General features: G+C 31.8%; 40 protein-coding genes and 1 pseudogene. 34 read left to right on the forward strand and 7 right to left on the reverse strand.

Annotated elements, in window-relative coordinates:
• Window positions 1–204: 204 nt before the first annotated feature.
• The 8 genes from P0N36_RS07360 (at window position 205) to P0N36_RS07390 (ending at window position 7,238) form a co-directional block, all read left to right on the forward strand.
• Window positions 205–948, forward strand: a complete 744-nt coding sequence (locus P0N36_RS07360) for an HNH endonuclease (RefSeq protein ID WP_275842204.1) — start codon at window positions 205–207, stop codon at window positions 946–948.
• Window positions 949–1,177: 229 nt separating this feature from the next.
• A complete protein-coding gene (locus tag P0N36_RS07365) occupies window positions 1,178–2,083 on the forward strand; it encodes a GIY-YIG nuclease family protein (protein WP_275842205.1) in 906 nt (301 codons plus the stop codon).
• Between the two features lie 317 nt (window positions 2,084–2,400).
• On the forward strand, window positions 2,401–2,754 hold the full coding sequence (locus P0N36_RS07370) for a hypothetical protein (protein ID WP_275842206.1): 354 nt from the start codon (window positions 2,401–2,403) through the stop codon (window positions 2,752–2,754).
• Window positions 2,755–3,269: 515 nt separating this feature from the next.
• Window positions 3,270–4,403: a protein kinase family protein gene (locus P0N36_RS07375; protein ID WP_275842207.1), complete on the forward strand. Its 1,134-nt coding sequence runs from the start codon at window positions 3,270–3,272 to the stop codon at window positions 4,401–4,403.
• Between the two features lie 134 nt (window positions 4,404–4,537).
• Entirely contained in the window at window positions 4,538–5,095 is a 558-nt protein-coding gene (locus tag P0N36_RS07380; RefSeq protein WP_275842208.1) for a hypothetical protein, read from the forward strand.
• Between the two features lie 152 nt (window positions 5,096–5,247).
• Complete coding sequence (locus P0N36_RS07385) at window positions 5,248–5,577, forward strand: hypothetical protein (RefSeq protein WP_275842209.1); 330 nt, start codon at window positions 5,248–5,250, stop codon at window positions 5,575–5,577.
• 251 nt (window positions 5,578–5,828) lie between these two features.
• The gene (locus P0N36_RS15730) at window positions 5,829–6,053 is read left to right on the forward strand and encodes a DUF6979 family protein (protein WP_442957183.1); all 225 of its coding nucleotides are present in this window, start codon (window positions 5,829–5,831) and stop codon (window positions 6,051–6,053) included.
• 555 nt (window positions 6,054–6,608) lie between these two features.
• Window positions 6,609–7,238 (forward strand): ADP-ribosyltransferase, encoded by a 630-nt coding sequence (locus tag P0N36_RS07390; protein WP_275842210.1) that lies wholly within the window; start codon window positions 6,609–6,611, stop codon window positions 7,236–7,238.
• Between the two features lie 126 nt (window positions 7,239–7,364).
• Here P0N36_RS07390 and P0N36_RS07395 read toward each other — a convergent pair whose 3' ends face one another.
• From P0N36_RS07395 to P0N36_RS07410, 4 genes are all read right to left on the reverse strand, one after another.
• Window positions 7,365–7,934: a hypothetical protein gene (locus P0N36_RS07395; RefSeq protein ID WP_275842211.1), complete on the reverse strand. Its 570-nt coding sequence runs from the start codon at window positions 7,932–7,934 to the stop codon at window positions 7,365–7,367.
• Window positions 7,935–8,401: 467 nt separating this feature from the next.
• On the reverse strand, window positions 8,402–8,899 hold the full coding sequence (locus P0N36_RS07400) for a tyrosine-type recombinase/integrase (protein ID WP_275842212.1): 498 nt from the start codon (window positions 8,897–8,899) through the stop codon (window positions 8,402–8,404).
• A 676-nt stretch (window positions 8,900–9,575) separates the two neighbouring features.
• A complete protein-coding gene (locus P0N36_RS07405) occupies window positions 9,576–10,490 on the reverse strand; it encodes an S-layer homology domain-containing protein (RefSeq protein ID WP_275842213.1) in 915 nt (304 codons plus the stop codon).
• A complete protein-coding gene (locus P0N36_RS07410; protein WP_275842214.1) occupies window positions 10,468–10,719 on the reverse strand; it encodes an S-layer homology domain-containing protein in 252 nt (83 codons plus the stop codon). Before P0N36_RS07410 ends, P0N36_RS07405 begins: the two co-directional genes overlap by 23 nt.
• Window positions 10,720–10,956: 237 nt before the next feature.
• Between P0N36_RS07410 and P0N36_RS07415 the strand changes: the two genes are divergently transcribed.
• From P0N36_RS07415 to P0N36_RS07475, 13 genes are all read left to right on the forward strand, one after another.
• The gene (locus P0N36_RS07415) at window positions 10,957–11,709 is read left to right on the forward strand and encodes a DUF1444 family protein (RefSeq protein ID WP_275842215.1); all 753 of its coding nucleotides are present in this window, start codon (window positions 10,957–10,959) and stop codon (window positions 11,707–11,709) included.
• A 999-nt stretch (window positions 11,710–12,708) separates the two neighbouring features.
• Complete coding sequence (locus tag P0N36_RS07420; RefSeq protein ID WP_275842216.1) at window positions 12,709–13,497, forward strand: abortive infection system antitoxin AbiGi family protein; 789 nt, start codon at window positions 12,709–12,711, stop codon at window positions 13,495–13,497.
• Window positions 13,498–13,762: 265 nt separating this feature from the next.
• Window positions 13,763–14,530 (forward strand): hypothetical protein, encoded by a 768-nt coding sequence (locus P0N36_RS07425; RefSeq protein WP_275842217.1) that lies wholly within the window; start codon window positions 13,763–13,765, stop codon window positions 14,528–14,530.
• A 148-nt stretch (window positions 14,531–14,678) separates the two neighbouring features.
• A complete protein-coding gene (locus tag P0N36_RS07430; protein ID WP_275842218.1) occupies window positions 14,679–15,239 on the forward strand; it encodes a hypothetical protein in 561 nt (186 codons plus the stop codon).
• Window positions 15,240–15,400: 161 nt separating this feature from the next.
• Window positions 15,401–15,922: a hypothetical protein gene (locus tag P0N36_RS07435; RefSeq protein ID WP_275842219.1), complete on the forward strand. Its 522-nt coding sequence runs from the start codon at window positions 15,401–15,403 to the stop codon at window positions 15,920–15,922.
• 149 nt (window positions 15,923–16,071) lie between these two features.
• On the forward strand, window positions 16,072–16,659 hold the full coding sequence (locus P0N36_RS07440) for a hypothetical protein (RefSeq protein WP_275842220.1): 588 nt from the start codon (window positions 16,072–16,074) through the stop codon (window positions 16,657–16,659).
• Between the two features lie 219 nt (window positions 16,660–16,878).
• The gene (locus P0N36_RS07445) at window positions 16,879–18,438 is read left to right on the forward strand and encodes an RNA-directed DNA polymerase (protein WP_275842221.1); all 1,560 of its coding nucleotides are present in this window, start codon (window positions 16,879–16,881) and stop codon (window positions 18,436–18,438) included.
• A gap of 274 nt (window positions 18,439–18,712) precedes the next feature.
• Window positions 18,713–19,465: a hypothetical protein gene (locus P0N36_RS07450; protein ID WP_275842222.1), complete on the forward strand. Its 753-nt coding sequence runs from the start codon at window positions 18,713–18,715 to the stop codon at window positions 19,463–19,465.
• Between the two features lie 548 nt (window positions 19,466–20,013).
• Window positions 20,014–20,235 carry a hypothetical protein gene (locus tag P0N36_RS07455; RefSeq protein WP_275842223.1) on the forward strand — a complete coding sequence of 74 codons (222 nt, stop codon included), beginning with the start codon at window positions 20,014–20,016 and terminating at the stop codon, window positions 20,233–20,235.
• 55 nt (window positions 20,236–20,290) lie between these two features.
• Window positions 20,291–21,127 (forward strand): TnsA endonuclease N-terminal domain-containing protein, encoded by an 837-nt coding sequence (locus P0N36_RS07460; protein ID WP_275842224.1) that lies wholly within the window; start codon window positions 20,291–20,293, stop codon window positions 21,125–21,127.
• Window positions 21,127–23,202, forward strand: coding sequence for a Mu transposase C-terminal domain-containing protein (locus P0N36_RS07465; protein ID WP_275842225.1), 2,076 nt, complete (start codon window positions 21,127–21,129; stop codon window positions 23,200–23,202). Before P0N36_RS07460 ends, P0N36_RS07465 begins: the two co-directional genes overlap by 1 nt.
• A 5-nt stretch (window positions 23,203–23,207) precedes the next feature.
• Window positions 23,208–24,659: an ATP-binding protein gene (locus P0N36_RS07470; RefSeq protein ID WP_275842226.1), complete on the forward strand. Its 1,452-nt coding sequence runs from the start codon at window positions 23,208–23,210 to the stop codon at window positions 24,657–24,659.
• Window positions 24,656–25,957, forward strand: coding sequence for a TnsD family Tn7-like transposition protein (locus P0N36_RS07475; RefSeq protein WP_275842227.1), 1,302 nt, complete (start codon window positions 24,656–24,658; stop codon window positions 25,955–25,957). Before P0N36_RS07470 ends, P0N36_RS07475 begins: the two co-directional genes overlap by 4 nt.
• A 124-nt stretch (window positions 25,958–26,081) precedes the next feature.
• Here the strand turns inward: P0N36_RS07475 and P0N36_RS07480 are convergent, their stop codons facing one another.
• The gene (locus P0N36_RS07480; protein WP_275842228.1) at window positions 26,082–26,393 is read right to left on the reverse strand and encodes a hypothetical protein; all 312 of its coding nucleotides are present in this window, start codon (window positions 26,391–26,393) and stop codon (window positions 26,082–26,084) included.
• A gap of 1,276 nt (window positions 26,394–27,669) precedes the next feature.
• Here P0N36_RS07480 and P0N36_RS07485 point away from each other — a divergent pair.
• From P0N36_RS07485 to P0N36_RS07540, 12 genes and pseudogenes are all read left to right on the forward strand, one after another.
• On the forward strand, window positions 27,670–29,427 hold the full coding sequence (locus P0N36_RS07485) for a TOTE conflict system archaeo-eukaryotic primase domain-containing protein (protein ID WP_275842229.1): 1,758 nt from the start codon (window positions 27,670–27,672) through the stop codon (window positions 29,425–29,427).
• A gap of 623 nt (window positions 29,428–30,050) precedes the next feature.
• Window positions 30,051–31,517 (forward strand): type I restriction-modification system subunit M, encoded by a 1,467-nt coding sequence (locus tag P0N36_RS07490; RefSeq protein ID WP_275842230.1) that lies wholly within the window; start codon window positions 30,051–30,053, stop codon window positions 31,515–31,517.
• An 8-nt stretch (window positions 31,518–31,525) separates the two neighbouring features.
• The gene (locus P0N36_RS07495) at window positions 31,526–32,683 is read left to right on the forward strand and encodes a restriction endonuclease subunit S (RefSeq protein WP_275842231.1); all 1,158 of its coding nucleotides are present in this window, start codon (window positions 31,526–31,528) and stop codon (window positions 32,681–32,683) included.
• Window positions 32,684–32,718: 35 nt separating this feature from the next.
• Window positions 32,719–33,687: pseudogene (xerA, locus tag P0N36_RS07500) on the forward strand (site-specific tyrosine recombinase/integron integrase).
• Window positions 33,688–33,723: 36 nt separating this feature from the next.
• Window positions 33,724–33,969: an ECs_2282 family putative zinc-binding protein gene (locus P0N36_RS07505; protein ID WP_275842232.1), complete on the forward strand. Its 246-nt coding sequence runs from the start codon at window positions 33,724–33,726 to the stop codon at window positions 33,967–33,969.
• 15 nt (window positions 33,970–33,984) lie between these two features.
• Entirely contained in the window at window positions 33,985–34,494 is a 510-nt protein-coding gene (locus P0N36_RS07510; protein WP_275842233.1) for a hypothetical protein, read from the forward strand.
• 119 nt (window positions 34,495–34,613) lie between these two features.
• Complete coding sequence (locus tag P0N36_RS07515) at window positions 34,614–34,883, forward strand: hypothetical protein (protein WP_275842234.1); 270 nt, start codon at window positions 34,614–34,616, stop codon at window positions 34,881–34,883.
• Window positions 34,884–35,012: 129 nt separating this feature from the next.
• Window positions 35,013–35,582, forward strand: a complete 570-nt coding sequence (locus tag P0N36_RS07520; RefSeq protein WP_275842235.1) for a DUF2971 domain-containing protein — start codon at window positions 35,013–35,015, stop codon at window positions 35,580–35,582.
• A 181-nt stretch (window positions 35,583–35,763) separates the two neighbouring features.
• Window positions 35,764–36,534, forward strand: a complete 771-nt coding sequence (locus tag P0N36_RS07525; RefSeq protein ID WP_275842236.1) for a hypothetical protein — start codon at window positions 35,764–35,766, stop codon at window positions 36,532–36,534.
• Between the two features lie 160 nt (window positions 36,535–36,694).
• Window positions 36,695–37,477 carry a DUF2971 domain-containing protein gene (locus tag P0N36_RS07530; protein WP_275842237.1) on the forward strand — a complete coding sequence of 261 codons (783 nt, stop codon included), beginning with the start codon at window positions 36,695–36,697 and terminating at the stop codon, window positions 37,475–37,477.
• Between the two features lie 140 nt (window positions 37,478–37,617).
• Window positions 37,618–38,385, forward strand: a complete 768-nt coding sequence (locus P0N36_RS07535) for a PASTA domain-containing protein (RefSeq protein ID WP_275842238.1) — start codon at window positions 37,618–37,620, stop codon at window positions 38,383–38,385.
• A gap of 197 nt (window positions 38,386–38,582) precedes the next feature.
• Window positions 38,583–41,906 (forward strand): DEAD/DEAH box helicase family protein, encoded by a 3,324-nt coding sequence (locus tag P0N36_RS07540; protein WP_275842239.1) that lies wholly within the window; start codon window positions 38,583–38,585, stop codon window positions 41,904–41,906.
• An 898-nt stretch (window positions 41,907–42,804) separates the two neighbouring features.
• Here P0N36_RS07540 and P0N36_RS07545 read toward each other — a convergent pair.
• Window positions 42,805–43,944 (reverse strand): hypothetical protein, encoded by a 1,140-nt coding sequence (locus P0N36_RS07545; protein ID WP_275842240.1) that lies wholly within the window; start codon window positions 43,942–43,944, stop codon window positions 42,805–42,807.
• Window positions 43,945–44,456: 512 nt separating this feature from the next.
• Here P0N36_RS07545 and P0N36_RS07550 point away from each other — a divergent pair.
• Complete coding sequence (locus P0N36_RS07550) at window positions 44,457–44,855, forward strand: hypothetical protein (protein ID WP_275842241.1); 399 nt, start codon at window positions 44,457–44,459, stop codon at window positions 44,853–44,855.
• A gap of 80 nt (window positions 44,856–44,935) precedes the next feature.
• Here P0N36_RS07550 and P0N36_RS07555 read toward each other — a convergent pair whose 3' ends face one another.
• Window positions 44,936–45,265, reverse strand: a complete 330-nt coding sequence (locus tag P0N36_RS07555) for a hypothetical protein (RefSeq protein WP_275842242.1) — start codon at window positions 45,263–45,265, stop codon at window positions 44,936–44,938.
• Window positions 45,266–45,315 lie beyond the last annotated feature (50 nt).

Genomic DNA, 45,315 nt, shown 5'->3' on the forward strand with positions numbered 1-45,315 from the left:
CTTAGTAAAAATATTGATATGCATATGGTTGGAAGTATAATATAAATTGATGAATATACATATGAGGTGTTTATGAAATTCGGTAATATTAATATATGGTAGTGTTGTCGAAGGATATGGTATAAAGATTCAGGAATACTAGAGTTAGGCAACATCTTGTACAATGGCTTCAAAAGGAACTGTGTGCTATTAATAGGAGGAGTAATGAATCATACTAATTTACAAAGCAATTTAGAGCGATTAAGAAACAAACAGATTGATGAAGACAAGCAGTATTTTTTAATCACAATCACCGCTAATAAAAAAGGAGAAATTTTAAGTGAGTGTTTTTCTCAATTTGCAGGATTTACTAAATCGTCTAAAAGATGTGAACTTAGAAAAGCTAGATATATTGATCCTGTGTACTGGAGAGACTACCAAAAAAGTATAGGAGAACCAGCTTTAATTCTTGATAATGAAGAAGATTTATGGGTTTTTGATATATATGGAGGTATAGCAATAATTGAAGAGTCTATCTGCGAAGAATATTTTCCACAGTTTACGACCCCATTTGAAGTAATACAAGTAGACTTTGAATATGGTTATGTTAGCCCTGAATTAGTACCTAAATATGTATTTGGCAAAGTAACACCCAAAAATAGAAGAAAAATTTTGAATAGAGATGTTAATAGATGTAAATTATGTGGAAGTTCTAAAGAAGATTGTAGGCATGTTTCATTAGAGTTACATCATATACTCCCGCAAGAAAAAGGGGGGTTAACTATTGATAGTAATTTAATTACTTTATGTCGTATCTGTCATATGAGCCTTAAACCTCATTATGATAGAGAATTATATGATTATATAACGGAAAAATCAGTTAATATGAATCTCAATGATTATGTAGAAGGACTTCAAAATTATCAAAAGATTATAAAAAGACAATTGAGAGATACTGCACCTTGGTAAGTCTTGGGAATTCCTCTTGGGTCATTGTACAAGACATTGCCTAACACGCCAGTCCCCATAATGCCCCTAAGTGTATCATATTAAGAATTTGACGGCATGGCACGACGGGAATTGCGGGAACGTTAGCTGAAATAATTCACTAGGTCAAAACATCTATAAGGTTTTAGCTGTTTTAAGTTAGTTTAAAATGCTTTAGTAATTAATTATAATAAAAATCATGGAGGTTGAGATGAGCAAAGGTTTTATATATGCGTTATTAAATCCTACAATGGAAGGTTATGTGAAAATTGGAAGAACTATTAAGGACCCGAATGAAAGAGCAAAGGAAATATCTAACGCTACAGGTGTAGCGCAGCCCTTTATCCTCGTATACCAAAAGCAATTCAACAATTGTATCGATGCTGAAAAGTACATACATAATTTTCTGCAAGAAAAGGGATACAGGGTTTCTAATAATAGAGAGTTCTTTCAATTACCTATACATGAAGCAATTGATATAATTAACTACATTTATAATGAAATTAACGAGAACCTTGGGGAAAGCGTATTTGATGAAGATAATACAGAAGAAAAAGAATTAGGGGAATCTCTTTACGAGGAAGGAAGTAAATATTTATATGGTATCGACGATTATTTGGAAGATGTAGAGAAAGCATTAGTTTTGTATGAACAGGCTAGCGAATTAGGGTTTGGATTAGCGGATATTGGATTAGGACTTATTTATTCTAGTGGGTATAGCAATAAAAAAGCAGATAAAAGAAGAGCCATTAATTATTATAAAGCTGCAATTAGTAAGGGCGAAATGCTAGGTTATTATAAGCTCGCAAAAGTTTATGGTGCAAGCAATAAGCAACTATACAATTCGGGAGCTGATGATCAATATTATCATCAGGACAATGCGTACAAATGTTGGAATTTATATTTTGATAAGCTTTTGGAAGCTAACACTATAGATGCCACGGCATTAAAAGAATATATTCAGTTCAATAAGGTATCAAGAAATGAAAAAAGATATTGCTGGCTTATTAAAAAATTTGCAGCTGATATAGAAGAGGCAATTAGAGCGGATAATTGGGTAAGGGATGTTAATGATTTGCTTAATTATCTTAGAGAATTATCTAGTTATCAAGAATAATTTTGCGGAAGTCTTTAAACGTGACGTTGTTAATGCTAACAGGATGCATATTTTGCTTAACTTTAATTATTAGGCAATTTCCGGGAATTACTTCAGCTAAGAAGATGTTCCCAACTTTTATCAGCATAAAGTGTACATAAATGGGAAATTAACGAGTTGATGTACATCGGTAACACGCAACTGTTATACAGCATTGTAGGCTTCAAAATGCTTAAGGACATTAACTTATAGGTAAGCATATTTTTAATGCTAAAGGGATTTTATATCAATTGTTTCAAGACGTTATGTTGACTGTGATCGATGAGTCTGAAGAGAATTTGATAGAATCAACTATAGAAATAGAATGTGTATTAGTAGATAAAGTGTGGTATGTTGCTGAAATTAATGATGAGTTAGCTGATGTAGCTATGTCTGGATTTATATCTGCTTATAGAGAATTAGCTAAGGTATTTGAGGAGACGAATGCTGTAGGCTATGAGTCAGATTTATCAACGCAATTGCAAAATAAGATAGCAGAGGATGAAGAGTCTGAACTTACAATCAATGATTACCTTTGGATAATAGATAATTTTGTTACAGTTGAACTTTGGAATAACACTTTTTGTCAGATTGATTATTATTTAGAACGTGGTAATGGGGCAACGGGTGGTAACATAGACATTGATTTATAATATCATCAGTTAGAATCCTCTATGTTTGAGAAAGATAAATGTGATAATTTCATTGAATCGCTTGATGATGAGTATGAGGAAGTAAAATACTTATGGAGTTTACTGTCAGATGAGATTGATTCTTTGTATGGTTTTATCAAGCAGGGTACAGGGTACAGAGGATATAGATACAAGTATATTTGTACAGTATCGAGAGGCTTTTTAAGATGAAGTGTAGAAGCTTGATACAACAAACGATTATATACATTTGATACCACTAATTAAATTCTAGCAGAAGACCCAGTGTATCGGTAGCTTCCAGGATATACTACGTTAACAACACCCTTACACGTTTGGTTGCATAGGGAGAATCCTTCGTGAGAACAAGTCAATTAGAAAGCCCGCTAAACTTTATCAGGGACGTAATTCAGTAATTGTCACTACAAGAGTGCCATTAACAGAATCATTCTATGCGGCCAGCCCATCGCAAGGCCGGAGAGTTAGGAGAAAGTAATTGCTAATGAAAGGGAAAAATTATGGGCCATAATATAGGAGATACACTTGAGTTTATACAAAGTAAACAGTACCAATTTCAGAAATCAATAGGTCAAGGAGGCACAGGACAAACCATCTTGATAAGAGATCCCATTACAGAATTTGATTTTGTATGTAAGAAATATGTACCACAGCAAATAAATTATAAAGATGAATTCTTTAAGCGCTTCATTGACGAAATTAGGATTATGTACCCGTTATTTCATGAGAATATTGTTCGGATATATAACTATTACTTGTATCCTGAATATAAAACAGGTTACATTCTAATGGAATATATTGATGGTATGAATATAGAAGAATATTTTCTTGTTTGTGATGCTTCTAAGTATAATTCTTTATTTGTAGATTTAATATCCGTATTCAGATACCTTGAAAATAAAAAGGTTTTACATAGAGATATTCGCATTAGTAATATAATGATCACAAAAGATGGCAAGATAAAACTTATTGATTTTGGATTTGGGAAGAAAGTTATTGAGAGCTACGAAGAAGCAAGTATTTTCTTAAATTGGCCAGTAACAGAAATGCCAAGCGAAATATATAAGAAAGTTTATGATCATGGAACGGAAGTGTACTTTGTAGGAAAGCTATATGAGAATTTACTTGCCACAAATAACGTAGATAGTTTTAAATATACTGCAATATTAGAAACGATGACGAGAATAGAAAGATCAAAACGAGCTATTTCATTTGCGGAAGTAGAAGAAGCAATATATGAGAGAAAGATGGTTAACGGACCTTTTTCAGATGAGCAGAAATTTGAGTATCAATGTTTTGCTGATTTATTAATGGATATAATATTTCAATTTAATAATAGTATGAAGCTTATTAATGACATAAATATTGTCGAACAAAAGCTATTTGAATTAAAGAAACATTTTATACTTGAGGATAAACTACAAGATAATTCTATGGTCGTGAGTTGTTTTGTTGAGTCAAATTACAGGTATTCTCAAAGCGTTGAGGTTTCATCAGATGCAATCAATGATTTTATAGATTTATTTACAGAATGTGATCATGATAAGAAGAGGATTATACTTTCAAGCATTCAAAGTCGCCTTCAAACAATAAGGGTTGCACTAGATATTGATGATGATGATTTGCCTTTCTAGTTTTCGTACCCCCTCCCCAATTGACATCACTTAATAGTGAATTGCCGATAAGGGGAAGAAATCTGAAGGAAGTCACATATCGGCAACTCGCAGAATGATTAGTGAAATAAAAACTTGGTCTAGTGAGGGTGAAAATGATAAAGAAAGTAAAGCTAGAGGTTGAGAGAGAAGTTAAAACATACTGGGACTTGAATCATGCTTCTGATGTGTTATTGGAAATATCAGAAGAGGTAAAAGAAGGGACATATTATTTATATATGTCAAGTTTACTGTTTTCGGCATTTACCATTGAAGCGTACTTAAATCACATAGGACCTAAAATAGTGCCTAATTGGCCTGATATAGAGCCATATAGAGCATTAGAGAAGGTCAATTTTATCTGCAATAAGATTGGGCTAAAATTTGATACAGGAAAAAGCCCGTTTCAGATTTTGAATGAGTTATTTAAATTTAGAAACAGTCTTGCTCATGGAAAATCGGAAATCATAGGGACTGATAAAGAAGTTAATGCTGATGTAGATATTTATAAGCATAAACCTCTTACGAAGAGGGAACGATTTTGCACAAAAAACAATGCGATAAGAGCTAGAAAAGATGTCAGAGAGGTAATAGATGCCATACATAAAGAATCAGGACTAAAAGGAAAACCTTTCGTTGGCGAGATAACAGTTTCAGGGTTGAGTTTGAAGTAGGCGGTATTACTCAACCCAACAGAGTGTTTTTATAATGCACAAGATAAAAGAGATGTCCACTTTGGGAATGGCCGAAACGTAAGAGGAATGTTTAAACTAATTGAATTAGATAAATTTTCTTCTGGCGGTTAAGAGCATAAAAGGAGGTTAATATGAAAGCAAAGCTCATAAAGATCCTAAGTATATTTCCATCACTATTTATTATTATGACACTCCTCACATTCGTATTGTTAAATGGGCTTTTTGAGTTGAATTCCGAGTTAGATGATGTAATGAAATATCTCGTAATTTTACTAGCAATTTTTAGTTTAGTATATATGTTAGTTATTTTCTTGATGGCCCAATATTATATTTCAAATGTCATACTATTTTCGAAGCACATTGGGTTTGGTACAAAGGCTCTTTGGACAGTACTTTTATGGTTTTTGGGATTTATATTTGTTCCATTGTATTGGAATAAATACATTAAGGAAGATGACTAGCTACAGCCTAATGTACAAACACATAGATAACTTCATCCTCCAACTGCACTTTATGGAGAAAAGAAATAATTGTGGAAGTTAATAGAAGCTTAGAAACAGGTATTATATATCGGTGAAATAAAATTGAAATATTGATGTTAAGAAGTTGTTAAATGGAATACAGGTGTTATTTGATTGACTAATGTTAATGTACTTTGAATAAGTATGTTTTCAGAGGGAGGCCAATAATAAATAAATACTGAAGGGCAACAATAAAATCAGCTAATCGAGTAAGCAAAGATATAAAACACTCTCCAATATATGCTATGGATGATTCTACACTGATTATATTTGGGGATACTACTACACAAAGGAAAAGTTGTCCCAAATCAACTTTCTTAGGTTTGTGTGAAACGGGCTTAGGAAAAGGAGCTCAACCGAGAAAATATACTAGATATAAAAAGAATAAAACTTATGTGGATATTCTTGTTAAATAGAGCCGGATGACCGGTTGAAACTAAGCCATTGTTCCGGTTAATTTGAGCCATGCCTATATTGGCAATACTATCTCATTTTTGCCTTGATCAATATCTGTATCTAATCAAAGGTTTAGTCAAGGGCTTGCTGCGATAGCAGTGGTACACCCTTGATGAAATTTTTGATTAGATATATCTTGCAATAAGGCAAAATGACCAACTGGCTCTCTTTCCGGAATGCCGGCTCAACTCTACCGGACCGATGGCTCAAAGTAACCCAGATTATTCATTATGACTAGAAGCAATAGAATTCTTGCGTAGTAGTAAAAATATGAATATTGAATGGGAAGATTTGTAGGATCATGTAACTGGAAAAACAAGAATCGCTCATGATTCTAAAATGGATGTTGTTTTAGAATTATATCTAGAAGTTTTTCTGGATATTTAAGTGTAGTTTTTGGTGGTATTGTATAACATGCTAACGGATATTGGATTGAAATTATATGAATAAATATGAAACACATATTTCCTTGCCAACACACATAGACTTGAAATAAATAAGTTGGGGAAAATATATTGAATGAATTAGAGGAAGAAATGCAAGCAAAGGACTGGATAAATGAAAACTATAATGAGTTAGTTAAATATCTTCAGATCAATGCTGAAGCGGTTGATAGTAAAAATGTGGCCTACCTTTTATATAGCTACGGTGGATCAATGGATAAATGGTACAACCAAATATTAAGGGATATGAAGGGTGATTTCAGAGAGTTGAAGAAAAAAATCGACAACAGTGATGATAGCGAATCTATAGAAGAGTTATTGTTGTTGAAAGACTTCATATCTGATTATCCTTTAGAAAAAGATTTAATAGTCTATAGATATATCAGATTAAATCTATTTGGTATTATAAAGCTTATATTGAAAAAGGTGGGATCACAGGAGATTGAGCATGGATTTTTGAGTACCACGCTACTACCATTTTGTAGTGGCATGTTAGAGCTGAAAAATAAAAAACGTTATAATACATTGCTAAAGATACATGCTAAAAAGGGTACAGCATGTATACCATTACAATTTAATGAAGAACAGTCAAAGTTGAAAGAGTATGAAATGCTTTTTCCACCAGGTATTATAATGTCTTTGACTAAAAAAACGTTCAATATTAAATCAAGGTGTATCCTTTTAGAATATCAGATTCTTTGAGTATTTAAATAGGTATATCATAAATATAAAAGGTGTCCACAATAAAACTAAAGCTTTTTACTGTAGACACCTTTTTTATTTATGGAAGTGTTTTATATATTTATTATGAAAGAGAGAGCTAAATTATTAATATCTAATTTTTTTGAGTGCTTCAGTAATAACATGTATTATTCGTTCAGCATGCTCATAGCTTAAAGTGTAGATAGATAAATTATGAGTTCTTAAAAAATTGAATATTTCAGAAATTTCTTCTATTTCGGGGTAATTAGCAAAAGCATTTTCGATGAAGTGTAATTGATCTTCAGTTCTACGCATAGTTTTCAGACAAACAGTTTTGAGGGTAGTCTTTGGTAGAAACGCTATATTTTCTTTTACAAGTTTGATATAAGGATACATATCGACGATAACATCAATCATTTTCACATAGGAATCTACTCTCTTGGTCTTGGCTATGTTATTTATCCAGTAATTCCCAATTGAATATTCATCGATTTTTTCATTAGTCTTTAGAATTTCTTTGTTAATATCATTCTTATTATTCTTGTAATAGATTAAAAAATCAATCAAGTCTGATACAAGCTCGATTTCTTGTCTTTCGTTCAAAGTATGAAAAATAGTTTTATATCGCCTATCAATGGTGTCAACTTCATTTATAGCGGTCTTTTTGGTTTTTCTATCTGTGTTTATAACTATCACTCCTTAATTTTTAAAAAATTGCTAATCTAGGTCTAGTTACACTTGTTTCTCATTAAAGGGTTATTCTTTATAACCAATTTTAAATGTAAAGTCAAATTCTCATGCTAATATATTAAATTTATTATTAGATAATAGTTCTGTTCGAAAGAATGTATTTGTCAACGAAAAAGTGAGCCAATTTGTTTAAAAAGCTAAAATCATAGATGTATTAAGGTTATTAAAAGGGTATATTAGTAAATTGATTCATATTGCTTGTTTCCTTAATAAACAATAAAAAATCAAGGGACAATTAGCGTCCCTCCATTTTTTGAGATGTGGATTATTAAGATTATGACAGAAGTATTATGTCTAGAAATTGTTTTCACTAGAACGGTGTATTTATGTGCTAGCAATACCTTTTTAAAAATGGACTGGTTGTACACTAAAATTAACGTATGACGGTTAAAAAAATCATAATAATATTATAATTATAATCTGTCTAGAGCATCTTTTATCCGATCATCAGTTATATTAATATAATAGTCAAGTAGCAGCTGAACAGAAGAATGACCTAGAATTTTAGCAACTAAAATGGGGTCGTTCTTCTCTAACAACTTTCGTGCAGTAACGTGGCGAATCATATGCGGGGATATGTTAATGGGCTGTCCATTATCATCAAAAGCATTAATTCGATTCGAATAGGATTTCAAGATTTTGTAAAGGCCTGTTCTTGAAAAAGATTGCTTTCGTTCTGAAATCAGTAAAGAATTTGAATTTGTTGGTATTTTACTACGAATTGGAAGATATTCCTTGAGGGCTGAAATAAGATCATTTGATAGAGGGAGTCTTCTATAGGCATCGCCTTTTCCAACAATGGTCATATAACCTCCACGTATCGGATTTATCTCAATGTCTTCGATTCGAAGATTCTTAATTTCACTAACCCTAAGGCCTAGTTTTAAAATCTCGAAGTAAATTATGTGCATTTTGTACCCCCTTCTATATATCTCTCTCTTTAGTTTATTAAACGTAGCATCTGAAATATCTTTTGCTTTAGGATTACCTTTTGCTTTCATAGTCTTGATGTGTTCAGCAATATTCTTATCAATATACCCGTTATGATAATAAAAATTAATAAGACTTTTTATAGAGTTGATAGCAATATTGACAGAGGACGGTTTCGATTGTTTGTTGTTTAGCATAAAAGACTTATAGTCTTTTATATCGATTATGGTCAATTGATCATATGATAAATCTCCATTTGATTCAACAAGCCATTCGAAAAAGAATAAACAATTTCTAATATAGGTGTCGATAGTCTGAATGCTTTTGTCTTGTTCGATGAGATAATTTTGATATGCTTCTAAATGATATTTGTTAGTTAAAATTTCCTTTTTATTTATATCCATAATTAATTCCTTTCTAATAGTGATAATAGATCATACAAAATCATCTATGTGCGTTTCAAGAAAAGATTAAAATAGAAAAAAAATTCTTATGATAACAATTTGTTGGTCTTATTTATATTTTGGCAAACAAAGCAATGCGGGTTTGGGGGTATTTATTATATTGGATTGTCAACATAAGACTAATTATGTTGAATGATTTTGAGCATAAAAAAAGACATATTAGATTGTTTAATCTAAGAATGCCTTTTAAAACTTATTTTTTATAAATATAATTAACGACACCTTCGAATTGATTGTCTCTAATAAAGTATTTTCGACCATCTAATGTGCCTTCTCTTTTTACAAAAGCATTATAACCATCAACTTCCATCATAAGGTCATACACTTGTTGTGTTTTTGTTGGGAAAAATACCGATAATAATTGTTTTAAAATTTCTCTATTTTGGGGGCTATCTCTATTATAATCTATATAATACGGCCTTTCAACATAACCTCCACTTGGATTGTGGTGAAATGTCACCATGATTGAATAATTTCTTAAATTATCACTTCCTGGGGGAAGAAAAGAAAGTTTTGTATAATTTAAATAGCTTTTTACAACGAAATTATAATCCTTATTGCCATCAATCAGTTTCATTGTTTTGTTGTAAAACTCAATAGCCGTTGGTTCTTTAATAATAAGAGGATCTCCATTAAATGTTAGAGGTACACCTTTATGATCTAAAAAGGTTCCGTTTCGATTAATAGAGACTTCTGATGTTAAATCTACTTTAGGCCTAATACTTGGATCAATTAAACGATGGATCATAATACTAGCTTCCGCTCGTGTTGCATTTTTCCCTGCTCCAAAAGTGCCATCCGGATAACCCGTCATAATACCTGTTTGAAATGATTTTAATATAAAATCTTGCATAGATGCATGTGTTGAATGATAGTCCTTAATTTTCGCAATGTATTTGTCTTTATTATCTTCAGTGATTTTTTCACCATTGGCCACTAACCCTCTATAGATAATTCTAGACATCTCTCCTCTTGTGATATTTCGGTTGTAATCTGCGCTTTTAAATTCACCTGAAACAACAAGACCTTTTTCTTCGGCATAAGAAACATATCGCTGATACCATGGACCACTCTTCATTGGTGGATTATCGATCATATGATCGAACAACAATTGTTAAAAACTCTCCAACTGTAATTGTCTGACCCGGTCCAAAAGAACCATCCGGATAACCATCAATTAACCCTTGCTGCGTTAATATTGTTACCCCCAAATGGAACCAATCCGATGTCTTAACATCATTAAATTTAGTGTCTGTTGCATGCGATTGAAAATTTAAAAATGTGATTAATATGAGCGTTGTTAATAAGAGTGATATAAATCTAGTTACTTTTTTCATGTGACCTCCAAAAATATTTTTTTTTGCATATCAGTATCAGTATAGAGTATACAATGAAAAAAGCAACTATATTACGAAAGAAGACTTCGCTTTTTGAATAATGAAATAGATAGATAATAAGGATTTGAGTCTTGATAAAGTAAAGCATAGCATAGAAATATATTTATTAATAAAAACTTGAAAGTGTACTAGTATAGTAATTAAAATGTCTCTATTAAACATTTGGAGGTATTTTTTATGGATTATAAGGAATTTAAAAAAAGAATTATTGAGAAGTTTAGAATTAATAATCAGGCTTTTAAAGAGAAAGATGAAAAACTTATAGTTGATTTCAAAGGCTATAGATGCGAAGTTGACTTAGAGTTGATTTATGCTGAAGTTAAAAAAGAAAAAGGACTTAGTATTGATGATTCTTATCGAAAAATTATGTATGTATTTGAAGAAAACTACAAAAAGATTAACCAGAAAGTAGACTGGCATCGGGTTTATCCTGTTATTAGACCCAAAAATTTTGAAGATGGATCAAATATGTTTCATCAAGATCTATTTCTTGACTTAGACCTATATTTAGTTGAAGATTTTGACGATACAATTAGATTTATAAAAAAGGATGATGTTGAAGATGAATATTTTGCTGTCAAAAAAGCATTCGAAAATCTCAATAGGGTCGAAGCATATTTAGTTCCACTGAATGAAAAAAGTGGTATTTATTATTCTCTTCCTGAAAATGGTTTCAGTGCAGCAAGAATAGTCACTAAAAAAATGCAAAAACAGATTTCTTCAATTTTAGGGGATAGCTATTTGTTGCTCATTTCTGATGATGGTGGCTTTATTGTGGCTAGAAATAGTATAAGGAACTATAGATTATTAAAAGATATGACGGAGAAACCGGATTTTGAGCATCGTATTTCAAAAAAAATATATACATGTGAAAATGGTATGAGATTTAATTACTACAACAATAAAGATATATTTAGAATCATCAAATAAAAGGAAGGCAGCCAATCCAATGGTTGCCTTCCTTCTTTTTGAGGTTTTCATTTATAATCATAATTGTGAAAGGAAAACTATAGGCATCATTTAGCTAAGATCCGGAGCTTTCGTAAAAACATTGTCTGAATATCTAGTAAGTGATAAAATTAAAAACAGGGGCATTAAATAATTGGGGATTTAAGAAATAATTCAGGATTTGATAGAGTTCTTAGATTTATAACCCATTATATAAAAACTGAAAAGAGCTAGTATTGCAGAATTAGGATTTGTTAGAAAAATTTTTATTAACAGACTTAAAGAATTTAGTTTAGTAAACATTCATTCTAATCAGAATTTTTTCGAAAGATTTTGATAGCTAAAATGGTGGTCGTTTTTCAATAGGGAAAAGAAGAAAGCATAGAATCACTTTGTTGTCAAAGAAGATGCTTGATCAATTGATAATATACTATAAAGTATTTCTGCTTAAGATACTGCTGTTTGAAAATACTTTACAGGATGGTTCAAACAGCTTGAGTAACGTGTAGTAGGTTTAGAAAAACAGCTATAATGGATGAAACCAGATGTGAAGCAACTTTCACAGGTCAAAAAACGCCTTTAAAGAATTTCGGCTAGAAAGCATATTCAAGCTACGATACGGATATAGAAAATTTTGCTATTAAAACATATGAATTATGGAAGATAATATCTTCAACTATTCAATCAGTAGAGCCGTTTTTCACTATGTGCTATGCGGATGACCCTTTGTCATGGGGAGACAAAGAGCAAACAAGAAAGCTGTATGAAAATATGTTTCGGTTCTATGATGAGAAATGAAAAAAATCTGATTGAAAGCAAAGTTAATGATTTTGATTAATGGCTATTGGTAGCTTCCATTGATTCCATCGCCTAACAGCGAGTTGACGATATGGGCTTTGAACAATGAAGGATGCCACACATAGTCAACTCACAGAACGTTATGTGCAATATTCACTTGGTTACGAATATAGGAGAAATGTTATGTCGAGATTAAGTTCAGATACACTATTTCATTATGTACATAGGAAGGAGTATTTGCTAGATATTCTACTTAATGATTTTCATCCAAGGTACGTTAAGGAGAAGCTGTTATTTCAATCGGGTGAGTTACAAGAGGTTGCTATGCCTATGCTTTGTTTCTGTGATATTACTTTGTCTAATATTAGTGAACATGTTGAATGGTATGGATCCTATGGAATAGGGATGAAGAAGGAATGGGCAATAAGTAAGGGACTGACACCGGTTCACTATTATAATCCTTTATCTCATGTTATAAAAGAACTTTCAGTTTCAATTGATGGTATGAAGAAGGCACTAGACTTAAATGGAGACACCAATTTAATACATAGTTTCATTGGATATTATTACAACTTATGGTTTATGAAGCAATATAATGGTACACAGTATAAACCGAGTTTGAATAAGGAGGTAGAAAAGAAATTCTACGATGAGAGAGAGTGGAGATATATTCCTTCACTTGAGGAATTACGGAATTTAGGTAAAGGGACTAGTATGTCTATAGTTGGGCAAAATCTCTTACGATTTAATAGCAATCCTACATACAAGCAAGAGATTAATAATAAGTTGCGTGAAGATATTTCATTAGATTTTGGTCCTTCTGATATTTCATATATTATTATTAAGGATGAGAGTGATAGAGCAGATATGATTCGAAAGATAAAACATGCAAAACAGAAATTTGATAGAGATACAATTGAGTTGTTGTTTAGCAAGATTGTAAGTTTGGAGCAAATCAGAAAAGACTTCTGACCACTTGTCGCGAATACTGCACATAACAGAACCTTCCCACAAGGGTCGCAAATGGCGAAGGGTATCACATATTCAAGGTTATCAAAGGTTTACAATCAATGAATCATCGAAGTCATGCGACCATATCCAGCAAGCTAAGCCCGTCGGGGCGCCAGTTGAATTAGCCACCACAAAGGTGCCATGAGCAACCGACTCTAAGCTGCCAGGACGTTGGGAAACCGGAACGTTAGGAGAAATTAACTACTAGTTCAAAGAGGAGAAATTGATGGTTTGTTTGATTAAATTTGGTGAACTTGAATATATGAAGAAATTGATTGACGGAGAATTCTATTTTTCTCATGCGAAGCGTTTTAGAGAGCTTGAGGATGAGTTGATTAAGGGTCAAGGTGATAAGTTTGAAGGTAAAGCCGTGGTAAATACTATGAGTGTCAGAATGTATGATCCAGATACAGATGAGTTTTTGGGAGAGTTAAAGACAGATTTGATGACTTTTAGTGCAGCGATGGTTACCAATATTCCAGTTTATTGCTTATCAGTGTTTTGGCAAGATGATTGCATTTTTTATAAGGATAGCGATAATTATGCACTTCATTTTAGTGATGATATAATTAAGACAATTCGAGAACATTTTCCTAAAGCAGATACAGCGGCAATATTCCATGCTCCACAAGATTTATTAGCCGTATTAGAAGAGCAGACTAAAGGTACGTTGGTTCACAATCCTGTAGAGTATCTAAGTGTTAAGCCTATAGGAATGGAGTGGATTAGATTTGTAGGTGCTGATGATATCGAGAAAATTGATGGAGGATCAAAACTTTCGATAACAACTAATAATGTACATAGAACGTTATTTGCCAAGGATACGTTTTTTAGAGACGAGAAAGAGTATAGGGTCTTGATTAGAGATGAACAGATTTCTACTCCTGAAGTAAGGACGTATAACATTGGCAATTCAGGTACTTTAATTGATATGGAGAAGTTATTTCGAAAAGGTCTGAAGGTTGTGGATGCTTCCGTAGTTAACTTCTCCTAACAGCGAGTTGACGACATGGCTTTTTAATTGGAAGGATGGCACATCGTCAACTCACAGGACGTTATGCATAATAGTTCCTTAGTTAATGAGCTAACTCAATCAAGGATTAGCATATTAACACAATAAAAGTATATTAGGGTGGTATATTATGAACCAACATGATATTGAGACATTACAAATTTTTAACGAAAAGGCGGATAAAATCTTCACGTCTTCTTTTGTCGAAGATTTCAAAAACAATGGTATTAAAATGAATATAAAAATTGATGGTGGAATTGGGCATATTCCTACGATTAATATTCCAGACGAAAGTTTTTTTGATGCATTAATACTAACACTAAGATTTTTTATTCAAGATAATGAAGAAATATCTATTAGAAATTTAAATGAAGTTTACAATAAAGATAATATTAAGAAAGAATTGAAAGATGAGTTTAATGGTACTAGAAATGAATTGATTAATTTTTTAGGATTCAACTGCCATATTAATGATAATGGCAAGAGTTACAGTAGAAGAGAAGTATTTGATATTTTTATCTATGGTAATTATGCTCATCATACAAAAAGAAAAGAATATCAAGTACTTAAGAATAACAAATTTCTATATCCAATGTATTGCTATGAATTTACGAATATTTTATTGGAGTATATAAAGAGTATTGCTAAAATTGAAGCAATTAATGTTGAACTACTAAATATTAATTTATAGTTTACATAATGCTTCCAGGAACTACTTCGCATACCACGCCAATTCCCATCATGCCCTGTAGTGTAAAACAATGGGAAATTAAACGCATGGCACGACGGGAACTGCGGGAACGTTAGACGAAAGAAAAGACTAGGATTAATAGAAAGATGAAGGTGTATTTGATGGAAACAATGGCAGCATTAGGTGGGATTATAACAGGGATATTATTAACGGAGTTATTTAGGCGATACAATCGTATTGAGTCATTTAACAATCAGATATTTAATGAAAGATTAGAAACTTTCAATTTACTCTATCAGTTACTGCAAGACTCCTATGTTGAGATTAATGAATTCCTAGATAATAGAAGTAAGTACAATGATGAAGAGTGGAATCAGATAGCACATTCTTATATATTCAAAATGGTTCAGTTTAATGATGTGAAGGGATTTTTCTTTTCAGATGAGTTGAAGGTTCATACAGGAGCATTGTATATGGGTCTTGAAGATGTGAGTTTTGAATATGTAAGTGAATATATAGAAGGTTTTTCAAGAACTCATAAGAACACGATAGAGATGGTAATGAATGAGTCTGGCATCAGTAAGATTAATAAGTCGTTGCATGGAATCATAGGATACAAGCATGACTCACCAATAATTAGGTATTTTAGGCAATTAAAGAAGAAAGAACGTAAGAAGAAGTGATTTTGGTGGTAGCAAAGTTCAGCGTAAGCTACCGTCTTATCCTTCGTCTAACACGCCAGTTGCCATCATGCACCGTAACAAGGAGAATGTACACGACGGCAACCGCGAGAACGTTAGCTGACATATTTATTAGTTTATAGGAGGATATAATGGGAGAGGCAATTTGGAGTATAATATCAAAATTAGCAGAAGTTTTTGATAAGAATTATGATACTAAGAAGGCAATAAAGATTATATTTATTTTAGTTATTTCGGGTGTTATAGTAATCACTGCTTATAGCTATTTCTCGATGGATTATCGAATAGCTACTAGAATTGAGAATCTGGATAAATTGTCGCAAATTGATATTGAGTTAATTAAATCAAATCCAGAATTGCATAAGGAGTATAAGTCGATTCTTAATGATATTGGCAACAGATACTTTTGGGAAAATATTAATCTTTCGAAGATAAATATTATAGGTTCCGGTAAAGCGAATGGGATGCTTAAGTTTGTTACAGGAGGATCTATATGGTTTTTAATATTGCTCTTTACACCATTCATTTATAAGAGTCTTAAGGAATTTTTAATTGCCTTTTTTCTGTTCATTGTTATGGGTTGTATATTTGGATATATAAGCTATGTTATGCCTACCTTTATAGTTCCGATGGTTAACTATATCGGAAGCCCAGTATTGCAATTAACCATTTTTATTTGGCTGATGTATAAGGGAGACAAGAAGAAAAAGAAGAAGTGATATGGGTCCATAAATACGTCAGCTAACACCATAATTACGCTTCGGGTCGCCCTAAGGAACGTCGTTGGAGACTAAGGCGACCACATACAGCCCGCAAGCCCGTCGGGTCAGCACTCACATTAGCCAAGGCAATGCTGCCACGAGCGAGTATTTCAAGGCGGCCGGTACGTCGTAATCTCAAGACTTTAGACGGAATTAATCTATTTTATAGGAGGATTTATGTTTGGATTAGATAGTAAATTTGTTAAGAAGATGAATCATAATAAGGCAATTTCTAGAATATTGCATGATGTTAATTCTGATTTTATAATTTCCCCTCATTATAATGCGGTTTATAAGTATGCATCCGATGAACTTTGGAAGATTTTGAAATCACAGTTAGGCAGTGGTAGTTATAATCCACTGTTGCCTATAACAACAGAAGTTCCAAAGAAGTCAGGTCTTACAAGACCTGGTGCAATTCTAAATCCCATAGATAGACTACTATATCAATTATTAATTGATATAGTAGCAGAGAAGATAGAAGCTGGAATTGACAGAAAGAGAGTTTTTTCAAATGAATTCGACATTTGTGAGATTGAACCGGAAAAAATGTTTGTTCCGGTATCAAAGAAATACAAGGAATTACGTGCTAAGCTTGCTGAACACTGTAAAGCTATATATTATGATTTCGCTTTAGTTACCGATATAGCATGTTATTATGAACGGATATATCAACATGTCTTAGTTAATATATTACGCTCAACTACAATAGAACCTGAATTAGTGAGTATTATAGAAAAAGTCCTATCAGCGCATACATCAAAAGATTCACATGGTATAGTGCAAGGGATATATCCTTCAGATATACTTGGAAATTACTACTTGACTGCATTCGATTCATACTTGAATTCAAAGGATATTGAGTTTTTGAGGTTTGTTGATGATTACTGGATGTTTTTCACTACGGAACGTGAAGCAACTAAAGCTTTGATTGATATATGTAACTATGTTAGAAAAGAAGGGTTATATTTAAATGAGCATAAAACTAAGATTTTAAGTACAGATGACTTGCATTATGAAGAAACCGAAATTGATAGACTGTTTGATTCTGCAAAGGAAGAATTAGCAAATATTGAATTGGATTCATTTGGTTACAATTTTGATCCGTTTGATATAGATGAGTTTGATGGTGAGATTGAGGATGAAGCATTAAAGGAGCTTTTTCAAAGAAGAACAGATTCAGAGAACTTATCTGATAAAATTGATAAGTTCTGCTTACCAAGACTTGCAATTCTTCAAAGTGACATAGCAGTTGAAGAAGCTATTGAAGGTTTGATTAAATCACCTCATTTAACTAGTGTTTACATGAGGTATTTAAGAGCTATGATTTCAGAGGATAATAATATTATCGAGCGCCTTGAAGATTTATTTAATCGAAATAAATTGAATTATGATTGGCAAGTAATGTGGCTATTAGGCTTATTTTATTCAGTTGATAATATAAGCGACAAATTACCCATGCAAGCATATGCAATCATGGAAGATAACAATCGGTCTGAAGTTATAAGAGCTATGTGTGCATTAGTTGCGAGTAAGCATGGTAATGGACCAGTTCGTAGACTGATTAGAAATCGTTACTCAAGTGAACCATCTAGTTATGTTAGAGAAGCAATTCTTTATTCGACTAAGCATTTTCCATCAGCGGATGATAAAAATGCTTGTGTCAAAGCTTGGGAAGGACATTCGGAAATGAACAAACTGATTGTAAAAGCAATGAAATCTGAAGCTTCCGATTAACTTCGCTTAACAATGAGTTGACGATATTATCTTTGAACAAAAATGGATTCCACACATTGCCACCTCACAAGAAGTTTTGTTTCTACCAGAGGGAATATATCTCAATTAGACTCTCGGAATATTAAAAATACACGTTAAATTTCAGAATTAGCCCCAATATATCTATATTATTTTAAATATTATAGTAGTCAAAATGAATTTTTTAAATGTCATGTAAATGTGCAAAAAGTAACAAACATTTCCGTTTGAGGGAAGTAACAAAGGAGAATACAGTATGAATGAATTTGGTAAAAAGAATTATAAAAATATAAGAATATTTATATACCGACAATTATTGATGATCCCAGTGCTTGTAGCATCAATCACTCTAGGTGGAATTGTTTTAGATACTTTACTAGTATATGAAACAACTCTACTTAAACGAGCTCAAACAGCATATTTTGACAATGACATTAATAAGGCGGTTGAGTACTATATGAAAAATGAGAAATCAGATATAGCCTTAAATAATCTTGGCTATATATATTCGAAAAGAATGGAATTTGATTCACACATAACAATAGCAAAAGAATTTTATCAAAGAAGTGCCAAGCTTGGGAATGAAGCTGCATTAGAAAACTTGGTTTGTATATATAGGGAAGATGGATTTAGTACAGAAGAAGTTATTGAAATTTTTAATTTGGCTTATCGCATAGGAAATTCCAAAATTTTGGAATTGCTAAAAGAAATTTTAGCACATGAAAATGTCCTAATAGAAATAGGAAATATATCTGATGATGAATACTATTTTTTAAGTAATAATGAAAAGAAAGCTATTTTTGAAGACCTTGCAATAACCACAATGATGAACCTTGTAACTGTTAGGTATGATTATGGGGAAACAGAAATAAATCAAAAGGGAGAAGTTGAAATTTATGAAACGGTGGATGAGATTAAACAACCAAGAGAAATTGAGAAGAGAATTATTGAGATCCTAACAGATGAGAATTTTAAGCATGAACGATATATTAAATTATATATGAATTAAAATAGTAAGTGATTAATATTCTTATTTCAGAGAAAATACTGACGTCAAAGTACCCTTGTTGATAATAATTACAGAAGCTATGAAGTTCAAGTTAATATTTAATCGACTAATTGAAAACTAGAATAATAGTATAAAAAGGAGTTAAGTTCAGAGTATAAGGACTTTACTCTTTTTTATTTATAACTATCCTTATTGATAAGTGAATAATCTTGATCACTTTGAGCCACCAGTCCAATACAGTGAGCATGGGGTGTTGGAGAAGAATATTTAATAGGCTAAATAATTATCTATTTCAAAAGAAAATAAAGCATATGAAAATCATACATAGTGACTGAAATAGTTAAGTCTTCTTTTTGAAATCAATTTTATTTTAACGATAAAAATAAATTGAAATAAAAAATTGAAAACATAATATTATTACGGGTTAAAGATTGTTATAGTTGTATTAAAAAGCTCTATATAAGTGGTTTTAAAGTATTATTTTTGTTATAATAATATTGAGAAATTAATAAAAATAAGATAAAAAAGACGATAAAATGGAGGGTTAAATGGAAATAAAAACAGTTGAAAAACGAATAGAATTGATAGCGGCAATAGGAAGCACTATGGTTGGTATTTGTACTTTTTATATGATGGCGATGATTGAAGATAAGTACTTTTCGGTTATAGGAGATAAAATTATATATCCAATACTTATATTTGCTACTTATCTATTTTACACAAATCATAAAAATCTTAGCAGAGTGTTTAAGAAATCGGAAACCGCTTAGGCTTGAGACCAGACTTCCCAGAAATGGGAAGTTTTTTAATAGGAGGACTTATTTTATGGCAAAACGAAAAAATGAGTGGAATAATAATGTGCTACAAAAACGGATAAAAGAAGGGCGTGGTGAAGGTTTTAAAGAAAACTATAAGCCGTGGATTCTTAGCGAAGACTTATCAAGTATGGGTTCTTCTTATCGGCTGTTGGGAATAAAGACCAATCGACTCCATCATCTTTTTAGTAAGACCATGTATGAACTTTTGTTATTGGCAGAGTATGCTGATGCTGTAATTGATATAAGAGAAAATTATCCATTGTTCGATTTATTTGAAGTTGTGCCTCAAATAGAAGACTTTAATATGAAAAATTTTCGGGACAAAGATAGCAATAAGTTGTTTATTCAGGCGGTATCCTTTTTTTTGACTTGTAGGGATGCACAAGGTAAAGAATATCAAGTTGCTAGAAGCGTTAAGTATGCTTCAGAATTAGAAAAGAAGATCACAATGGATAGGATGGAGATTTTTAAAAGATATTTTAATGAAAAAAATATTGACTGGAAAATTGTTACGAACAAGCAAATCAATAAAGTCGTCATTAGTAATATTGAATATTTCAGGGAAGGTGCTACAACAATAAGCCTGGTAGATTTTGATGACAATGAGATTGAAGAACTTATTGAAGTTTTGATTTATAGATTACTAAATAGTGATGATGTTATTGAGTTGATACTTAGAAATTTTGAAAATGATTATGATATCAATCGAAGTGAAAGCGTGGTTATTTTGAAAAATATTTTTTGGAATAAAAAAATACTCTGGGATATGAAAAAGCCATTTACATTAAAATCAAAGCGAGCTGGTTATAAAAAAACAGAGGAACTAAGAGAGGTGGATATTTGATGCTAAAAATTAATATGATTTTAGAATATGCAACTCAAGATAAAGCTAGTAATATGTTTAGAATTTTGTGGTTTGACGAGTCATGGGTAATTCTAAGTGACATTGAAACAAACAGAGTGCCATTTTCAAGGGTTAAAAAAGATATACTTAGTGAAATCAAACTGGGAAAAGCAAATATAATGACTATCGACCCTTTTGAAAATATTAATTATGAATTGTCTGATAAATATAAAGACAAATTGGAGATGGATTGGATTCTAATTAAGGATTTAGTTGAAGAAGTTCCTGAAATATTTAGTTGCACTTATAGAAACAAAAAAATTCGAGAGATTGCGAAAATAAGGGGTAGAAGTGAGCAGTATATTTTGAGTTTACTAAAAAAATATTGGTGCAGAGGAATGACAAAATTTTCTTTAACAAATAACTATAAAAATTGTGGAGGAAAGGGTTTAGAGCGCCTTAGTTCAAGTGATAAGAAGCGTGGTAGGCCCAGAAAAAATCCGGTTGAGACAGGTGAAGGGAAGAACATATCGGAGATTGATAAGAGAAATTTTAATATAGCTTTGAACAAGTATTATTATACAACATCAAAAAGATCACTAATGATGACCTATGAATTATTAATCAAAGATAGGTACGAAAATGAGGTGTTCAATAACAAAGAAATTCCGACGTATAATCAATTTTTATATTGGTTCAATATGAATAAAAGTATAAAAAAAGAAATCATTTCAAGAAGTGGAAAAAAAAGATTTCTAAAAGATCATCGTGCTATAACTGGGTCAAGTCTTGATGGTGTAAATAATATTGGCATAATGGAAATTGACGCTCACATATCTGATACATATATTATTTTGGAGACCGGAGAATCATGTGGCAGACCAACAGTATTCATCTGTATAGATCGTTTTTCAAAAATGATAACAGGCTTTTGGGTCACCATAAATTCTAGTTTTGAAGGGAATATGATGTGTCTTTATAACGTGACTAGAAACAAAAAGGAATTTTGTGCTATTTATGATATAGAAATTAATGATGATGATTTCTTATGCGAGGGTGTTGTGCCTAATAAATTATACTGTGATCGAGGTGAATTAGATAGTAAGAATATTGAAGAATATGCAGAAAAATTAGGGATAAAGATTATTTTAAATGCAGCAAACCGTGCTGACCTTAAAGGTACAATAGAAAGATTCTTTAAATTACTTGAAGATCATATACAGCCCTTTGTTACAGGGAACGTCAATCCTAATCAGCAAAGGGGTGATAAAAATAATCAGTTAAACGCAAGGTTGACCTTACGTCATTACACCCGAATAGTTATTAAAACGATAGTCTATTATAACAATCATTATGTACTTCAAGGATACGAACGAACGTTAGATATGATTAATGATAACGTTAGTTGCATACCATCAGAGATTTACAAATGGGCGGAAAAAAAATATGGAAACCCTATGCGTAAAGTAAGTGATTGGCAGGTCCAAATCACTTTGCTGCCAAAAGCACAAGTATCCATTACAAGAAAAGGAATCAAATTTAAAGGGTTATATTATTCCAATTCTCGTTATTTAAAAGAGGGAATACTAATCGAAGCTGGAATGAAATCATTAAGAGTTAAAATATCTTATGACCCAAGAAATATGTCAAAGATATACATTCATAATGATCAGAGGGTAGAAGGGTATGAGGTTGCTTATATGACGGATTATAGTCAAAAATATAAAGATTTAACATATGAAGAGATTATATTATTATTTGATTCAGAAAGACTAAAAAATCGTATTGATGAAAAAGAGAATAAGGCTGCCAAGTTAAAACTAATTGAGGAAGTTCGAAATATTGTAGATAATGCAGAAGAAAATTACAAAATGAATCGTGAATTTTCACCTTCAAAAATTAAGCAACTTGAGAATGTTAAAGAAAATCGAAGGATAGAGAAAAGTAGAATTCAGTCAGAGAACGCATTTGACATAAATTTAGATCAGATGGGTTCGGATAATTTGATAGACAGCAATGATTTTCACAATGCTGAAGTTGAAGATTTTTATAAGATTTTTAAAGAGAAAGGATAGATTAGATGGATATACAAGAAGCCGTTTATAAAGAACAAACTGTGAGAAATTTCAAAGATAATCCTATGATTATGGCCTTGCCAAGGATTCCTAATAAAGAAGAAATGATTCGAAATTTAATATGCTATCCTGATTATAGTGAATCAGAACGCTATAATGATTTAGAAACAAGGTTATACTCATTATCAAATATTAATTCTGTATATCAACCGGTTAATACTTCCTTAGAAATTTTTCGGAAAATTGATTTTGTAATCAGAGGCGGCTATAGCAGTAGAAATCCATTTAGCAAAGCATACATAAACGATGTCTATAAGGATTTTGATAAAATTTGGACTGGAGTAAATTTAGATTTACCAATTAAAAATTCAATTTCTTTCGCTTTATTTGGATCCAGCGGTTGTGGTAAAACGACCGCCATTGAGAAGGTTTCCAATTATTATCGACCAATTATACATAAAGAATTTAAAGGGGTTATGTTTAATTGTTATTCCATACCAATGATTATAGTTTCATGTCAGCATGACGCATCAATTAAAGGGCTGTTACAAAATATATTTTATGAAGTAGATCAAGCCATTGGGTCGAATTATTTTGAAAAATCAATAAGGGCTAGAAATACTACAGATGTTTTAATAATACGGGCCAAACAGTTATTAAGATCTGTTAACTGTGGCTGTCTGATAATTGATGAGATACAGAATTTATCAATTCATAAATCCGGTGGGAAAGAGAAAATCCTTAATACTTTATTGATTCTAAGTAGCATTGGTATGCCAATCATATTTGTTGGGACTGCAAAAGCAATTGAAATGTTTAGTAGTTCGGGATTTAGACTGTCTAGGCGCCTTGTTGATGGTGGCGGAGGTATTCTTATTGATCGTTTTAAAAATGATGCAAGCTGGGAACTCTTTTTGAGAAGCATCTGGAAGTATCAGTACACGGCTGTTAAAAATGAATTGACACCGGAATTGGTTAACTTCTTTTATACGATAACAGCCGGTATCCCCAGTTTATTAAAATCAATTTATATTGCTGTTCAAAAAACAGCCATAAAATCTAAGAATGAAGTTATTGATAAAGATTTAATCATTAAAGTGTTTAATCACGACTTTAAACTAATGATACCGATGATAACAGCGTTCTCATCAAATAATCTTCAAAAGATGATTCAATATGATGATATGTACATCGAGGGACTAATTGAAAATAAACTATTTCTAAATAACAAATCTAGTTTAACCAGAAATAAGAAAGACTTAAACACTAAAGTTATAAAAGAAACAGAAAAAATCAAATTTGAAAATTATCATCCTAAATTCAAAACTAATTATAGTCAAAATGATATTAGATCGCATATTGCTAAAAAAGGTGAAGGTGAAAGCAATTATGATGTATTGTTGAGATTAGGTCTGATTGCCAAAAATGATCTTGAGACCATAGGTGAAAAGACATGATGACATTTTTCCCTACACCTTTAAACGAAGAATTATTATATAGTATCTTAGCTAGATATCATATTTTTTCTGGGAACAATACACTAGCGGATACTATGAAGGATATTTATAATAATCATATGACAGTCGCTTCAGTCATGCTACCTGCCAGGATGAACTTGTTAGTTGAAAACCTACCTAAAAATAATCTGTATTCAGCCGACTATTTTATTGAAGAGCATACACTTTATAAATACTTTGTTGCTTTTTTTGATGCCGAAAGACGAGATAATATTAGAAATCTGATGAAAAAAAATAATGGTGGTTTGGTACATGCTTATTGCGGTCTCCGAAGATCAAATTATAGAATTAATGACTATTTAAAGATCTGTCCAAAGTGCATGATCAATGATATGGAAACCGGTTTTTTGACATGGAAGAGGGTTCATCAATTAAATATTTCATTATGTCCTTTTCATGATTGTGCGCTTTATAATACAAAAATCCCACTTAAAAATATTAATCGGCACGCCTTCGTTCCCTTAAAAAAAGAATTATTTAAAACAATGACAATTATTGACTACAATAAGGAAAAAGAACAAATTTTACAAAAAATATCGCTGATGAGTCAAGAATTACTAGATATGGATATTGTGGCAAAAGACAGAGAATGGTTTAAGACTCAATATATCGAATTATTAAAAATAAAAGGCTATTGTAATGTAAACGGCGTTATTTCTAGATCGAGGTTATTAGAGGACATGGAATCTTTTTTCAGCATGGAATTACTAAGTACATTAAATTGTGAATTTAACATTCAAGCTAAACAAAACTGGGTTCTTGATTTAGTTAGAAAAAATAAAAGTGATACTTCTACTATCAAACATTTAATCATGATAATTTTTCTCGAATCAAATATTAATGAAATTTTCAATTTGAAATTGACATATCAACCTTTTGGAAGTGGACCATATCCATGTTTGAATCACTTTTGTAAAGACTATATGAAATCGGTTATAAATATGATAGATTATAGCTATTATGATGAAGTCAAAAGAACCTTGGGTACATTTAAATGTCATTGCGGTTATACTTACAAGTTGATTGAAGGTAAGAGCCTAAGCAGCGCACTTGTGGTCGATTATGGGGAACTTTGGCTGGACCGTTTAGAAAATGTTCTCGAAAAGAAATTAAGTCTTAATAAAACGGCTAAGTCAATGTATATCCACAAAAATACATTATATAATGCTCTTTCGAGATATAGTGTGAAGCACCATTTCATTAGAAAAGCTAGTGTAGGAAGAAAGTATAATTGTTAGTTTAAGAGTTGAATTCTAATTCTAGGGGTAGCAGAGTAAGTCATATATTAAGCTGAACATATTTATTTAGAATCTAGAGAAAGACAAAAGCACCTTAAATTAGGTGCTTTTGTTGATTTATAATTTAAAAACGAATTTCAGGTTTATATAAGAAAAGGTATTTTCTAATAATTGTATAAAGATATTTTTGTGAAATTTCATCACATTGTTGAAGTTTAAGCCATATACTGTTTCCGGAAATTCTTAATAACATATGTTCTAAAAATGCTTCAATATCCTCATTTGTAGTTAATGTTTCAATTTCCTTCTTCTTAAAATAATTTTCAATATAAGCCTTAATCAAACTTTCTAACTTAGGATTTACATTGTTGTAATTAAGGCAATCTTCGGTTGTAATGTTAATAAATAATAGTACTGATATAGTTAATGTTTTCATGTTCATCATCTCCTTTAAATTTAGGAATTACTACTGTCTTGTTTGATAATAGAAGTATAATCATTTAATCAAAGTGAATTCAAGTTTATTTACAAATAAATATTTTTTTCCGAATAATTGTTTGTTGCTTTGATTTTAGTATATAAAATATTATGAATATAAATGTACATATAATTAAATGTGTTTTAAAAGTTACAAGTCTTTATTATATTTATTTATCCTGTTTGAGATAAAGTTACTTACACTAAATATGAATACTGATTATCAATCATAAAATAGTTGTAATATCAGTATAAAATGGTTCTAGACAGTATTAAGATTCTTATAAATACTTCTGTCCTACATTTACGTGCAAGTTTTAAAAATAAATAGCCTGATTATTTGAATGTCAGTATAAAACTTATTATAATGCTTCATCATTAATTTTAAGGGGCGTTGTATGCAAGAGTTTATTAAGAAATACGCTAAGATACATGAATTATTTTATAGAAGGACTTTTTAAGATAAAGGCTTTAAATGCGAGTTTTGTGGTAAAGAATTAAGTTTATTTACAAATGTATATTCCGACCATAAAGTACTGCTTGCACAGACATTTAGAGCCAGTCTCACGGGATTTGAAAGCCACCATCACGACAACTGTACCAATTTGTTAATGAAGCCTTTATCGTAGCATTTATGCCTCGAAAGCCTCTTGATAATGTGTAATGGCATGTTTGGCTTACCGCCTGGCATCCCTCGACCACACTGACACCTTAAGTTCGCTTGGTGGGGATGCCGTTGATGACAGAACACATGCCATTGGAGGCTCATTGTCAAGAGGATCGTGGAATAAAGCGGAAGTTTTACATAATTGAATATCAGTGGCTCTGTTTCCGTGAAGGTGGTTCTTTTTATCCGTGCAGATGGATTACATTAGGCGGAATCTATACAAATAAATCATTTTTTTAGAATAATTGTTTGTTGCTTTGATTTTAGTATATAAAATATTATGAATATTAATGTACAGATAATTAAATATGTTTTAAAAGTTACAAGTCTTTATTATATATATTTATCCTGTTTGAGATAAAGTTACTTACACTAAATATGAATACTGATTATCAATCATAAAATAGTTGTAATATCAGTATAAAATGGTTCTAGACAGTATTAAGATACTTATAAATACTTCTGTCCTACATTTACGTGCAAGTTTTAAAAATAAATAGCCTGATTATTTGAATGTCAGTATAAAACTTATTATAATGCTCCATCATCAATTTTAAGGGGGCATTGTATGCAAGAGTTTATTAAGAAATACGCTAAGATACATGAATTATTTTATAGAAGGACTTTTAAAGATAAAGGCTTTAAATGCGAAATATGTGGTAAAGAGTTAAAAATATTTCATGCAGGTCACTTAAAAAAATGCGGAATAACTAAAGAGGAATATATTGAAAAGTATGGCTATCCAAATCGATTTTATGAGATGGATGCTGTTTTGAAAATGTTAGTTAGTAAAGTTTATGATTTATATATAACTACAACAAGTAAATGGTTAGAATTACCTGTTCAAACTAGAGTGTATAAAACAATTGATAAACGTAATAAGGATGAGTATTTAGAAGACCTTAACAAGAACAGGAGGTTACTAAATAGTATGAACATAATTAATCACTTTAAAGGTGTGAGTACGCTTGGAGTTTTTCCTAAATGGGGAAAAAGTAAGTTTCTAATTATTGATATTGATTCGCATGTAGGCTTGAAAACAGCACAGAAAGTAGCAAAAGATATTAAAACATTCTACAAGAAGTTTATACCTGAAAAGTACATTCATATAAACTTTTCAGGTAATAAAGGATACCATGTGACATTATTTTTTGATCAATTTATTGAGTTGAAAGATTTATATAGGTTATATAATATTGTCTTAACAGAAATTCATGCTGATAAATTTGAAGATGTGTTTTTAGAAATGCGTCCGACACGAAAAGGAATTCAAGGGCATGGTGTAAAATTGCCACTTGGTGCTAATTTTACTAATCTAGATGATTATAATAATTATGCTTTTTTTGTGGATAAGAACTTTGAACCAGTGACTAATGAGATTGAGTATTTCTTAAGTATTGAAAAGATTGATGGAAAGATTATCTATAAGATTTTATACGATTATAAAGGTAAACAAGTTTCTATTTTTCCGGAATTAAATCATAAAAAAGATGAAAAACAAGATATTTCAAATGATTTAGACAAAGTGAAAGATATCAAGGAATATAGAGAAGGAAAACAAATAAAGGGAATATTAGAAAATGGATTAAAAGAAGTAGGAACAAGGCATTATTGGTCATTTTTGATAGCAATGTACCTAAAAAAAGAAGGATTTTCAGATGAAGAGACATATGAAAAATTACTAGCTTGGAGTAAAAAGCAATGTATGAGGGGTATGAGTAAATCAAATTTAAACGAAATAGAAAATGATTTGAGAGGGATAATATTTAAAGGTGTTTTTAATAAGAAAAAGCATTACAACTTGTCTAATTCAAACCAAATAAATGGGAAGATAACTGTTGGTAATACACTGTTTGAAAAAATTGAACTTTTAAACTCAATTAAGCTTTCTAGTAGCATAAGAAGGATTAATTTACAAAAAATACTATTTGTGATGGAAATTCATGGAAGTTATTATTGTGATGATGAAGGACATTATACTATGTCATATGACCAAATTAGGGAGTTATCTAATGTTGGAAGTTTTACTACAATTGCAAAAAGCATTTCTGAATTGCAGTCACTAGGTATTTTGATAATAATCAAAAGAGAAAATAAATTTAACGAAGATCTATGGATTAAAGAGCCAAATATCTATAGCATCGATGAAGTGAAACTTCAAGATAAAGATAACTCATTCGAGGTTGACTATCATTTATTAGGAAGTGAATTATATTTTTATAATTGTCTGAAAGAATACTTTGGAGAGAAAAAATTGAAAAAAGTTTTAAGTAGGTCTGTTAGGTCAAGATTTAGTCAAGATATCAATAACTGTGTGGTTATTTAATAAATTAAAATATTGAAGTTATAGATTAGAGTTTGCACTGGGTGGTAGACTAGTTGTCATGGACCTGTAAAACTAGTAAAGTGTTCATAGAATAACCGAGGTCAAGACGCTATGGCAATTTACAGTAAAGGGTTCAAAGAAAAATTGTTTGCCAGGACGTACCACCAAACAACTAACCCGTATCTAAAATTTCAAAGGGAAAAAATTAGTGTTGCAATATTACATGAATTGAAGAATAACTTTAGTGATTTAAGTCAACCAACTCGTATTAGAAAACAATCACGTGATAAATGGAGTAGCCAAGATAAATTCTTGATTCTTATGGTAGCAGCGGGAATGAATGAAATTGAACTTTCAAACTATTGTCGTAGCAAGGTTATAATTAGAGGGTTTTTCTTTGGAATAATTTTGAAATTATCGTATTAATATACTGTAACATTTGTTACAATATAAAGTGACGAGTTGGAGTCGTATAAAGTGGAATTTACTCAAATGACGAAAGAAGTCAGAAGTAATCAGAATATGAGCCAAGAAGAATGAAAAAAGGCACTAAACGATTTTCGGATGAAGCATGTATTAGATCATTGGATGAGAATAAATAAAAGACCATTGGAGGAACAATCATGATTACAGGTGAATTACGAAGTAAGGTAGATAAAATATGGGAGATATTCTGGACAGGTGGCATTACCAACCCATTGTCGGTTATCGAACAGTTTACCTACCTATTATTTATAAAAGGACTGGATGAAAAACAAACAGATTTAGAAAGAAATGCGGAATTGCTTGGCATTGAAGTTGATAAAATATTTAGTGATGAACAGCAGAATTTAAGATGGCAGAAGTTTAAGCAATTGAGCGCCTCTGACATGTATGACATGGTTTCAAAAACAGTATTTCCATTTATCAAAACCATGCATGGTGATAAGGATTCAGCATTTACAAGATATATGGACGATGCCATCTTTATGATTCCAACGCCACAAATGCTAGAAAAAATCGTGACGAACATTGATTTGTTACCATTATCTGACGGAGATACAAAGGGAGATTTATATGAGTACCTGCTTTCAAAAGTAGCAACAGCAGGAACAAACGGACAGTTTAGAACACCAAGACATATCATAAAAATGATGGTAGAACTGATGAGGCCAACACCAACGGATATAATTGTTGACCCAGCAGCAGGATCGGCTGGTTTCTTGGTGGAAGCCGGTGAGTACCTTAAAAGAAACAATGAAGATTTGTTTGCCATAAAAGAATTAAAAGACCACTATAACAACGATATGTTTTTTGGTAACGATATGGACAGGACCATGCTTCGTATTGGGGCCATGAACATGATGCTTCATGGTGTAGAAAAACCTAATATTGAATACAGAGATTCTTTATCTGAAAAGAATATTGATGATGAAAAGTATACATTGGTCCTTGCCAATCCACCTTTTAAAGGTTCACTAGATCATGAAAGTGTGGCAGCAGGTTTACTTAAAATCACTAAAACGAAAAAAACAGAATTATTGTTCTTAGCATTATTCCTTAGAACACTTAAAAAAGGTGGCCGCTGTGCTTCTATCGTACCGGATGGGGTACTTTTTGGTGGCTCAAATGCTCATAAATCTATCAGAAAAGAAATTATAGAGAACCACCATTTACACGCAATTATTTCAATGCCCAGTGGCGTGTTTAAGCCATATGCAGGGGTATCCACAGCCATCATGATTTTCACTAAGACCGGTGCTGGTGGTACAGACAAAGTATGGTTCTATGATATGCAAGCAGACGGCTTATCACTAGATGACAAGCGTCAACCCATCATGCAAAACGATATTCCGGACATCATTAGCCGTTATCACAGTAGGATGGAAACAGAAATAGATCGAAAGAAGACAGAAAAATCCTTTTTCGTCACCAAAAAAGAAATCCAGGATAATGGATACGACCTATCGATCAATAAGTATAAAGAAGCAATCTATGAAAAAGTAGACTATGAGTCACCAGCCCTTATCATGAAAAGAATAGATAGCATAGATGAAGAAATTGTAACTCTTAAACAAGAACTAAAGACATTGCTAAATTTAGATTTGTAGGGATGAATATGAGAGAATATCGACTAGAAGAATTGTTTGATTTGCAAATGGGAAAGACACCGTCTAGGAACAATAGTGATTACTGGGATGATGGTACAAATGATTGGATTTCTATAAGAGATTTATCTAATTCGGGTAAATATATTGAAGACACAAAAGAAAAGTTGTCTGATAATGCAATTGAAGAGTCAGGTATTAAGTTGATCCCTGAAAACACCGTAATTATGAGTTTTAAACTATCGATTGGAAAGGTTGCTATTACAACACGTCCAATGTTTTCTAATGAGGCAATTATGGCTTTTCATGATAAAGGGTTAATAAGCATTTCACCAGAATATTTTTACTACTTGTTTCTTGGCAAGGAATGGAGTGCAGGAAGTAATAAAGCTGTGATGGGAATAACCTTGAATAAAGCGACGTTATCAAAAGTTAAAATTAAACCACATGACTTTACTACACAGCAAAATATTGTAAATATCCTTAATAAGTCTAGTGAAATAATTATATTAAGAAAACGAAAATTAGAAGAGCTGGACAACCTCATCAAATCCCGATTTGTCGAGATGTTTGGTGACCCAATTCAGAACCCTATGGAATGGGGAATGAAGACGGTAGATGAGGTTTGCTCATCAATATATGGAGGTGGAACTCCTTCTAAACAACACCCAGAATATTATGATGGGGACATTCCATGGGTTACTCCTAAAGATATGAAGTCAATGTTTATTCTAGATAGTATTGATCATATTAATGAGTTAGGAATCAATAACAGTTCTACTAAATTAGCTCCAGTAGATTCTATACTTATGGTAATACGAAGTGGGATTTTAAAACATACTTTACCTGTAGCCATAAATAAAGTACCAGTCACAGTTAATCAGGATATGAAAATATTCATTACAAACGATACTATATCAACATACTTTTTAGCATATTTATTTAAGATGATTGAACCTGATGTATTGACTGGTGTACGTGCAGTTACAGCAGATAATATTGATTTTACGGTTTTTAGAAATCGGTTAATTCCTGTACCACCCATTGATTTGCAGAATGACTACGTTCAGGTTGTAGAACAGGTTGATAAATTGAAAGTAGAAGTACAGAAATCTCTAGATGAAACACAGATACTTTTTGATTCTTTGATGCAGGCTTACTTTGAATAAGTATTTGATATACTTTCTTTAAAGAAAGTGATCGAATGCAAAACCAAATTTTCAATATTCTGAACGATATGTCAGAACACCTAAACATAAACCAAATGAGGAAACTACAAGAAACATTGATTAGAAGGCTTGAAGAGGAGATTGAAACACTTAATGAAATCGATAGTCAGGATTATGTGGATCTTTTCGTATCAGCCAAAGAAGTTGAAGGATGTTCGGAACGAACTATAACTTATTACAAATCAACCATTGTAGATATGTTTGCCTTAACTGGCTTGGATTTGAACAGAATAACGACAGAGTCAATCCGAGAATACTTAAAGACATATCAGGCAAGAAATAACTGCGGCAAAGTAACAGTAGATAATGTCAGGAGAAACCTATCAAGTTTCATTTCTTGGCTCGAAGAAGAAAACTATATCATCAAGAACCCTGTCAGACGAATACATAAGGTTAGAGTTGGTTCATCAGTAAAACAGGTAATTCCTGATGAAAGCATAGAGATTATGCGGGATAAGTGTATAAATACCCGTGACCTAGCAATGATCGACCTTCTTTTCTCTACGGGTATAAGGGTTGGAGAACTGGTGAACCTGAATATTACAGATGTAAAGTTTGAAGAGCGGGAATGTATTGTATTTGGCAAAGGTGATAAGGAAAGACGAGTTTACTTCGATACAAAAACGAAACTCCATATCCAAGCGTACTTGAAGGAAAGAGACGATGACAACAAGGCCTTGTTTGTATCATTGAACCGACCTCATAATAGGTTAAAGGTAAACGGTGTGGAAATTAGGATTAGAAGACTTGGCCAGAGACTACAGAAAGGCAAGGTACATCAGCATAAGTTCAGAAGAACTATGGCGACAAGGGCAATTGACAAGGATATGTCTATTGAGTAGGTGCAGCAGTTGCTTGGCCATAAGCAGATTGGTACTACAATGTATTATGCTATGGTTAATCAAAGTAATGTTAAGAATTCGCATAAGAAGTATCTTGGGTAAGAATAAGAATTTATCTTTGATTAGGAGTGTGTAATTATGGAAGAACATAGAAATATCACCTTGAAGTGTGCTGTTTGTGGAAATGAGAATTTCGAATATGATGATGTTAAGTTTGAATCTATCGATGTTGCTGATGAAATGAAATGTACATTATGTAACAAGGTATATTCGAGGGAAGAACTGGTTGATGTGAATTCAAGTTTGATTGAAAATACAGGAAAAGAATTTGCTGAAGAACTGTTAAAAGCAGAAATTAAAAGGATGGGATTCAAACTGAAATAGGGAGGTTTATTCTTTATGAATATAAACTTGGAAGTTTCTGTTGGGGATATAATTGCGTTTTGTGCATTAATTGGGTCTATTATAATGTTTGTTCTGAATCTTATTAATCAAGCCAGAACTAAAGCATATGCTGAAAATGCAAATGCCTATAATGAATCTGCTAGAAAGTACTTCGACTTGGCAGTAGAGCAGATGGAAACAAAGAAAGACAATTTTGAGAAGGCAATCTGTGATGCTAATATCGTTAGGTATGGTAAGAACAGTTGGTTATTGAAAATCTTCAACAAGGGTAGTGCATCTGCAACCAATGTTACATTCAAGTATATCGATGGTGGGCCAGATATTGTTGGAGGCAGCGACAGTAATTTTCCGATTTCGTTATTGGAACCTCAAAAAAATGTAGATTTCCATATCATTATTACTATGAGTACACGAGGTTCGAGTTGGGATTATGAATTGTCGTGGACCGCTGAAGATGGACAGGAGCAGAGCAAACGTGGAGTACTTACTCTACCACTGTCATAGGCTCATATTTAGCACTACAAAATTAAAAATTTAGATGCAAAAATCTATAAATGAAACACAAGTACTGTTCGATTCATTAGTACATTAATATTTTATGGTTTGAAAGGAGATTTACAGTTATGGCAGTATCAAAAATTCCTTTGGCAACAACGGTTCCACTTTCTCTATTTGAAGAAGAAGAATTCTATGCAGTTGTTGTAAATGAAAAAAATGATAAAAGAGATTTCAATACAATTTGGGTATTCAGAAAAGGCTGTGGCACAGCACTATCTTCGATATCTAAAATAGCAGAGAAGGACGATCCAAAAATGACTTCGGACGGTATAAGAACAATGGATTCAATGGGGGAGTTTGATGTTGTTAAGGAAATGCTTATGGAGGAAAGGTAGTACTTATCGTTATCCTTATAAATTGAAAGTTGAAGTCAAGAAGTCCTTAGATCAAACGCAGGTAGCTTTTGATTCATTGATGCAAAAATATATTAAGTGAAAATTTTATGGCAGATCGGAGAGGCTAGAATGGATTTGTATTACAAATATAGAACATTGGAAAACATTGAGTATTTTAAGGATATCATTATAAATAAACGGCTTTATGCTCCGAAATACGTAGATTTGAACGATCGTTGGGAAGGAAATTATACTCATGATATTGAAGTTGAATTTGAGTTGACTAATGCAATAAAAGAGATTAAAAGAGGGCTAGGAATTGTCAGTGTATCAAGGAATAAGAATAATACACTAATGTGGTCGCACTATGCTGATGGAGAGCGAGGTCTAGTAATAGGACTAAAGATTTGTGATCCTATAGCAGATATTAGAGATGTTATATATAAATCAAAATTACCATCAATGAATGAATATAAGAATCTAAATAGAGAACGATTTGCTCGAGAGGTATTGACCCATAAATTAACAGATTGGGAGTATGAAGAGGAAGTAAGAGTCTTTGTTGAAGGCAGATCATTTGTAAAAGTAAAGTTGTTTGAGATAATTGCAGGTGCGAGGATGCCAGAAGATAAATTCGTTGAGCTAGTATCATTGGTCAAAGAGCTTGACTCAACTATAAAGGTAAGAATGAATGAGTAGAATAGAAATTGTTATGTAAATAAGAGTTTAATACACGTTAGTAAGGAAGTTAAGTAACCCGACAAATTAAGGGTTGAAGTCTAGAAATCACTAAATGAACACAATATCTATACGACTCATTAATGCAAGAGTATTTCGAATAGATAAATGGTTATAGCAATGGAGGAGTTGAAGAATTATTGTGGATGACTATATTAAACTTATCAGTGTAGCATCAATTGCAAGCGATATTCAAGGAAAAGGTATTAATGAGAATCCAGTTGATTTACTGGAGTTTATGCGTAAACAAAATTATGATATGACATGTATATATGATAAAGAGGCGTTGATAGGGAAAATATTGAAAGATGACTTAGAAAAAGACAATTCTATACTGAATATAATATCTATTGGACTTGATGAAATTATATCCTCGAATATGCCTTTGATAGATTTTTTGTATAAGATAATTGATGGAGAAAAACAGCACTATTTCATGATTAACGATGATGAAATCATAGGAGTAATTAGCAATGCAGACTTATTGAAAAGCCCAGTTAAGCTACTGATTTATAGTGTGTTTTCTACATTTGAAAGATTACTGACAATAAAACTAAAAAATTATGAAGATGAATCGCTAGAGAGTATTATGTATAATGATGCGGTGGAGAAAAGGAAAAAGTTTCAAGAAGGTAATTTAAGTACGAAACCTGGTATTGCTAAGAGCTTAGAACTGTATGAGTCTCTACTAGATAATAATCGAGAACAAACATTTATTGACTGTGCTTATCTTATTGAAAAACTGAAGTATGCAAAGGCCTATAGTTTAACAAAGTTAACGAAAAAGCAGAATACTAAGATTAACGAACTTAGGAATGCAATAATGCATGACAGAGACTTCTTATTCATGGGTCATACGAAGTTGACTGATATATTGAAATGGATAAACCAAGCAATTGAAATAATGAGTTAGAAGTCAAATGCCCTATAAATTAAAGGTTGAAGCACAGAAGTTATTGGATGAAACGCAAGTATTATTTGATCCATTAATACAGGAGTATTTTGAATGAAAGGTATTAGGAGGTAAGGGAAATTACAGTGAGCTTAATTGTATATAAGTACTGGAGGAGACTATGCAAGGGATAGAGAGTAAGGACATTGACAAGAAAATATATAGGATTTTTGATATTGAAAGATTTGAACAAATGCTATTAGATAATGCTAATATTTTTGTTGCTCCAAGGCTTTGGGATGACCCATATGAAGACATTCTTTACTCGATTTTTAAAGACAATGATGAAATATTTTTCGATTATAAAGTTAATAGGCACGCCTTATTTGGTCAATGTTGGACAACTAATGAAGATTCAGATGCAATGTGGAGAATATATTCTCAAAGAAATAGAGGTGTAAAAGTAGAAGTTAAACTACGAGATTATCATGATTATCTTGAAGTTAATAGTAATGGCAGTGGAAGCAGAGTTCTTGTCAGTAAAGTTGAATACTTAAGTAGTAGAAAAATTGAAGAGAATCTACTTGATGCAAAAGTTGATGCTGATTTCCTTTATGGCTTAAAAGGTGGATGGGACGATTTTCCAAATATAAGAATGAAATCTTTGTCATATAAGAGAACAGAATTTGAACATGAAAAAGAAATAAGAGTCCTCTTATACACCAGTAATGCACAAAAAAATCAGATACTGAAAATTGAAATGGACATTAATAAGATATTTAAAGCAATCACGTTAGATCCACGATTAAAAAAAGATGAGTTTGAATATCTGAAGAAAAGATTACAAACGCTTGGTTATAAAGGGAAAATTAAGCAATCTGAACTTTATAGATTAAGCGAGGATTTTAAAAATACAATAGTAGCTTATCAAAGAGAATTCACACCGACTAAAGTCCCGACATAAGTAGTAAAGGAAATGTAGCGATGAAAATCAGTAGCCCTATAAATTAAAGGTTGAAGTTTAAAAGTCATTAGATGAAACACAAGTACTATTTGGTTCGTTAATCCAAAAGTATTTTGAATAGATTGTAGGAGGACATATAAATGGCAAAATTTGCAATCAAGGGTATCGGAGCAGCAAAAAAAGGAATAATAATTTTATCAAAAGAGATTTTGAAGGACGAAGTATTTGTAACAGTAGTAAAAGAAGGAACAAAGGCACTTGAAAAATACAATAATAAAGTAAAAATACCTGACGTAAAAGATGTCCTTTATGAAGAGGCAATTAAAAATCTCATCGGATTGAATTTATTGCCGGTTGTTGCTATTGCAAAACCGAATGTAGCGTATGCGGATTCTGCAGAAAATGTAGTAGTAGATTGTGAGCCTAAGTTCGGAAAAAAAGTAGATCCCAATTCTATTGTTAAGTTATATTACGCAACAAGTGATGTCATCCAAAAAAGCAAAGAGATGGAAACAAATCTGGAAGAGGTGTTTAGATTACCAAGAGTAGTTGGACTTGATATATATGAAGCCAGAGAGGATTTAGAAGAAATCGGGTTGAGGGCGACTTTGAAATTGGAAAATCCTAATAGCAAGTTTGTAACATTTAAAGATGGGCAAGTGACTAGAGTGACATATCCGGGCGATAAGAAATTAACTCTTAAGCAAAAAAAAGGTGAGCGTGTATGGCTCTATTATGTTGATGAGGAAATAATAAAAGCAAGTGAACTTATATTAGAGAATAAAAAGACAATAAATATTGAACGGAATGAAAAGCTTAAGCAAAGTATAAATAATTTACCTAAACGATTTAGAAAGAATAAGAACTTAAACCAAACAGAAGATTTCTCTAAAGTAGACCAAGAATAGAGGGATGAAAAGCCCTACAAATTAAAGGTTGAATTTCAAAAGTATTTGGTTTAAACACAATATTTATGTGACTAATTGATAAAAGAGTATATGTAATGGTTGATCTTGGTTCAGTGTAATTATAGAAATTAACCAATTTATAAAACATTAATAATCAACGTTTCAAACGAATACCTAAAGATAGAGGGGAGACTACCATGTGCTACAACTTTGATTTTCTAAAAAAAGAAGAAAAATATAAGGACTTTACATACGCCTGTATCGAAGCGGAGAAGAGTCTAGTGGTATCTTATGCCAGTTCAGCGATTCTAGCACGTAGAGCCTTAGAGTTGGCTGTAAAGTGGGTGTTTTCTTATGACCAAGAACTTGAAGCACCGTACCAGGATAACCTTGCCTCATTGATTCATGATTACCGGTTTAAAGGTATTATTGATGCCAAGCTTTTCCCCATGATTACCTATATTCAAAAGCTTGGTAATAAAGCCGTGCATTCACCAACACCGATTTTAAGAGAGCAAGCAGTATTAGCTCTTGGCAACCTCTTTGAATTTATTTCTTGGATTGATTATTGTTATTCGGATGCATATGAAGAGATTACTTTTGATGAAAGTCTACTTGGGGATAATGAAAAAGAAAGAAAAACCAAAGATGAACTAAAAGATTTATATGAGCATCTTGGTTCAAAAGACCGTAAACTTGAAGAAATCATCAAAGAGAATGAAACACTAAGACGTGAAAATGCGGCAAAACGTCTTAATAACAAGAAAAATCGTGATTTTAAGGTTGATGAGATTTCTGAATTCAAAACCAGAAAAATGTACATCGATCTTGAGATTGAATTAAATGGATGGACGATTGGGAAAGACTGCCTTGAAGAAGTTGAAGTAGATGGTATGCCTAACCAAGCAAAAATCGGTTATGTAGATTATGTACTTTATTCAGACAATGGCAAGCCACTAGCGGTGATTGAAGCCAAGAAAACCTCTGTGAATCCTAGAATGGGTCAGATACAAGCCCAGCGTTATACAGATTGTTTAGAAAAAGAACATAAATTTAGACCCATGATATTCTATACCAATGGTTTTGAGTATTATTTATGGGATGACCGTAGTTACCCAGAGCGTTTGGTATCAGGCATATACACCAAGGAAGAACTTGAGTGGCTTCATTTCAAGAGGCAAAATAAAACGCCATTAAAGGATCCTATAATCAACGATGCAATCACCAACCGTCACTACCAAAAAATGTCCATTACAGCGGTTTGCGATACTTTGGACAAGGGTAATCGTAAGGCACTTCTTGTCATGGCAACAGGTTCGGGTAAGACGAGGGTATCTATATCCATTGTAGATGTCTTGATTAAAAGAGGTTGGGTTAAAAACATTCTTTTCCTTGCAGATCGTACAGCTTTAGTGAAGCAAGCTAAGAAGAACTTTAAGGCATTATTACCTGAACTTTCCCTTTGTAATTTATTGGATAGTAAAGATAATCCAGAGAGTAGAATGATTTTTTCAACCTACCCAACCATGATGAATGCTATTGATGATGTCAAGAATAAACGAGATCAAAAGCTTTTTACCAGTGGGCATTTTGACCTTATTATCATCGATGAAAGTCACCGAAGTATTTATAAAAAATATCAGGATATTTTTAATTACTTTGATGCCATTTTACTTGGTTTAACAGCAACACCTAAAAGTGATCTTGATAAAAACACCTATACTATTTTTGAACTTGAAAACAATGTGCCAACCTATGCCTACGAGTTAGGTGAAGCCATAGAAGATGGTTATTTGGTACCTTATCATACAATAGAAACAAAGATGAAGTTTTTAGAAAAAGGGATTCATTACGACGACCTTACAGAAGAAGAAAAAGAACTTTTTGAAGAAACCTTTGATGATGATGTTAAAGATATCAGCGGTGAAGCACTAAACTCCTTCTTGTTCAATGACAATACCATCGATACGGTTATACAAGAGTTGATGGAAAAAGGTCTTAAGGTCGAAGGTGGCGACAAATTAGGAAAGACCATTGTATTTGCTAAAAATAAGAAACATGCAGATTTTATTGTAAAGCGCTTTAATGCACTTTATCCAAAGTATAAAGGTGATTTTGCAAAACCAGTTTATACCGGTATTAATTATGTTGAAAGTACTATGGATGATTTTGAAGTGAAAAACAAACTGCCGCAGATCGCTGTATCTGTGGACATGTTGGACACTGGGATTGATATTCCAGAGATTCTCAACCTAGTTTTCTTCAAAAAAATACGTTCTAAAACAAAATTTTGGCAGATGATTGGTCGAGGAACCAGACTCTGTGAAGATTTGTATGGTGTTGGCATGGATAAAGAAGGATTTAGAATCTTTGATTACTGTGGTAACTTTGAATTCTTTAGAACCAAAAAAAACGGCAAAGAAGCCAAGATGATGAAGTCACTTACAGAAAATCTTTTCAATATCCGTATAGGCATCATCAAAGAGCTTCAAAATTTAGATTATCAAACAGATGAGTATATAAATCACAGAAAGGCATTGATTGAAGGCATTTTGAAAGAAGTGAAGGCTATTGATGAAACCAAATTCAATGCCAGAATGAAGCTTCAATTCTTACACAAATTCAATCAGGAGATTGCTTTTGAAAGTTTGACGGATGCTGCCGTAAGAGAACTTGAAGAAGAGGTTGCCCCACTTATATCGGCCATAGAGGATGATGAACTGGCTAAGCGGTTTGATTATTTGATGTACACCATTGAGTATGCAGATTTAAAAAGAGTCCCTGCATCCAAACCGAAGAACAAAGTGGTGACAACGGCAGAGAAGCTAACCTATAAAGGTAGTATTAATAAAGTTAAAATACAGGAAGCCTTAATTAATAAAGTTCAGACCAATGAACACTGGGAAGAAGCAGATATTTTTGATCATGAAGAAGTGCGTAAAGCCTTTAGAGATTTAATAAAATTCTTAGATAGCACTTCAAGTAAAATATACTATACCAATTTTACAGATGAAATTACAGCGCAGAAAGAAAGCCCAGGTGATTATTCTGTCAATGATATGCAAAGCTATCGTAAAAAGGTAGATCAGTATTTAATGGAGCATCAAAATGATTTGGTTATCTATAAGTTACGCAATAATAATCCTTTAGTAGAAGAAGACATCAAATATCTAGAAAAAATATTATGGCAAGAGCTAGGAACAAAAGATGATTATATCAAAGAGTTTGGTGACGAACCACTACTCAAACTGGTAAGTAAGATTGTGGGATTAGACCCACAAGCAACCAATAAAGTATTTTCAGAGTTCTTATCGGACGAAAGCCTTAATATTAATCAAATGGAATTTGTGAAGTTGGTGGTCAATTACATGACAAAAAATGGCAGCTTAGATAAACGGGTACTCAATGAGCATCCCTTTAACAAGCGTGGCAATGTGATGCATCTATTTGATGGTAAGCTTGATGTAGCAAAGCGAATCATTGGTGCGATAGATCAGATTAATGGAAGGTTAAGTGTCTAGAAGAGCCGAAAAATGATTCAAGTGTTGCCCAAAAGAATATATATGAATAATCCGAAATTATTTCGGAATTTCATTGAGGAAGTCAAAAAAAGGGTTACTTATATTTGGGAGCAAGAACTACTAGACTTACTCTAACAAGTTTTTTTGATATTAAATGCTTTTGGAAAATGGGTGAGTAATCAGGGGGTAAATATTTCTGTATTTACACCGGCCGGTTACAGTACAATTTGCAATTTATATAAGGCTTATGTGGTAACGCATGTTGAGACGGTCTCGCAGTTAGTTCTGAAGAAGTAAGATAAAGTTATATTTGAAAATATAATAATCTATAGATATAATATGGTAAGAGAATGCTTATAAAAAGTGAAAGTTTTTGATTTAAAATTAAATGCAGCTATGACACCTCTCATAAGTCTGCATTAATTTATTTTTCAAATTCATTTTTTATAAGCATTCTCTTTTTGTTTGTAGCCATTTATTGCAGTTTAAAGGAGAATGTTATGGATTTATTGGCAATTAGAGAATCAGAAAGATTGGTAGTCGACATTTACAAATTTACATTTTTTGAGGTACCATTTTATTGGAAAACCTTGTATAGAAAAAATTATAATTGTTAGTTTAAGAGTTGAATTGATGTGTTAATAGTTTGCTGCAAGAAATAGACGATGTACTCTTGTATTTGTTATCATGCGGTTATAGATATGTAGTTTATTAATGAATGTTATTTTAACATATGGTGTTGGATGTTCTACATCTATTGGCATTATCGACATACCTGTTTCTATACAAACCATTTGATTAATGATGAGTGGACACTAAAGCGAAGGAAGGGATTCATAGGATAACACCATAAACAAGTATAGATGTTTCAGGAAACTTTTAAAAAGAAAATTATTGACTAAATAATCTCTTCTTTATGTTGCTTCCCAGTTTCTTCTTTGAATTGGTTAAGCTCTATAAGATTATTATTTGAAATTAGATTATATTGTTGAATATATTTTATATCTATTTGATTAATATTTGGACATTGCTCACGGAGATATTTTGAAACAGTACTTTTGTTCAAACTGGTAAACCTAGTTATTTCAGTGTTATTTAGATTTCCATCTTTAAGAAAGTGTACATGATAAATTTTATTTAATTTGTCTTGTTGCCTTTTTGTATTGCCAAAAACATTACGTCTTTGCTCTTTGTCTTTGTACTTTTTGCGTTCATTTTTCAAGTTTTCATTACAAAGAGTCAACATTTCATTTTGTTCTAATTCGGATAAACCCAATTTATCGATAATTGTTGACGTTTTATAATTATACCCCACAGAATAAATCATACCATTTATTTCTTCTGTAATCTGCTCACGTGACCTTAAATATTCATTTTCAGCTGATTGTGTTGAAGCAACGACATAGTCTTCTTCAAAAGTTTGACTAAAACGTTTATTAAGAAGAAAGGTTTTAGTCAGTGCAATCTTTGGGCCATAAATTCTGCAACAATGATATCGATATAGAAATAGAACGAATTCTCTATGTCCTTCAATATCTCCATTTCGTAGATTAACAAATTTTTCTATATCACTAATTCGATTTAAATTTGTTTTTTTTAAATTATAATTTGAGCCGTTTTGATTTTTTTTAAACGTTGTATTGCTCAATTGTCTAATAGCTTTTTGGGGGGCAATGATCTCGTTGACTTCAAATGCCTTAGAATATTTTATGTCATCATTATAATAACTAAGAACTTCATTAGCTAAGTCATTTAATGAATACTTATCAGCATAGACACGGATTAGTTTGACTTCATTTATACCATCTTTTGTATTAAAGGTGCCAGTATTCCTGAAAATTCTAGTAACATCAAGTGCATTTCGATCAGCACCTACATCTTTTAATTTTGATCTAATGGATTTTTGAACCATTGTCCATTTTGTAAACAAATCTCTGTTAAAGCCATTTTTAGTCCGAGCGGGAATTGGATCTTCAAACTGCCAAATCAGATAAAAACCTCGTCCACTATCGATTATATATGTTGGGCGGGGAACCACATAATCAAAGTAATCATTATCTAACTCAAATAAGGCTTGCTCTTTTGTCGGCGGGGATAAAAAAATGAGTTAAGGCTAAAGTATGAGTTGAATTTGTTCATCTTTATGGAATTCTTGTTGTAATGATAGATTTTTAAGAATTTATATTTTTCATCTTTAAAATATGCTGAAGTTATAAAGTTCCCCTGCGTTTTCGAATGAAGCAATTGACAAAACGACCCTTCTTGAGCAACTTCATTATAAACAATAAATTTTTCTTCGGCGCTAACCTTATTGATAAATGATTTGTATTCTCTTTCTAATTCCGCATGAGACATATTTGTCACCCCTTAATATGATTTTTAATAACATAACACATTAAATGAGCAACACTTTTTATGTCACTGGTTTGAATTAAGTTTAGTATTATTGAGGGGTTGGAGATTTGTTAAACCATTATAGTTTTTAAGATTACTTGAAATTAAGTATGCTTATTTTAGATAATAGTATTAAATCTTAAAAGGGGTGATTTGATGAATGGAGAAAAACAAACTAAAAAAATGAAAATTACAATCTCAAAACTCACTTTGAAACAATTGGATACACTAATTGAGAAATGTGAAAAAATCATTTCGATAAATTATCGTGTGACGAGCCAAAACTATTCAAGTTATATTACGATGTCAAACCATGAGCTAAAAAAAATAGAAAATCAGAATACATTAACTACAAGAATAATATTTGATCGGAAAGTCTATTGGATTCGTCAAAATCTTTCTTTTTCGAATGATCAGGTATATTATCTGTTTGAGATTGAATCTGATAATAATACTGATTATAAGCTTGACCTTGCGTTCATACTAAATATTTTAAGTTTAGCTACAAAGAAGAAAAAAATAATCTTAAAAAAGAGAAAAGATATATTTCAGTAAAGTCTTTCCAGGCACCAAAATATATGACAAAAAAAGCCCCATTAAACTAACGAGGCTTTTTTGTGAGTATAATTTTCAATTTAGAATATTTTCTGAAAACTATCAAACTGAATATTAGGCTTTTCTAAAAATAAACATTTTCGAATAGCCACTAGTAGATATTTAGAATCAAGAGTGTCCTTTTTTGAAGCATTCTTCCAAAGAGCTTGAGTAGATATCTTCAGTAACATATATTGAAGATAGTAATATAAGTGTTCATCATCAAATAAGTTCGTGTGTTTTGACTTACTAAAATATTCTCTATGAGTTTTTGTAATTAAGGAATCGAGTTGATTATAGTAAGTTGTGTTCATACAAAGTGAAAAATTTATCTGTTTAAAATTTGAAACATAGTTTTCTAATAGATTCATATTAATCCCCCCTTTCATTAATTTTAAATGCTCTAGAGTTTAATAATTAA

It is taken from the genome of Petrocella sp. FN5 (assembly GCF_029210395.1).
Taxonomy (GTDB): Bacteria; Bacillota; Clostridia; order Lachnospirales; family Vallitaleaceae; genus Petrocella.

Coding starts and splice junctions, on each gene's coding strand:
- P0N36_RS07360 (WP_275842204.1), top strand. CDS start 205: ATGAATCATACTAATTTACAAAGCAATTTAGAGCGATTAAGAAACAAA.
- P0N36_RS07365 (WP_275842205.1), top strand. CDS start 1,178: ATGAGCAAAGGTTTTATATATGCGTTATTAAATCCTACAATGGAAGGT.
- P0N36_RS07375 (WP_275842207.1), top strand. CDS start 3,270: ATGGGCCATAATATAGGAGATACACTTGAGTTTATACAAAGTAAACAG.
- P0N36_RS07380 (WP_275842208.1), top strand. CDS start 4,538: ATGATAAAGAAAGTAAAGCTAGAGGTTGAGAGAGAAGTTAAAACATAC.
- P0N36_RS07385 (WP_275842209.1), top strand. CDS start 5,248: ATGAAAGCAAAGCTCATAAAGATCCTAAGTATATTTCCATCACTATTT.
- P0N36_RS07400 (WP_275842212.1), bottom strand. CDS start 8,899: ATGCACATAATTTACTTCGAGATTTTAAAACTAGGCCTTAGGGTTAGT.
- P0N36_RS07410 (WP_275842214.1), bottom strand. CDS start 10,719: ATGAAAAAAGTAACTAGATTTATATCACTCTTATTAACAACGCTCATA.
- P0N36_RS07415 (WP_275842215.1), top strand. CDS start 10,957: ATGGATTATAAGGAATTTAAAAAAAGAATTATTGAGAAGTTTAGAATT.
- P0N36_RS07420 (WP_275842216.1), top strand. CDS start 12,709: ATGTCGAGATTAAGTTCAGATACACTATTTCATTATGTACATAGGAAG.
- P0N36_RS07425 (WP_275842217.1), top strand. CDS start 13,763: ATGGTTTGTTTGATTAAATTTGGTGAACTTGAATATATGAAGAAATTG.
- P0N36_RS07430 (WP_275842218.1), top strand. CDS start 14,679: ATGAACCAACATGATATTGAGACATTACAAATTTTTAACGAAAAGGCG.
- P0N36_RS07435 (WP_275842219.1), top strand. CDS start 15,401: ATGGAAACAATGGCAGCATTAGGTGGGATTATAACAGGGATATTATTA.
- P0N36_RS07440 (WP_275842220.1), top strand. CDS start 16,072: ATGGGAGAGGCAATTTGGAGTATAATATCAAAATTAGCAGAAGTTTTT.
- P0N36_RS07445 (WP_275842221.1), top strand. CDS start 16,879: ATGTTTGGATTAGATAGTAAATTTGTTAAGAAGATGAATCATAATAAG.
- P0N36_RS07450 (WP_275842222.1), top strand. CDS start 18,713: ATGAATGAATTTGGTAAAAAGAATTATAAAAATATAAGAATATTTATA.
- P0N36_RS07455 (WP_275842223.1), top strand. CDS start 20,014: ATGGAAATAAAAACAGTTGAAAAACGAATAGAATTGATAGCGGCAATA.
- P0N36_RS07460 (WP_275842224.1), top strand. CDS start 20,291: ATGGCAAAACGAAAAAATGAGTGGAATAATAATGTGCTACAAAAACGG.
- P0N36_RS07465 (WP_275842225.1), top strand. CDS start 21,127: ATGCTAAAAATTAATATGATTTTAGAATATGCAACTCAAGATAAAGCT.
- P0N36_RS07470 (WP_275842226.1), top strand. CDS start 23,208: ATGGATATACAAGAAGCCGTTTATAAAGAACAAACTGTGAGAAATTTC.
- P0N36_RS07475 (WP_275842227.1), top strand. CDS start 24,656: ATGATGACATTTTTCCCTACACCTTTAAACGAAGAATTATTATATAGT.
- P0N36_RS07480 (WP_275842228.1), bottom strand. CDS start 26,393: ATGAAAACATTAACTATATCAGTACTATTATTTATTAACATTACAACC.
- P0N36_RS07485 (WP_275842229.1), top strand. CDS start 27,670: ATGCAAGAGTTTATTAAGAAATACGCTAAGATACATGAATTATTTTAT.
- P0N36_RS07490 (WP_275842230.1), top strand. CDS start 30,051: ATGATTACAGGTGAATTACGAAGTAAGGTAGATAAAATATGGGAGATA.
- P0N36_RS07495 (WP_275842231.1), top strand. CDS start 31,526: ATGAGAGAATATCGACTAGAAGAATTGTTTGATTTGCAAATGGGAAAG.
- P0N36_RS07505 (WP_275842232.1), top strand. CDS start 33,724: ATGGAAGAACATAGAAATATCACCTTGAAGTGTGCTGTTTGTGGAAAT.
- P0N36_RS07510 (WP_275842233.1), top strand. CDS start 33,985: ATGAATATAAACTTGGAAGTTTCTGTTGGGGATATAATTGCGTTTTGT.
- P0N36_RS07515 (WP_275842234.1), top strand. CDS start 34,614: ATGGCAGTATCAAAAATTCCTTTGGCAACAACGGTTCCACTTTCTCTA.
- P0N36_RS07520 (WP_275842235.1), top strand. CDS start 35,013: ATGGATTTGTATTACAAATATAGAACATTGGAAAACATTGAGTATTTT.
- P0N36_RS07530 (WP_275842237.1), top strand. CDS start 36,695: ATGCAAGGGATAGAGAGTAAGGACATTGACAAGAAAATATATAGGATT.
- P0N36_RS07535 (WP_275842238.1), top strand. CDS start 37,618: ATGGCAAAATTTGCAATCAAGGGTATCGGAGCAGCAAAAAAAGGAATA.
- P0N36_RS07540 (WP_275842239.1), top strand. CDS start 38,583: ATGTGCTACAACTTTGATTTTCTAAAAAAAGAAGAAAAATATAAGGAC.
- P0N36_RS07550 (WP_275842241.1), top strand. CDS start 44,457: ATGAATGGAGAAAAACAAACTAAAAAAATGAAAATTACAATCTCAAAA.
- P0N36_RS07555 (WP_275842242.1), bottom strand. CDS start 45,265: ATGAATCTATTAGAAAACTATGTTTCAAATTTTAAACAGATAAATTTT.